General features: G+C 72.1%; 50 protein-coding genes (2 of these 50 cut by a window edge). 21 read left to right on the plus strand and 29 right to left on the minus strand.

What is annotated here, in order from left to right:
- A protein-coding gene (locus tag ACZ407_RS06235; protein ID WP_468125906.1) for a winged helix DNA-binding domain-containing protein crosses the window boundary here: on the minus strand, positions 1–709 show its 5' portion. Its footprint begins 461 nt before the window's first position; the window shows 709 of its 1,170 coding nt (coding positions 1–709); it begins with the start codon at positions 707–709; its stop codon lies off the left edge, out of view.
- A 100-nt stretch (positions 710–809) separates the two neighbouring features.
- Positions 810–1,703, minus strand: coding sequence for a GNAT family N-acetyltransferase (locus ACZ407_RS06240; RefSeq protein ID WP_468125908.1), 894 nt, complete (start codon positions 1,701–1,703; stop codon positions 810–812).
- A gap of 141 nt (positions 1,704–1,844) precedes the next feature.
- Here ACZ407_RS06240 and ACZ407_RS06245 point away from each other — a divergent pair, with 141 nt between their 5' ends.
- Both ACZ407_RS06245 and ACZ407_RS06250 read left to right on the plus strand, forming a co-directional pair.
- Positions 1,845–2,504 (plus strand): HAD family hydrolase, encoded by a 660-nt coding sequence (locus tag ACZ407_RS06245; RefSeq protein ID WP_468125910.1) that lies wholly within the window; start codon positions 1,845–1,847, stop codon positions 2,502–2,504.
- Positions 2,505–2,625: 121 nt separating this feature from the next.
- On the plus strand, positions 2,626–4,005 hold the full coding sequence (locus ACZ407_RS06250) for a globin domain-containing protein (protein WP_468125912.1): 1,380 nt from the start codon (positions 2,626–2,628) through the stop codon (positions 4,003–4,005).
- Positions 4,006–4,044: 39 nt separating this feature from the next.
- Here ACZ407_RS06250 and ACZ407_RS06255 read toward each other — a convergent pair whose 3' ends face one another.
- The 5 genes from ACZ407_RS06255 to ACZ407_RS06275 form a co-directional block, all read right to left on the minus strand.
- Positions 4,045–4,524, minus strand: coding sequence for an NUDIX domain-containing protein (locus ACZ407_RS06255; RefSeq protein WP_468125914.1), 480 nt, complete (start codon positions 4,522–4,524; stop codon positions 4,045–4,047).
- Positions 4,525–4,586: 62 nt separating this feature from the next.
- Positions 4,587–5,483: a LysR family transcriptional regulator gene (locus ACZ407_RS06260; RefSeq protein WP_468125916.1), complete on the minus strand. Its 897-nt coding sequence runs from the start codon at positions 5,481–5,483 to the stop codon at positions 4,587–4,589.
- Between the two features lie 210 nt (positions 5,484–5,693).
- On the minus strand, positions 5,694–6,869 hold the full coding sequence (locus ACZ407_RS06265; protein WP_468125918.1) for a cystathionine gamma-lyase: 1,176 nt from the start codon (positions 6,867–6,869) through the stop codon (positions 5,694–5,696).
- Positions 6,862–7,356, minus strand: coding sequence for a low molecular weight protein-tyrosine-phosphatase (locus ACZ407_RS06270; RefSeq protein ID WP_468125920.1), 495 nt, complete (start codon positions 7,354–7,356; stop codon positions 6,862–6,864). The genes ACZ407_RS06265 and ACZ407_RS06270 overlap by 8 nt, the downstream gene beginning before the upstream one ends.
- Positions 7,357–7,367: 11 nt before the next feature.
- Entirely contained in the window at positions 7,368–7,748 is a 381-nt protein-coding gene (locus tag ACZ407_RS06275; protein WP_468125922.1) for a phage holin family protein, read from the minus strand.
- An 82-nt stretch (positions 7,749–7,830) separates the two neighbouring features.
- Between ACZ407_RS06275 and ACZ407_RS06280 the strand changes: the two genes are divergently transcribed.
- From ACZ407_RS06280 to ACZ407_RS06295, 4 genes are all read left to right on the plus strand, one after another.
- The gene (locus ACZ407_RS06280; RefSeq protein ID WP_468125924.1) at positions 7,831–8,151 is read left to right on the plus strand and encodes a cupin domain-containing protein; all 321 of its coding nucleotides are present in this window, start codon (positions 7,831–7,833) and stop codon (positions 8,149–8,151) included.
- A gap of 169 nt (positions 8,152–8,320) precedes the next feature.
- Entirely contained in the window at positions 8,321–8,548 is a 228-nt protein-coding gene (locus ACZ407_RS06285) for a DUF5326 family protein (protein WP_468125926.1), read from the plus strand.
- A 303-nt stretch (positions 8,549–8,851) separates the two neighbouring features.
- Entirely contained in the window at positions 8,852–9,598 is a 747-nt protein-coding gene (locus tag ACZ407_RS06290) for an IclR family transcriptional regulator (protein WP_468125928.1), read from the plus strand.
- A gap of 98 nt (positions 9,599–9,696) precedes the next feature.
- Positions 9,697–10,146, plus strand: coding sequence for an SsgA family sporulation/cell division regulator (locus ACZ407_RS06295; RefSeq protein WP_468125930.1), 450 nt, complete (start codon positions 9,697–9,699; stop codon positions 10,144–10,146).
- A gap of 66 nt (positions 10,147–10,212) precedes the next feature.
- Here the strand turns inward: ACZ407_RS06295 and ACZ407_RS06300 are convergent, their stop codons facing one another.
- The gene (locus ACZ407_RS06300) at positions 10,213–11,721 is read right to left on the minus strand and encodes a YibE/F family protein (protein WP_468125932.1); all 1,509 of its coding nucleotides are present in this window, start codon (positions 11,719–11,721) and stop codon (positions 10,213–10,215) included.
- A gap of 213 nt (positions 11,722–11,934) precedes the next feature.
- On the opposite strand from ACZ407_RS06300, the gene thiC reads away from it, so the two are divergent.
- The 3 genes from thiC to ACZ407_RS06315 all read left to right on the plus strand — a co-directional run bounded on the left by thiC (position 11,935) and on the right by ACZ407_RS06315 (position 17,050).
- On the plus strand, positions 11,935–13,722 hold the full coding sequence (thiC, locus tag ACZ407_RS06305; RefSeq protein ID WP_468125934.1) for a phosphomethylpyrimidine synthase ThiC: 1,788 nt from the start codon (positions 11,935–11,937) through the stop codon (positions 13,720–13,722).
- Positions 13,723–13,917: 195 nt separating this feature from the next.
- Positions 13,918–15,369 (plus strand): VWA domain-containing protein, encoded by a 1,452-nt coding sequence (locus tag ACZ407_RS06310; protein WP_468125936.1) that lies wholly within the window; start codon positions 13,918–13,920, stop codon positions 15,367–15,369.
- Positions 15,370–16,627: 1,258 nt separating this feature from the next.
- Positions 16,628–17,050, plus strand: a complete 423-nt coding sequence (locus tag ACZ407_RS06315; protein WP_468125938.1) for a hypothetical protein — start codon at positions 16,628–16,630, stop codon at positions 17,048–17,050.
- 60 nt (positions 17,051–17,110) lie between these two features.
- Here ACZ407_RS06315 and ACZ407_RS06320 read toward each other — a convergent pair whose 3' ends face one another.
- The 3 genes from ACZ407_RS06320 to ACZ407_RS06330 form a co-directional block, all read right to left on the minus strand.
- Positions 17,111–17,941 (minus strand): hypothetical protein, encoded by an 831-nt coding sequence (locus ACZ407_RS06320; protein WP_468125939.1) that lies wholly within the window; start codon positions 17,939–17,941, stop codon positions 17,111–17,113.
- A gap of 148 nt (positions 17,942–18,089) precedes the next feature.
- A complete protein-coding gene (locus ACZ407_RS06325; RefSeq protein ID WP_468125941.1) occupies positions 18,090–19,334 on the minus strand; it encodes a metallophosphoesterase in 1,245 nt (414 codons plus the stop codon).
- Positions 19,335–19,485: 151 nt separating this feature from the next.
- On the minus strand, positions 19,486–20,598 hold the full coding sequence (locus tag ACZ407_RS06330) for a LacI family DNA-binding transcriptional regulator (protein ID WP_468125943.1): 1,113 nt from the start codon (positions 20,596–20,598) through the stop codon (positions 19,486–19,488).
- A 350-nt stretch (positions 20,599–20,948) separates the two neighbouring features.
- Here ACZ407_RS06330 and hisC point away from each other — a divergent pair, with 350 nt between their 5' ends.
- Positions 20,949–22,028 carry a histidinol-phosphate transaminase gene (gene hisC / locus ACZ407_RS06335; RefSeq protein WP_468125945.1) on the plus strand — a complete coding sequence of 360 codons (1,080 nt, stop codon included), beginning with the start codon at positions 20,949–20,951 and terminating at the stop codon, positions 22,026–22,028.
- A gap of 38 nt (positions 22,029–22,066) precedes the next feature.
- Here hisC and ACZ407_RS06340 read toward each other — a convergent pair whose 3' ends face one another.
- Complete coding sequence (locus ACZ407_RS06340; protein WP_468125947.1) at positions 22,067–22,435, minus strand: cyclophilin-like fold protein; 369 nt, start codon at positions 22,433–22,435, stop codon at positions 22,067–22,069.
- Between the two features lie 191 nt (positions 22,436–22,626).
- Here ACZ407_RS06340 and ACZ407_RS06345 point away from each other — a divergent pair, with 191 nt between their 5' ends.
- The 4 genes from ACZ407_RS06345 to ACZ407_RS06360 all read left to right on the plus strand — a co-directional run bounded on the left by ACZ407_RS06345 (position 22,627) and on the right by ACZ407_RS06360 (position 30,756).
- The gene (locus tag ACZ407_RS06345) at positions 22,627–24,132 is read left to right on the plus strand and encodes a cytochrome ubiquinol oxidase subunit I (protein WP_468125949.1); all 1,506 of its coding nucleotides are present in this window, start codon (positions 22,627–22,629) and stop codon (positions 24,130–24,132) included.
- Between the two features lie 19 nt (positions 24,133–24,151).
- Entirely contained in the window at positions 24,152–25,156 is a 1,005-nt protein-coding gene (cydB, locus tag ACZ407_RS06350) for a cytochrome d ubiquinol oxidase subunit II (protein ID WP_468125950.1), read from the plus strand.
- Between the two features lie 63 nt (positions 25,157–25,219).
- On the plus strand, positions 25,220–28,903 hold the full coding sequence (gene cydD, locus ACZ407_RS06355; protein ID WP_468125951.1) for a thiol reductant ABC exporter subunit CydD: 3,684 nt from the start codon (positions 25,220–25,222) through the stop codon (positions 28,901–28,903).
- 128 nt (positions 28,904–29,031) lie between these two features.
- A complete protein-coding gene (locus tag ACZ407_RS06360) occupies positions 29,032–30,756 on the plus strand; it encodes a sensor histidine kinase (RefSeq protein WP_468125953.1) in 1,725 nt (574 codons plus the stop codon).
- An 80-nt stretch (positions 30,757–30,836) separates the two neighbouring features.
- Here the strand turns inward: ACZ407_RS06360 and ACZ407_RS06365 are convergent, their stop codons facing one another.
- From ACZ407_RS06365 to ACZ407_RS06375, 3 genes are all read right to left on the minus strand, one after another.
- Positions 30,837–31,685 (minus strand): Cof-type HAD-IIB family hydrolase, encoded by an 849-nt coding sequence (locus ACZ407_RS06365; RefSeq protein WP_468125955.1) that lies wholly within the window; start codon positions 31,683–31,685, stop codon positions 30,837–30,839.
- An 89-nt stretch (positions 31,686–31,774) separates the two neighbouring features.
- Positions 31,775–32,671, minus strand: a complete 897-nt coding sequence (locus ACZ407_RS06370) for an LLM class flavin-dependent oxidoreductase (RefSeq protein ID WP_468125957.1) — start codon at positions 32,669–32,671, stop codon at positions 31,775–31,777.
- Between the two features lie 149 nt (positions 32,672–32,820).
- Complete coding sequence (locus ACZ407_RS06375) at positions 32,821–33,360, minus strand: RNA 2'-phosphotransferase (protein ID WP_468125958.1); 540 nt, start codon at positions 33,358–33,360, stop codon at positions 32,821–32,823.
- A gap of 162 nt (positions 33,361–33,522) precedes the next feature.
- Here ACZ407_RS06375 and ACZ407_RS06380 point away from each other — a divergent pair, with 162 nt between their 5' ends.
- Positions 33,523–34,260 carry an aquaporin gene (locus ACZ407_RS06380; RefSeq protein ID WP_468125959.1) on the plus strand — a complete coding sequence of 246 codons (738 nt, stop codon included), beginning with the start codon at positions 33,523–33,525 and terminating at the stop codon, positions 34,258–34,260.
- Positions 34,261–34,279: 19 nt separating this feature from the next.
- Here the strand turns inward: ACZ407_RS06380 and ACZ407_RS06385 are convergent, their stop codons facing one another.
- The 3 genes from ACZ407_RS06385 to ACZ407_RS06395 all read right to left on the minus strand — a co-directional run bounded on the left by ACZ407_RS06385 (position 34,280) and on the right by ACZ407_RS06395 (position 38,039).
- Entirely contained in the window at positions 34,280–35,224 is a 945-nt protein-coding gene (locus tag ACZ407_RS06385) for a MerR family transcriptional regulator (protein ID WP_468125961.1), read from the minus strand.
- Between the two features lie 152 nt (positions 35,225–35,376).
- On the minus strand, positions 35,377–37,176 hold the full coding sequence (locus ACZ407_RS06390) for an SDR family oxidoreductase (protein WP_468126068.1): 1,800 nt from the start codon (positions 37,174–37,176) through the stop codon (positions 35,377–35,379).
- A gap of 5 nt (positions 37,177–37,181) precedes the next feature.
- The gene (locus tag ACZ407_RS06395) at positions 37,182–38,039 is read right to left on the minus strand and encodes a M24 family metallopeptidase (protein ID WP_468125962.1); all 858 of its coding nucleotides are present in this window, start codon (positions 38,037–38,039) and stop codon (positions 37,182–37,184) included.
- A 222-nt stretch (positions 38,040–38,261) separates the two neighbouring features.
- Here ACZ407_RS06395 and ACZ407_RS06400 point away from each other — a divergent pair, with 222 nt between their 5' ends.
- The 5 genes from ACZ407_RS06400 to ACZ407_RS06420 all read left to right on the plus strand — a co-directional run bounded on the left by ACZ407_RS06400 (position 38,262) and on the right by ACZ407_RS06420 (position 42,587).
- The gene (locus tag ACZ407_RS06400) at positions 38,262–39,308 is read left to right on the plus strand and encodes an ABC transporter ATP-binding protein (RefSeq protein ID WP_468125964.1); all 1,047 of its coding nucleotides are present in this window, start codon (positions 38,262–38,264) and stop codon (positions 39,306–39,308) included.
- Positions 39,301–40,185 (plus strand): ABC transporter permease, encoded by an 885-nt coding sequence (locus ACZ407_RS06405; protein ID WP_468125965.1) that lies wholly within the window; start codon positions 39,301–39,303, stop codon positions 40,183–40,185. Before ACZ407_RS06400 ends, ACZ407_RS06405 begins: the two co-directional genes overlap by 8 nt.
- Positions 40,182–41,093, plus strand: a complete 912-nt coding sequence (locus tag ACZ407_RS06410) for an ABC transporter ATP-binding protein (protein ID WP_468125967.1) — start codon at positions 40,182–40,184, stop codon at positions 41,091–41,093. The genes ACZ407_RS06405 and ACZ407_RS06410 overlap by 4 nt, the downstream gene beginning before the upstream one ends.
- A 13-nt stretch (positions 41,094–41,106) precedes the next feature.
- Positions 41,107–41,826, plus strand: coding sequence for an ABC transporter permease (locus ACZ407_RS06415; protein WP_468125968.1), 720 nt, complete (start codon positions 41,107–41,109; stop codon positions 41,824–41,826).
- 92 nt (positions 41,827–41,918) lie between these two features.
- A complete protein-coding gene (locus ACZ407_RS06420) occupies positions 41,919–42,587 on the plus strand; it encodes a rhomboid-like protein (RefSeq protein ID WP_468125970.1) in 669 nt (222 codons plus the stop codon).
- Between the two features lie 192 nt (positions 42,588–42,779).
- On the opposite strand, the gene ACZ407_RS06425 is transcribed toward ACZ407_RS06420, so the two are convergent.
- The 9 genes from ACZ407_RS06425 to ACZ407_RS06465 form a co-directional block, all read right to left on the minus strand.
- Positions 42,780–43,586: an HAD family hydrolase gene (locus ACZ407_RS06425; protein ID WP_468125971.1), complete on the minus strand. Its 807-nt coding sequence runs from the start codon at positions 43,584–43,586 to the stop codon at positions 42,780–42,782.
- Complete coding sequence (gene serS / locus ACZ407_RS06430; protein ID WP_468125973.1) at positions 43,583–44,872, minus strand: serine--tRNA ligase; 1,290 nt, start codon at positions 44,870–44,872, stop codon at positions 43,583–43,585. Before serS ends, ACZ407_RS06425 begins: the two co-directional genes overlap by 4 nt.
- 633 nt (positions 44,873–45,505) lie before the next feature.
- Complete coding sequence (gene pheA, locus ACZ407_RS06435; protein ID WP_468125974.1) at positions 45,506–46,441, minus strand: prephenate dehydratase; 936 nt, start codon at positions 46,439–46,441, stop codon at positions 45,506–45,508.
- A 42-nt stretch (positions 46,442–46,483) separates the two neighbouring features.
- Positions 46,484–47,749 (minus strand): iron uptake transporter deferrochelatase/peroxidase subunit, encoded by a 1,266-nt coding sequence (gene efeB / locus ACZ407_RS06440; RefSeq protein ID WP_468125976.1) that lies wholly within the window; start codon positions 47,747–47,749, stop codon positions 46,484–46,486.
- 5 nt (positions 47,750–47,754) lie between these two features.
- A complete protein-coding gene (locus ACZ407_RS06445; protein ID WP_468125977.1) occupies positions 47,755–49,830 on the minus strand; it encodes a copper resistance CopC/CopD family protein in 2,076 nt (691 codons plus the stop codon).
- Between the two features lie 81 nt (positions 49,831–49,911).
- Positions 49,912–50,376: a copper chaperone PCu(A)C gene (locus ACZ407_RS06450; protein ID WP_468125979.1), complete on the minus strand. Its 465-nt coding sequence runs from the start codon at positions 50,374–50,376 to the stop codon at positions 49,912–49,914.
- Complete coding sequence (locus ACZ407_RS06455) at positions 50,373–51,026, minus strand: SCO family protein (RefSeq protein ID WP_468125981.1); 654 nt, start codon at positions 51,024–51,026, stop codon at positions 50,373–50,375. The genes ACZ407_RS06450 and ACZ407_RS06455 overlap by 4 nt, the downstream gene beginning before the upstream one ends.
- Before the next feature lie 36 nt (positions 51,027–51,062).
- Positions 51,063–51,797 carry a YcnI family copper-binding membrane protein gene (locus ACZ407_RS06460; RefSeq protein ID WP_468125982.1) on the minus strand — a complete coding sequence of 245 codons (735 nt, stop codon included), beginning with the start codon at positions 51,795–51,797 and terminating at the stop codon, positions 51,063–51,065.
- A 186-nt stretch (positions 51,798–51,983) separates the two neighbouring features.
- Entirely contained in the window at positions 51,984–52,751 is a 768-nt protein-coding gene (locus tag ACZ407_RS06465; RefSeq protein ID WP_468125984.1) for a hypothetical protein, read from the minus strand.
- 221 nt (positions 52,752–52,972) lie between these two features.
- On the opposite strand from ACZ407_RS06465, the gene ACZ407_RS06470 reads away from it, so the two are divergent.
- Entirely contained in the window at positions 52,973–53,440 is a 468-nt protein-coding gene (locus tag ACZ407_RS06470) for an ATP-binding protein (RefSeq protein ID WP_468125986.1), read from the plus strand.
- 107 nt (positions 53,441–53,547) lie between these two features.
- Here the strand turns inward: ACZ407_RS06470 and ACZ407_RS06475 are convergent, their stop codons facing one another.
- Positions 53,548–55,029 (minus strand): aminopeptidase P family protein, encoded by a 1,482-nt coding sequence (locus ACZ407_RS06475; RefSeq protein WP_468125987.1) that lies wholly within the window; start codon positions 55,027–55,029, stop codon positions 53,548–53,550.
- A gap of 154 nt (positions 55,030–55,183) precedes the next feature.
- Positions 55,184–56,661 carry the 3' portion of a PP2C family protein-serine/threonine phosphatase gene (locus ACZ407_RS06480; protein WP_468125989.1) on the minus strand. 61 nt of this gene lie beyond the right edge of the window, so only the last 1,478 of its 1,539 coding nucleotides appear in the window; its start codon lies beyond the right edge, outside the window; its stop codon occupies positions 55,184–55,186.

Below are 56,661 nucleotides of genomic sequence, written 5' to 3' on the forward strand. Positions count from 1 at the left end.
CGGCTTCGGTGGCCGGTCCGTATGCGAAGAGCCAGCGCCTGGCGAGCTCGGCGCGCGCGTCTTCGGCCGGGAGAGCGGGCCAGGGATCGGTGTGGGTCCAGTGGAACTGGCTGGAGGTCCAGGTCCCGCGCGGCCGGTCGCGGCGGATCCGGCCGTCGGCGGCGAGCAGCCGGATCACCCGGGTGGCGACGCCGGTCCGGGTCTCGTTCCTCGTCCCGCGGCCGATGGTGATCTTCGTGCGGAGCAGGGGGATGGCGGCGGAGAGCCGGCTGCCGGTGGCGGGGCCGTGCTCGTCGAGGGTGGTGAGGACGGCTTCCTCGGCGCGGGCCAGCCACTGTGCGTCGAGGCCCTGGCCGTCGTCGGCGAGGTGCTTGAGGAGGGCGCGGCGTTCTTTGGCGGCGATCGCGCGGGCGGTGGAGGAGTCCACGTACGGGGCGAGTGCGGTGGAGACGGCGAACAGGGTGTTGCGCATGCTGAGGAGCCGGACCACGGTGTGCTGTTCGTAGAACTCCTCTTCGATTGCCGTGGGGTCGGCGCCGGTGCGGGCCCGGGCGGAGAGGAAGACGGTGGCGGCGTCGGTGGCATGGAGGGCGACCACGGAGTCCGCTGCTTCGGCGACGGTGGCGGCGCGGGCCGAGGGGGCCAGGCGGTGGCGGATGCCGATGCGGTTGCGGCGGTCGGCGGTGCTGATCCCGATGGGACGGCTCATGTCCGGATCGTAGGGCGCGGATCGCTGATCCGGCCGGGCGGGCGGCCGGGCGGGTCGGCCCGGGTGCGGGCCGGCCCGCCCGTGGCGGGGCCTCGGATGCTCAGCCTGCGGCGACGGTGAGGGGGGCGAAGCGGCGGGTCCGGTCGCCCGGCAGGCGGGGGATGCCGTGTGCCATCACTGCGTTGAAGGCGACGGACTCCAGGCCGCGGTCTTTGAACCAGTCGATCAGTTCCTCGTGCCGGACGTCGATGTCGGTGCGCAGGGGCCGGTCCGTGCGGGTGGCGAGGGCGGTGACCAGGGCCTGGGCCGTGGCGGTGTCCTGGGCGATGAGGGGGCCCACGACGTGCGTCTTCATGTTGGGCCAGGCGGCGGTGTAGCCGATGAGGGTTCCCCGGGGGTCTTCGGCGACCAGGATCAGGTCTGCGAAGGAGGGCAGGCGGGTGAGCAGGTGGGTGCGGTCCTCGCCGAACACCTCGCGGTCGAGCCGGAGGATGGCGGGCAGGTCTCCTGCGACGGCGGGCCGTACGCCGGCTGCGGTCCCGGTGTGTGCTTCCTCGTCTTCGGGGCGGGGGGCGAACTGCCCGCAGAGCATCTCGGCCTGCCCGATGACCTTGAAGCCGAGTTCTTCGTAGAGCGGCTGCCCGTTGGGGGTGGCGTGGAGGGTGACCGGTACGGGTGCCAGTGCCTCGCACACGTGGGTCATGAGCCGTCGGCCGAGTCCCTGTCGGGCGTACCGTTGGGCGACGAGCACCATGCCGATGGCCGTGAGGGCGGGGCCGGCCGGGGAGTCCCCGTACGAGGTCACCACGCACGCGGCGGCCAGGCCCTGTCCGTCGGGAGCGTCGATGCCGTATCCGGTTCCCGCGCTGAGGAGCAGTCCCCACTTGTGGTCTTCCCGCGGCCAGCCGCGGTCCTCGGAGAGGTCGGCGCAGTGGGAGAGGTCCTGCAGGGTCAGCGGGCGGATGGAGAGAGCGGTGAGGTGAGGTGAGGGCACGGGCCCAGCCTGGATGAACGGCGTGGGGGCGTCCACCAGATTTCGCCATCCTGGCCTCGTGTTTCACGTGAAACCTCCTGATGTTTCACGTGAAACACCGGGAGGTTGTTTCACGTGAAACACGCATTAGCCTCGTCTGTCATGACGGCACTGCACCTCTTCGACCTGGACGGCACGCTCATGTACGGGTCGGCCGCACCGGTGGAGATCTCCCGGCAGTTGGGGCTGGAGGCGGAGATCGCCGAGCTGGAGCGGCAGTTCAGTGCCCGTACGGTGGGTCCCCCCGAGTTCGCCCGGCGGTTGCGGGAGATGTGGGCCGGTCTGACCGAGGAGCATGTCCGGGCGGCGTTCGACGGAGCTCCGTGGCTCGCCGGGATCCGGGAGGTCTGGCAGGAGATCCGGGAGCGCGGGGAGTACTGCGCCGTGATCTCGCTGTCCCCGTCCTTCTTTGTGGAGCGGCTACTGGACTGGGGCGTCCATGCGGCGCACGGTTCCGTCTTCCCGCCCGTCCCCTTCACGCAGCCCGTCGACCTGTCGGGCATCCTCACCCCGGCGCGCAAGGCCGAGGTGGCGGAGCGGCTCTGCAGGCGCTTCGGGGTGTCCCTCCGGGATTGCGTGGCCTACGGGGATTCGATGACCGACGCCGTGCTCTTCGAGGCGGTGCCCGTCTCCGTGGCGGTCAACGCCAGGCCGGCCCTGGCTGCCGCTGCGACCCACGTGTACGAGGGGAGGGACCTCCGGGAGGCGTACGCACTGGCGCGCACGGATCGGGGCTTCCCGGAAAGCAGCGGTAGATCTTAGGGGAATCACGGCCGGGAAACGCTGGATTTCCGCTATTCGCCCATGGTCTCGCCACTGAGTGCCATGCTGCGAAAACCCGGAACCACGGATATGAGGCCGTGGCGGGCGCCTACCGACCGAGATGCTCGAAGCGAGGCACCGTATGGACGCTCCGCCCACCAAGCCGGCCAGACGCCTGGCCCAGATACGTCCGGTGGGTCCCGCGGCGGGCAGGTCCACCCCCGCGAGCAAGACCGCAGGCACCGCCCCGCCGCCGGCGGCCTCCCTGCCCCAGCAGGCCGGGCCGACCGGGCTCCCGTCCGCCCCGGACTCTGTGAAGGAGCAGCCCTCGGACCCCGCCGGGACCCCGGCCGGAGCTCCGGCCGCCTCGGCGAGCGTGTCCGAGCCCTCCCCCGATGCCCTGCTGGTGCGGCGGACCCTGACCGAGATCGCGCCGATCGCCGACAAGGTGACCTCGTATTTCTACGCGCTCGTGTTCACGGGGCATCCGGACCTCCGGGAGATGTTCCCGGCGGCGATGGACGTGCAGCGGGACCGGCTGCTGAAGGCGCTGCTGACCGCCGCCGAGCACATCGACAACCCGCAGGTCCTCGCCCCGTACCTGCGCCGTCTCGGCGGGGGGCACCGCAAGTACGGCACCCGTCCCGAGCACTACCCGGCCGTCGGCGAGGCCCTCATCGGGGCGCTGTCCCGGTATGCCACCAAGACCTGGGGTCCCGAGGCCGAAGCCGCCTGGGTGCGGGCGTACACCGCCATCTCGCAGATCATGATCGATGCGGCTGCGGAGCAGGAGGGGAAGTCGCCCGCCTGGTGGCAGGCCGAGGTGGTCTCCCACGACCTGCGCACCTCGGACATCGCGGTGATCACCGTCCGGCCGGATCAGCCGTATCCGTTCCTGGCCGGGCAGTACGCGAGCCTGGAGACACCGTGGTGGCCGCGGGTCTGGCGGCACTACTCGTTCGCCTCGGCGCCGCGCGCGGACGGGCTGCTGTCCTTCCACGTGAAGGCCGTGCCGGCAGGCTGGGTGTCGAACGCCCTGGTGCGGCACGCCCGGCCCGGTGACGTGATCAAGCTCGGGCCGCCCGCCGGTTCGATGGTGGTCGACCACAGCACCGAGAACGGGATGCTGTGCCTGGGCGGCGGTACGGGCATCGCGCCCATCAAGGCCCTGATCGAGGACGTGGCCGAGCACGGCGAGCGGCGTCCCGTGGAGGTGTTCTACGGGGCGCGCACCGATGTGGACCTGTACGACATCGACACCCTGCTGGGTCTGCAGAGGTCGCACTCGTGGCTTTCGGTGCGGCCGGTGGTCTCCCAGGGGCTCACCGGTCAGCTGCCGCAGGCGGTGGGGGAGCACGGGCCGTGGAACTCGTACGACGCGTACATCTCCGGCCCGCCGGGGCTGATCCGCAGCGGGGTGGACGCGCTGAAGCGGATCGGGATCCCGGGGGAGCGGATCCGGCACGATGCGGTGGAGGAGCTGGTGGGCCTGGCGAGCTGAGCGGCCGGTCCCGGGCCCGTGGCGGGCCCGGGACCGGGCTCAGCCCAGGTCGGAGGCGTGCATGGCGCGGACGCCCTCGATGTTGCCGTCGAGGTAGTGCCGCAGGGAGAGCGGGACGAGGTGCACGGCTGCGATGCCGACCCGGCTGAAGGGGATCCGGACGATCTCGTACTCCCCTTCGGGGTGGTCCACTTCGGGGCCGTGCCGCAGGGCGGGGTCCATGGATTCGAGCCGGCACACGAAGAAGTGCTGCACCTTGACGCCGGTCACGCCGCCGGCGGCGATGTGTTCGACGGTGTCGACGAAGCAGGGCACGACATCGGTGATCTTCGCGCCGAGTTCCTCGTGCACCTCGCGGTGCAGGGCGTCGACGACGGTGGCGTCCCCGGGCTCCACTCCCCCGCCGGGAGTCAGCCAGTAGGGATCGACGCCGGGCTTGGTCCGTTTGATGAGGATGAGGTCTTCACCGTCGAGCAGGATGGCGCGGGCGGTGCGTTTGACCACGGGACGTTCGGTCATGGGAGAAGAGTGGCCCGGTGCTCCCCTTCTGAAACTCCTCCGGGGGGCCGGGTGGGGGCCGCTCACCAGTCGGCGGCCGCCTTGAGCAGCAGTTCGTGGGCCCGGGCCAGGTGCGGATGGCCGAGTGTGCCGGCGCGTACGGCCAGGAAGTAGGAACGCAGCGGCGCCACCGGCGGCTCCAGCAGGGCCACGACGCGGCCCGTGCGCAGTGCCCCTTCGCACAGGTAGCGGGGAAGTACGGCGAGGCCGCCGCCTGCGGCCGCGCATTCGAGCACACCCCGCAGGTCGGGGACGACGGCCGAGGCGGTGACGGCGGACGGGGTGTCGAAGACCTCGGTCCAGTACCGGGAGACCAGGGGCAGCGATTCGTGGACCTCGACCACGGGGATGCCGTTCAGGGCGGCCGGTCCGCGGTCGCGGAGTGCCGCCGGGTCCACCAGGGCGGCCCAGTACGGCGCGGCGACCAGGACGTGCTCCTCGTCGCAGAGCACGGCGGAGGTGAAGAGTTCGCCGCGTGGCCGGGCGGTGGTGACGACGAGGTCGTGGTGTCCGGCTGCGAGCCCGTCCAGGGCTTCTTCCGCGCCGGCGGGCATCGCGGTGCGCAGCATCTGTCCCTGGGCGGTCAGGGGGGTGAGGGCGGGCAGGACCCGGAGGGAGAGGAATTCGGGGGGTCCGGCGAGGTGGAGGGTGCGCAGTCCGGCGCCCGGGTCGCGTTCCGTTTCGGTGATCTCCAAGAGCGCGTCGAGGTGCGGGGCGGCCTTGTGGGCGAGCTCGTCCCCGACGGCGGTGGGGGTCACTCCGCGGGCGCGGCGTACGAACAGGGGTCGGCCGAGGCGGCGTTCGAGAAGGCGGATCTGCGAGGTCACGGCGGGCTGGGAGAGGCCGAGCAGGGCGGCGGCTCTGGTGAAGGAGCCGGCCCGGTGGACGGCGACGAAGGTGCGCAGCAGGGCCAGATCCATGACTGCCCCTTTCGGCAGGTCTCGTCCCGGCTCCCACTATAAATATGTCGATAGGTCTCTGTCGTTAGCGTGATTGGACTCTGACGCAGAGTCAACTAGCCTTGACCGCGTGGTTCTTCGCGCGCGGAACCCGGGACGGTCCGAGCCATGAGGGGGGAGGTTCGGACCGTCCTTCCTGCGTAGCCGGGGTACGTCGCCCGGCGGGGGTGCCTACGCGGGCGGCTTTGCTGCCCGGTCGAGGGCCCTCAGGACGTCCTCGGTCAGGTCCTCGGTGTCCTCGGCGCCCGCGGAGAAGCGGATGAACCCTTCCGGTACGGCGTCCCCGCCCCAGCGGCCGCGGCGTTCGGCGGTGGAGCGCACGCCGCCGAAGCTGGTGGCGTCCTCGACGAGTTCCAGGGCGGTGAGGAAGCGTTCGGCGTGTGCGCGGTCGGGCAGGGTGAAGGAGACCACGCTGCCGTGGGTGCGCATCTGGCGGGACGCGACGGCGTGGGAGGGGTCGCCGGGCAGTCCGGGGTAGCGCAGGCCGGTCACCTCGGGCCGGCCGGTCAGGGCTTCGGCCACGGCGAGGGCGTTGGCGCACTGGCGCTGCCCCCGCAGCTGGAGGGTGGCCAGGGAGCGGTGGGCGAGCCAGGCTTCCATGGGACCGGGAATCGCTCCGACGATCTTGCGCCAGAGTCGGACGCGGGCGGCGAGCTCGGGGGTGCGGCAGACCACGTAGCCGAGCAGCAGGTCGCCGTGGCCGGTGAGGCCCTTGGTGCCGCTGGCCACGGCGAAGTCGGCGCCGAGTTCCAGGGGGCGCTGGCCGAGGGGGGTGGCGAGGGTGTTGTCCACGGCGACGAGGGTCCCGCCGCGGTGCGCGGCCTCGGCGAGACGGCGGATGTCGCACACGTCGAGCCCGGGATTGGACGGGCTTTCGAGCCACAGCATGCGGGCCCCGTCGAGCAGGGCGAGCTGGGCGTCGCCGCCGGTGGGTGCGGTGCGTACGCGGACTCCGTACTCCTCCAGCTGTGCCCGGACGAGGGGGAGGGCCTGGTAGCCGTCGTCGGGGAGGACGACGGTGTCGCCGGCGGCGGCGTGGGAGAGGAGGACGGCGGAGACGGCGGCCATGCCGGAGGCGAAGACCACGGTGGCGGCGCCGGGGAGGCCGGGGGCTTCGAGCTCCCCGATGGCCCGTTCCAGGAGGGTCCAGGTGGGGTTGGTGTCGCGGCCGTAGGTGTAGGGGCCCTCGACCTCGCCGGGGAGGTGGTAGTGGGCGGCGAACACCGGGCCGGGCAGGGTGGGTTCGTTCTTGGCGGGCTCGGGCAGTCCGGCGCGTACCGCGCGGGTGCCGTCGCCGTGGGGCCGGGTCTGCGGCGTGGCGGGCGTGGGGTCATTGGGGTCATTCATGGGCGTCCGGGTCCTCCCCCAGTGCGGTGCGGAGGGCGGCCAGCAGTCCGGTGCCGGCCGCCTCCACCATGTCCAGGCATTCCTCGAAGCCGTCGAGTCCGCCGTAGTAGGGGTCGGGGACGTCCTGGCCGTCGGCTGCGGGGTCGTACGAGCGCAGGAGCCGGACCTTGGCGGCGTCCTGCGGGGTGGGTGCGAGGCTGCGCAGGGCTCGGAGGTGGCCGGAGTCGAGGGCTATGACGAGGTCGAGGCCGGCGAACCAGGAGCTCCGGAACTGCCGGGCCCGGTGGCGCTGGGGGTAGCCGGCCTTCTCCAGGACGGACACGGTCCGCGGGTCGGCGGGGTCGCCCTCGTGCCAGCCGCCGGTGCCGGCGCTGTCCACCGCGACGAGGTGGGCGAGGCCGGCTTCGGCGACCTGCGCGCGGAAGACGGCCTCGGCCATGGGGGAGCGGCAGATGTTGCCGGTGCAGACGAAGCAGATGCGGTACACGGCCTGCCCGTTCAGTCCTTGTCGGGGAGGACCAGGTTCAGGGCCCAGGAGACGATGCTGATGATGAGGGCGCCCAGTACGGCGATCCAGAAGCCGTCCACGTGGAAGGTGAGGCCCCACTTCTCGGCCAGCCACGAGGTCAGCATCAGCATGAGGGCGTTCACGACGAGGGTGAACAGGCCCAGGGTCAGGATGAACAGGGGGAGCGACAGCAGTTTGACGATCGGCTTCACGATCAGGTTGACCAGGCCGAAGATCAGGGCGACCAGGACGAGGGACAGGGCCCGGTCGCCGAGGCTGCTGCCGTCGTCGAGGGTGATTCCCGGAACCAGCCAGATGGCGGCGGCGAGGGCGGCCGCATTGGCGAGCGTCTTGACTACGAAATTCGTCATGTGTCTGATCGTGGCAGAGAAGATCCGTGTACGACATCGGCAGAAAGCCGGAACCCGGATGGATACGAGGGGCAGCACAGCGATGAAGGTTTTCCGGCTGGACGATCTGGATGCGGAGCGCGCCGCGAACGAGGGTGCGTACCTGCAGTTCCTGCGGGAGCGGAACATGTCGGTCGGGCTGTACGCACTGGATGCGGGGCAGAGCGATCCGCAGCAGCCGCATCGGGAGGACGAGGTGTACGTGGTGGTCAGCGGGCGGGGTTCGATCACGGTCGGGGAGGAGACGACGATGGTGGCCCGGGGCAGCGTGGTCTATGTGCCGGCGGGGGTGCCGCACCGCTTCCACCACATCTCCGAGGACTTGAAGGTGCTCGTGGTCTTTTCTCCGCCGGAGGGCTCCTGACCTGCGGGTCTGTCGGGCTCTCCGCCTCGGGGTGGGGGTTTTCGGGGCGTTTCCCTTAGGGGCTGGATCAGGGGACTCCAAGGGATCCGGAGCCCCCGCCCGGCCCGTGCGGCTCCTAGCATCGGAGGCAGGAGAAACGGGCAAGACGAACCGGGAGAGGCAGAAGAAAATGGACGGGTTCCGAGAGACTTTCGCAGCCATGCCGTGGTGGGTGAAGTGGGTCGGCATTCCTGTGATTGCCCTGTTCGTCTTCGGCGGGATGATCACCTCACTGCTGAGCACGCTCATCGGATTCGCTTTCAATGTGCTGCTGTTCGCGGCGCTCGTGGGCGGACTGGTCTACCTGGTGAAGACGTTCGGCGGCGGGAAGTCGAAGGCCTCGCGAAGCGACTGGTAGGAGCCTCGGGTAACGGTCGCCCCATGCGAGTGTCGCTTTAACTCTCCCGGGGGACCGAGTGGGGCCAAACCCCCCGCACGTCAGGAATCGGCGGATACAGTGGCAATCTATGCCGTCCCCTGGGTGTTCTGACCGGTGATGCTGCGTTGACCTGCAGTTCTGTCAGCACGATCGGGCATCGACCCCGAAGACCCCGAGATCCCGGGACGCGGCAGACGCGGGGGCGGACCCCGCGGGTGGGTCGCCCCGATGGCCCGCCGCCACGCCTGGGGGTGAGCTGTGCCAGCAGTTGACAACGCCGCCGTGCCGACCCTGATCGGTTCGGTGCAGCGGGCCCTGAGACTGCTCGAAGCGGTCGGGGCCCACGGCGACGGCGCCCCCGCGAAACAGCTGGCCCGCGAGGCCGGCCTCCCGCTGCCCACCGCGTACCACCTGCTGCGCACCCTCACGCACGAGGGCTATCTGCGCAGGGTGGGCGGGGTGTTCGTGCTCGGGGACGCCGCCGGGCGGCTGGCGGGCGGCGGAGCGCAGCAGAAACGTCGCAGCATGATCCTCGATTCCCTGGCGCACTTCCGCGACGTGATCGGGGCGCCCGTCTATTTCGCGGTCTACCGCGAGGGGGAGATCGAGGTGGTCGGGGTGTCCGACAGCCCGGCCGCCCCCGCGGTGGAGGAGTGGGCGGACTTCCGCGAGACCGGGCACGCCCACGCCATCGGCCAGTGCCTGCTGGGCCAGCTCGACGAGAAGGCCCGGCGGGACTACTACGACCGCCACCCCGTGCAGGCCGTCACCCCGTACACCGTGCGCGACATGCAGGCGCTGGAGCGGCGGATCGCCTCGCTGGAGCGGATGCAGCCGGTGATCGAGCGTCAGGAATACGCCCTCGGCACGGTGTGCGCCGCCATCCCGATCACCGCCGGCGATGCGGCGGCGACCATGGCCATTTCTCTCCCCTTGCATCAGCAGGACCGATTGCTCTGTGTGGTCGATCGGCTACGGAGTGAAGTAGGCGCGCTGTTGAGCACCCTCTCGTTCTCTATCAGTATCTGAAAACTCACTCCTTGTGATCTGCTACCGCTTCCACCACGATTGTCAAGGGGGACCCGGGGGGTCAATCCTGGCCACTTCCACATACAGCGGGGTAGGCAATGCGCGAGTCGGTACAGGCAGAGGTCATGATGAGCTTTCTCGTCTCGGAGGAGCTCTCGTTCCGGATCCCGGTGGAGCTCCGGTACGACGCTCGTGACCCCTTCGCAGTCCGCCTGACCTTCCACCTTCCCGGAGATGCGCCCGTCACCTGGGCCTTCGGCCGGGAACTCCTCCTCGACGGCATCAACAAGCCATGCGGCGACGGCGATGTGCACATCGCCCCCACCGATCCCGAAGACCTGTCAGACGTCCACATCCGCCTCCAGGTCGGCAGCGACCGGGCCCTGTTCCGGGCCAGCGCCGCTCCGCTGGTCGCCTTCCTCGACCGGACCGACCGGCTGGTGCCGCTCGGCCAGGAGCGCAACCTCGGAGACTTCGAGCAGCACCTCGACGAGGCCCTCGACCGGATCCTCGCCGAGAACCGGCAGAACGAGCAGAACAGCGCCTGACGGCACGGACCCGGTCGCGGGTCCGACGTGCACCCGGCCGCCCCCCGAGCAGGTCCGGGTGACGCATCACCGCTTGCGGCGCCGGCCCCGGCCGCCGCGGACGGGATCCCCGGCCCCACCGGTGCCCGGGGATCCCGGCCGGTCGGCGGAGACGACCAGTGCGGCCAGTGCCGTGGTCACCGGGACCGAGGCCACCAGGCCGATCGAGCCCACCAGGGTCCGTACGATCTCCTCGGCGACCAGCTCGCTGTTGGCCACCGCGCCCACGCTGCTCTGCGCGATCGAGAACAGCAGCAGCAGCGGGAGCGCCGCGCCCGCGTAGGCGAGCACCAGGGTGTTGACCACCGAGGCGATGTGGTCCCGCCCGATGCGGATGCCCGCCCGGTACAGGGCGCGCGGGCCCATCGCCGGGTCCGCCTGGTGGAGTTCCCACACCGCCGAGGTCTGGGTGACCGTCACATCGTCCAGGACACCCAGCGATCCGATGATCACACCTGCCAGCAGCAGGCCGCTCATGTCGATGCCCGGGTAGAGCCCGTGGATCAGCCCGGTGTTGTCGTCGGTGTTCCCGCTCAGGAACGCCCAGTCGATGAACAGCGAGCCCAGCACCCCGATGAGCAGCAGGGACACCAGTGTCCCCAGCACTGCCACCGACGTCCGCGCCGACAGTCCGTGGCACATGTACAGCGCGATCAGCATGATGGCGCTGGCGCCGACCACCGCCACCACCAGCGGGTTCGAGCCCTGGAGGATGGCGGGCAGGATGAACAGCGTCAGCACCGCGAAGCTCACCGCGAGCGCGATCAGCGCGAAGAGCCCGCGCATCCGGCCGACCAGGACCACGGCCAGGGCGAAGATCCCCGCCAGCAGGGTCATCGGGAGTTTGCGGTTGAGGTCGACGACGGAGTACTGGAGGTCCCGCGGGGCGTCGGGCGCGTACGCGACGACCACCTCCTGACCCTTCTTCAACTGCCTCGGGGCGCCGGGCTGGACGATCTCCGTGAAGGTCCGGCCGCGGTCGGGGCCGGTGGTCACTTTCACGGTCGCCTTCCCGCACAGCCCGGGCTTGGGGCCGGCCGCGTCGGGCGTGCCCGTCTCGCCGCCCGGCGGGACCTGGGCGGCGTTGACCTCCTTGCAGTCGACCATCCGCAGGTCCGCCACCTCGCCCTGCTGGGTCTGCCGGTCGAAGCCGACGCCGGTGCGCTCGTGCCCCGGGGCCCCGCCCGGCCACAGGACCACCAGTCCGACGAGGACGGCGGTGGCGAACGGGATCAGCACGGCGGCGATGACCTTGCGCAGGTGCTTCGAGACGGGCGCGGCGGGACCGTGGCTGTGGCTGTGACCACCGTGCCCGTGGCCGCCGCCGTTTCCGTGGCCGCCGTTTCCGTGCCCGTGCCCGCCGCCGTGCCCGCGCCCGCCGTCGTGCCCGTGCCCGCCGCCGACACCTCCGCCGGCACCGGTCTCGGTTCCGTACCCGGTCCCGTGTCCGCCATGTGGGACGTGTCCCCAGTCGTGGGACAAGGGGCCATGGCCGTGGCCGGAAGGCTCTGTTGGGGGCTGCGGCGAGGTCGTCACCGGCCGATCATCGCAAGAGATGAGGGGGCCCACTGTTCAGCACGCCACAGATGACGCTAGCGTGGGGGCACCTTTGCACAACGCGGGAGCTCGGAGCACCGGGCTGAGAGGGCGCTGATCACCGTACGCGCGTCGAGAAGACGTGAACGGGAAGAGGCTGCGCCGACCGCCGAACCTGTTACCGGGTAATGCCGGCGTAGGGAGATAGGTCTCATGACCGTTCAGGACGCACGCACGCCTGCCGTCAGCCAGAACAGCGACGGCGAAGGGCGCAAGCCGGGCTGGCACAAGGGCTATGTCTCGGGCTCCCGCCCCGACATCCGGGTGCCGGTCCGCCAGGTCCACCTCACCAACGGCCAGGACGTCACGCTGTACGACACCTCCGGCCCGTACACCGACCCGCAGATCGACACCGACGTCCGGCGCGGCCTCGCCCCGCTGCGCGAGAACTGGATCATCGGCCGCGGCGACACCGAGGAGTACGCCGGCCGTCCCGTGCGTCCCGAGGACGACGGCATCAAGCACACCTCGCCGCGCGGCGGCGGGCTCAAGAACCTCGACGCCGTCTTCCCGGGCCGCCCCCGGCTGCCCCGCCGCGGCCGTGACGGCAAGGCCGTCACGCAGCTCGCGTACGCCCGCCGCGGCGAGATCACTCCGGAGATGGAGTACGTCGCGATCCGCGAGAACGTCTCCCCCGAGGTCGTCCGCGAGGAGATCGCCGCAGGCCGCGCGGTGCTCCCGGCGAACGTGAACCACCCGGAGATCGAGCCGATGATCATCGGCAAGAGGTTCCTGGTGAAGGTCAACGCCAACATCGGCAACTCCGCCGTGACCTCCTCCATCGAGGAGGAGGTGGAGAAGATGACCTGGGCCACCCGCTGGGGCGCCGACACGGTCATGGACCTCTCCACCGGCCGCAACATCCACACCACCCGCGAGTGGGTGCTGCGCAACTCCCCCGTCCCGATCGGCACCGTCCCGCTCTACCAGGCGCTGGAGAAGGTCGACGGCAAGGCCGAGGAGCTGACCTGGGAGATCTACAAGGACACGGTCATCGAGCAGGCCGAGCAGGGCGTCGACTACATGACGGTCCACGCCGGCGTGCTGCTGCCGTACGTGCCGCTGACCGCCCGCCGCAAGACCGGCATCGTTTCCCGCGGCGGGTCGATCATGGCCGCCTGGTGCCTCGCGCACCACAAGGAGAACTTCCTCTACACGAACTTCGAGGAGCTCTGCGAGATCCTCGCGACGTACGACGTCACCTACTCGCTGGGTGACGGCCTGCGCCCCGGTTCGATCGCGGACGCCAACGACGCCGCGCAGTTCGCCGAGCTGAAGACCCTGGGCGAGCTGAACACCATCGCCAAGCGGCACAACGTGCAGACCATGATCGAGGGTCCGGGCCACGTCCCGATGCACAAGATCAAGGAGAACATCGACCTCCAGCAGGAGATCTGCGAGGAGGCGCCGTTCTACACGCTCGGCCCGCTGACCACCGACGTCGCGCCCGCGTACGACCACATCACCTCGGGCATCGGCGCCGCGATGATCGCCTGGTGGGGCACGGCGATGCTCTGCTACGTGACGCCCAAGGAGCACCTGGGCCTGCCCAACCGCGACGACGTGAAGACCGGTGTCATCACGTACAAGATCGCGGCGCACGCGGCGGACCTGGCCAAGGGCCACCCGGGGGCGCAGGAATGGGACGACGCGCTGTCCGACGCGCGGTTCGAGTTCCGCTGGGAGGACCAGTTCAACCTGGCCCTCGACCCGGACACGGCCCGGGAGTTCCACGATGAGACCCTGCCCGCCGAGCCGGCCAAGACCGCGCACTTCTGCTCCATGTGCGGCCCGAAGTTCTGCTCGATGAAGATCTCGCAGGACATCCGCCGGGAGCACGGCGGCGATCTGAAGGCCGAGGAGATCCAGGCGGGCATGGCGGAGAAGTCCGCCGAGTTCGCCGCCCAGGGCAACCGCGTGTACCTGCCGCTGGCCGACTGACCGCGGACGCGGCCCGAGGGGGGGGTCCCGAGGGGGGAACCGCGGGGGAGCGGGGGAGCGGGGGCGTCGGCCGGAACATCTTGTTCCGGTCGGCGCCCCCGCCGTGTTGTCCGTCGCCTCGTCCGCCGTGTTGACCGCGGTCTTGGCCGGCCGACCCCTGGCCGGGTGGGCTGACGCCTCGGCAGACTGGTTCTCGTGACTGCGAATTCCCTGCCCAAAGGGGCCAACATGCCGGTGGCCGCCGTCGCCGTACGCGCCGAGCTGGGGTGGGCGGACCGGCCCGGAGCTCCCGACTCCGATGCGTCCGCACTGCTGCTGACCGGGGCCGGGCGGGTCCGCGGCGACGCCGATTTCGTGTTCTACAACCAGCCCGAGCACGCGTCGGGTGCGGTGCGGCACCTCGGCAAGCGGCGCGGCCCGGCGGGGTGGACGGACACCGTCGAGGTGCTCCTGGACCGGGTGGAGCCGGCCGTGGAGCGGATCCTCGTCTGCGCTTCGGCGGACGGCGGGACGTTCGGGCAGGTCCCGGACCTGACCCTGCGGCTGCTCGATGCGGGTACGGGTGCGGAGCTGGCGCGGTTCGCGATCGAGGCCGGGCCGGAGACGGCCATGATCGGCGGGGAGCTGTACCGGCGGTCCGGCCAGTGGAAGTTCCGCGCGGTGGGCCAGGGATACGCGGCCGGGCTGGCGGGGCTGGCCACGGACTTCGGCATCACGGTGGACGACGCCCCGCCGGCGCCCGGGGCTGCTGCGCCGGCACCCGTACGGGCGACTGGGCCCGCACCCGTACGGGCACCGGCGCCGGCACCCGTACAGACGCCGGGGCCGGAACCCGCATGGGCACCCGCCCCGGCGCAAGCTCCCGTTCCGCCCGCCGCCCCCCGCCTGTCCAAGGGCGAGGAGCGGCTGCCGGTGGACATGCGCAAGCGGCTGTCGCTGCGCAAGGAGCAGGTGGCCGTCAGCCTGCACAAGCACGGGGCGGCCGGGATCCGGGCCCGGGTGGTGCTGGTCCTGGACGCCTCGGGCTCCATGTCCCCGCTGTACGCACGGGGGATCGTGTCGGACGTGGTCGAGCGGATGGCGGCGGTGGCCGCCCAGCTCGACGACGACGGGGAGATGCAGGCGTGGACCTTCGCCTCGAACCCGGCGCGGCTGCCCGACCTGCTCCTGGGGGAACTGCCCGAGTGGCTCCGGCTCCACGTCCGGATCGGGGAGCTGTCGGTGTTCGGGCGCCGCAAGCCCCCGCGCGGGCTGCGGGCGGGGCAGGTGGACATGCGGGCCGTCGGCATCCAGAACGAGGAGCAGAAGGTGATCCGCGAGGTGCGGGCCTTCGTACGGGCGCACCCGGTGCCGGATCCGACCCTCGTGCTCTTCTTCTCCGACGGCGGGGTCTACCGGAACGCGGAGATCGAGCGGGAGCTGCGCGAGGCGGTGGAGGAACCGGTGTTCTGGCAGTTCGTCGGCCTCGGGCGGTCGAACTACGGGGTCCTGGAGCGCTTCGACACGATGCCCGGGCGCCGGGTGGACAACGTGGGCTTCTTCGCGGTGGACGACATCGCCACCGTGCCGGATCCGGAGCTGTACGACCGGCTGCTGTCCGAGTTCCCGTCGTGGATCCGGGCGGCCCGGCAGGCGGGCATCCTCTGAGCGGTCGGACGGCGTACGGATCCGGGGCGGTGCTCGACGAAGCCCTCCCGTTTGCCGGGACGGGACGGGACGCGGAGTGAGGGTAGGCGGCGGACCGGAGGGGCAGTCCCCGGCGCGCCGCGGGCTGCCCGGGACTCGCCGCGGGCACGGCCGTTCGGTGGCGGCCCGATGGGCTGATCCGCTGATAACCCCGCAGTAGTGCTCGCGGCAGCACGGATTTCCTCCTCGGCTTGCCAACGATGGGCGCACTCGCGGCCGGAGCACGTCTGTGCCCCTCCCCTCCCCGCCCCGGTCCGAGCGACAACCGAAGGAGTGCTGTATGAGTCGTGAGCACCGGGCCAGGCCCCCTCTTGGGCCCCTCCCCCGGAGCCGGGCCTGGCTGGCGGGAAGTGCGCTGGCCTCCCTCTCCCTCGTCGTGATGCCCATGGCCGCCCCGGCCCTCGCCGTGGTGCAGCCGCCGGGCCCGGCCGTGAGCGCGGGCAGCCCCGCCGATGGCGGCGGCGGTGGCGGCGGCGACGAGTGCAAGCCGCGGCGGCGCGGAGAAGACCGGACCGCTCCCGGCGCGGACACCGGCGGCGGTGGTGGCGGCGGTCAGGAGAAGTGCAAGGGCCCGACGGGTCCGACCGGCCCCACCGGCCCGACGGGTCCGACGGGACCGCCGGGGCCCAAGGGCGATACGGGTTCCAGCGGGGCCACCGGGGCGACGGGTGCGACGGGTGCGACTGGTGCCACGGGCGCGACGGGTGCTACGGGTGCGACTGGGGCCACGGGTGCGACGGGCGAGACCGGTCCGACGGGTCCGACTGGGACCACGGGCGCGACGGGTGCCACCGGTGCGACTGGGGCCACCGGTGCGACTGGGGCCACGGGTGCCACGGGCGCGACGGGTGCGACTGGGGCCACGGGTGCGACGGGCGAAACCGGTCCGACGGGCCCGACTGGGGCCACCGGCGCGACGGGTGCCACCGGTGCGACTGGGGCCACGGGCGAGACAGGCCCGACGGGTCCGACTGGGGCCACGGGTGCGACTGGGGCCACGGGTGCGACTGGCGAGACCGGTCCGACGGGCCCGACCGGTCCGACTGGCGCGACAGGCGCGACAGGCGCCACGGGTGCGACCGGTGCGACCGGTGCCACGGGTGCGACCGGTGCGACCGGCGCGACCGGCGCGACCGGTGCCACGGGTGCCACCGGCCCCGCCGGCGGTTGCAACGCCATCTCCAACTACAAGCCCAGCGGGTCCCGCGAGGTCAAGGCCGTGATGATCAACGGGGTCGCCTACGTCGGGATCCGGGGCATCGCCGGTCCCGGGTCCTCGCAGACCGACTTCGACTGGCACAACCTGACCAACCCCACGCGCAACCCGGGCTATCCGACCGGCCTGGCCTGCGGCATCGCCGTCGACGAACACTCCAACGGCGCGAACATCGAGATCTCCACCACGGACGGACGGGTCTTCGAGACCTTCTGCTCGGTCGACAACCCCACCCCGTCCCTGGACTGCGGGTCCGCGCCGCCCGGAACCCCGCACCCGTGGGTGCAGATCCTGCCCGGCCCCACGTCCGCTCCGGCACTGAACCGGTTCCTCGCTCCCCCCGGGTCCCTCGGCGAGGCGCCCGCCGGCAACCGCAACCACCCGCTGAAGGAGGACAAGTTCCGCCGCGAGCCCGCGGACGGGTGAGCCTGCCGGCGGTTCACTGATCCGCAGCGGTACCGAAGCGGCCCGGAGCGCCGCCGGATCTCAGTCCGGCCGGTGCCCCGGCCCGCCGAAGTCCGGACTGGTGAAGTCCGGGCTGCTGAACCCGGGACCTCCGCCCTCGCCGCCCCGTCCCGCCCCCGGCCCACCGCCACCCGGGCTGCTGAAGTCGGGCCGGTCGTAGCCCAGCCGGGGCATCCGGCTGCTCGGCACGTGGGGTACGGGTGCGGCGGGGCCGGCGCTCGGATCGGCCAGCGCGTCCCGGAGGAAGGGCATGATGCCGCGCTCCAGCAGGGCGTGCCGCCAGGCCTCGCGGGCGCGCGAGACCTCGTCGGGTATCGCCTCGCCGGCGTCGGCGGCCACCTCGGTGGAGCTGTTGCGTACGGCCGTCACCAGCAGGCCGATCGCGGCGCAGAGGATGGCCGCGGCGGTCAGGGCGCCGAAGAACCAGCCGACCGTGAGCATGGTCCGGGCGAAAGCCGGTTCCGGGTCGAGCAGTTTGAGCAGGTAGCCCACCAGAAGGAAGATCACCATGGCGGTGCCGGCCAGGACCGGCGCGAGGACGGCCACGACGGCGCTCGCTCCGGCGCCCGCGCCCCCGGCCTCGCCTTCGGGCTCCCGTCCGACGGGGGTGGTCGCGACCTCGTCGCGCACATCCGCTCGTACTTTCACATAATGCTCGTACTCGGCGGCCGCGGCGGCCGTCAGCAGCGCGCTGGCGTTCAGTGCCATCGTGCGCAGCTGTTCCGCGTTGAGCCGTTCGCCGACCGCGGACAGTTCCGGTCGCTCGTGCGCGGTGCGCAATGCCTCGTCGAGAAGGCGTCCGAACTCCGGCCGGTCCTCGTTCAGCAGGTGCGGAGCGCTGGTCATGTGCATCCCCCGATACTCCGTCGGGCCGGTATGCCCGCGTGGATCCGGACAAGCGGCGGAAACGGAGGAGAGCCTGCTACGGACAGTGCGATGGTAGAGCGCCCACGCCATACGGTGACAGGGCCTTTCCGGAAATACCCCGTACGGTGAACGCTCAGTCGCTCAGCGGCAGTTGTACGACCAGCAGCTTTCCGGCCATCGTGACCCCGCCGTCCATGGCGATCGCCAGTCCGCCGGCGTACACGTGCGGTCCTTCGACCACGGGGCCGCCCTCGCCGTCGGCGTCCTCGGTGCCGACCTCGCCGAGCAGGTACGGGATCGGGCTGTGGCCGTGCACCACGCGGCTGCCGCCGTAGGTCGCGAGCAGTTCGCGGACGGCCTCGGGGCCGGACTCCTCGTCGCGGAAGGCGAACCGCCGCGTGAACTTGCGGAAGAGGTCCCAGGTTTCGTTCGCGTCGTTGCGGTTGAGGAGCTCGTGGACCTTGTCGTTGACGTCCTCGATGGAGCTGCCGTAGTCGAGGTACGCGGTGGTGTCGGAGTGCAGGAGCAGGTGCCCGTCCTCCAGCGCGGCCGCGTCCAGCCGGGACATCCACTGGAGGTGGACGTCCTGGAGGCGTTCCATGTCGGTGCGCTGGCCGCCGTTGAGCAGCCAGGCGGCCTGGAAGGTGGCGGTGCCGGCGCCGGAGGCCACGGGGGTGTCGCCGAACCGCTTGGCGCCGATCAGCAGCAGCTCGTGGTTGCCCATCAGGGCCTTGCAGTAGCCGCCGGACGCGGCGGCCTCGGCGGACAGCCGCATGACGAGGTCGATGACGCCGATGCCGTCGGGGCCGCGGTCGGTGAAGTCGCCGAGGAACCAGAGCCGGGCGTTTCCGGCGGACCAGCTGCCGTCGGCGTCCACCAGCCCCTGGGCCTGCAGCTCGGCGACCAGTTCGTCGAGGTAGCCGTGCACGTCGCCGACGACGTAGAGCGGGCCGAGCCCGGAGCCGGGCCGCTCCTCGGGCACGTAGGTGACCTGCACGGTGTCGCCGGCGCGGGCCCCTATGACGGGGAGGTCCCGCTGCGTGGGCGTGTAGCCGTCCGGGTCATCCCCGTACGGGGCGTGCTCGGGGTAGGGGGGGACGTCCGCGCGGGCGTGCGGGGCCGGGGGCTCCGGGCGGGCCTGGGGCTGGACGGGGATGTGCACGGGAGCGGGGCCGGCGGCCGGCGGCTGCGCGGCCGGCTGCGGGTATGCCGGGGCTTCCCCGTAGGGGGCGGCGGCCGGATGAGGTTCGGGGTCCGGGTACGGTACGGGCGCGGTTCCGGGGACGCGGAAGTCCCGCAGCGTCTCCGTCCGCATCACGGGTCCCTGACCGGCCCCCTGAGTCATCGACCCCTCCACCACCGTCGCGCTGCCGCACATCCGCGGACCCTCCTGGCCGGAGGGTCCGTGATGTCGTGCGCCCATCATAGGAATGCGGCTCGCGCTCTGTGACGCACCAGGGGTGGTGAATCCTGGACGGACCCGGGCCGCGCAGGCCTGTTCTCGGCCTTTTCTCCCGATTTGTTCGTTCTCAGTCCTTCGACGGCGAGCGTGGCGGGCTGACCGTGGTGCGGGGCTGCCGGCGCTGCGAGGAGGTCCGGACGATCAGTTCGGTCGGTATCACCTGCTCGACCGGACGCCCGGTGTCCACTCCCTCGATGGCGTCGATGAGGAGCTGGACCACGGCCGTTCCGATGCGCCGGGGCTTGAGCGAGAGGGTGGTGATGGGGGGTTCGGTGTTCGCGTAGACGGTGGACTCGCTGCAGCACACCAGCAGCAGGTCGTCGGGGACGCGCAGCCCGTAGCGCCGGGCGGCGGCCAGCAGGTCGGTGCCGTTGGGGTCGAAGAGGCCGTAGACGGCGTCCGGGCGGTCGGGGCGGGCGAGCAGCCGGTCGGCGGCCACCGCTCCGGCGCACGGGTCGTGGGCGGGGTAGGACTCGTAGACGGGGTCCTGGCCGACGCGCTTGCACCAGTTGAGGTAGGCGGTGGTGGAGAGCCGGGTGTAGGTGTCGGTGGTGGTGCCGGTGAGGAGGCCGATCCGGCGGGCGCCGGCGGCGGCCAGGTGGTCGAGCAGGTCGAGTACGGCGGCCTCGTGGTCGTTGTCGACCCAGGCGGTGACGGGCAGGGCGCCCGCCGGACGGCCGTCGGACACGACGGGCAGGCCCTGGCGGACCAGCTCGGTGACGACGGGGTCGTGGTCGGAGGGGTCGATGACGACGGTCCCGTCCAGCGCGACATTGGACCAGACGTCGTGGCGGGAGGTGGCGGGCAGGATGACGAGGGCGTAGCCGCGGGCGAGCGCGGCGGAGGTGGCGGCCCGGGCCATCTCGGCGAAGTACGCGAATTCGGTGAAGGTGAAAGGTTCATCCCCGTAGGTCGTGACGGTCAGGCCGATGAGGCCCGACTTGCCGGTACGGAGGGTCCGGGCCGCGGCGGAGGGGCGGTAACCCAGCCGGTCGGCCACCTCGCGGACGTGGCGGCGGGTGGCGTCCGGCAGCCTGCCCTTGCCATTGAGCGCGTCCGACACGGTTGTGATCGAGACGCCGGCCGCGGCCGCCACGTCCCTGATGCCCGCCCGTCCTTGCCGGCCGGCCCGCCGGGGGGTCTCCGTCCGGCTCACCTGATGCTTCCCTGCTGCTGTCATGGCGAGCCGATAGTAGGGCTCGGAAGGCCTGATGGACCGAATGCATATGCAGTCGTTGACAGGCACGTTTCTGCATGGTTCGCCACCCCCAATGACCTTGAAAACAAAGGCAGTTACCCAGGTATGGCCCTGAGGGCCGCTTGTCGATCGGTACGGGCATGCCAAGGTGGCGATGTTGCGAAGTGGTCTCAACTCACCTTCACGGGGGACGCGCGCCACGGCGCGAGCCACCGGCGCATGCATATATGCATGCGCCCCCCGGTTTCCTGCCGCCAGCCATTTTCGGGACGGCGGAATCCTCATAAGGTGAGCAGTATTGAAGTTCAAGGGACGGTCGAGGAGGACCTGCGGTGAGCGAGAAGAGCCCGAAGCTGCGCGCCGAGCTGGACGGCATCCCCACGTACAAGCCGGGGAAGCCCGCGGCGGCCGGGGGTGCCGTGGCGTTCAAGCTGTCCTCCAACGAGAACCCGTACCCGCCGCTGCCGGGGGTGCTGGAGAGCGCGGTCGCGGCGGCCGGGAGCTTCAACCGGTACCCCGACATGGCCTGCACCGGCCTGGTCGCCGAGCTGGCCGACCGCTTCGGCGTGCCGGTCGAGCACATCGCCACGGGCACCGGCTCGGTGGGCGTGGCCCAGTCGCTGATCCAGTCCACGGCGGGCCCCGGTGACGAGGTCATCTACGCCTGGCGCTCCTTCGAGGCCTACCCGATCATCACGCAGATCTCCGGCGCCACGGCCGTGCCGGTCCCGCTGACCGACGGGGACGTGCACGACCTGGACGCGATGGCCGAGGCGATCACCGAGCGGACCCGGCTGATCTTCGTCTGCAACCCGAACAACCCCACCGGCACCGTGGTGCGCCGCGCCGAGCTGGAGCGGTTCCTCGACCGGGTGCCCTCGGACGTGCTGGTGGTGCTGGACGAGGCCTACCGCGAGTTCATCCGCGACACCGAGGTGCCGGACGGCATCGAGCTCTACCGCACCCGGCCCAACGTGGCGGTCCTGCGGACCTTCTCCAAGGCGTACGGGCTGGCCGGCCTGCGGGTCGGCTTCGCGGTGGCGCACGAGCCGGTGGCGGCGGCGCTGCGCAAGACGGCCGTGCCCTTCGGCGTGAGCCAGCTGGCGCAGGACGCGGCGGTGGCCTCGCTGCGCGCCGAGGACGAGCTGCTGGGCCGGGTCGGCTCGCTGGTCTGCGAGCGCACCCGGGTGTACGAGGCGCTGGTCAAGCAGGGCTGGACGGTCCCGGAGACGCAGGCGAACTTCGTGTGGATGCGGCTGGGGGAGCGGACCGCCGACTTCGCGGCGGCCTGCGAGAAGGCCGGTGTGGTGGTCCGGCCCTTCGCGGGCGAGGGCCTGCGGGTCACGATCGGCGAGCCGGAGGCGAACGACCTGTTCCTGCACGCGGCGGAGGCGTTCCGCAAGGAGCTGTAGGCGTACCGGGAGCCCGAGGGGGCGGCAGGCCAGTGGGGTCAGGCCGCTTCCACCCGGATGGGGTCGCCGTCGCGGACGGTGGCCAGGAGGCGGGGGTCGCCGTCGAGTGAGCCGAGCAGGTTGCAGGGGCTCGCCAGGCGACTCTCGCCTCCTCGCGATATGGGGGTCGGGCCGTAGGGGAGGGCGAGGGCGTCGCCCTCGGTCCAGAAGGCGACGGTGCCGGGCTCCACGACCTGGCGGGCGTCGTCCTCCAGGGCCGCGGAGACGGGAGTGTCGAAGTAGACCTCCTCGCCCCACGTGTGCGCGGTCGAGACGAGCGGCAGGGCTTCGGCCAGGGCCTTGGCGGTCGGGGTGTCGTCGAGGGTGGCGGTGAGCTGGCCGGCGGGCCAGGAGATGCGTATCTGCATGGCGTAATTCAACAATATGTTGAATTCGTTGGCCAGAAGATGGACCCCCCGGATGAAACGGGTGGAGGCCGGTACGACATAATGCTTGTGAATGTGAACGCGTTCACAAGCGTGTCTGCTTGCTCCGTGATTGAGGTGGTTCGAGCAGGCATCCTGCCGACGTACCACGGCGATGTGAAGGAGAAGACGACGTGGACCTAGCTCTGGCGCCGGAGACACTGGCGCGATGGCAGTTCGGCATCACCACCGTCTACCACTTCCTCTTCGTGCCCCTGACGATCTCGCTCGCCGCGCTCACGGCCGGCCTGCAGACCGCCTGGGTGCGGACCGAGAAGGAGAAGTACCTCAGGGCCACGAAGTTCTGGGGCAAGCTCTTCCTGATCAACATCGCGATGGGCGTCGTCACCGGCATCGTGCAGGAATTCCAGTTCGGCATGAACTGGTCGGACTACTCGCGGTTCGTGGGTGACATCTTCGGCGCGCCCCTCGCCTTCGAAGCACTGATCGCGTTCTTCTTCGAGTCCACCTTCATCGGCCTGTGGATCTTCGGTTGGGACAAGCTGCCCAAGAAGATCCACCTGGCCTGCATCTGGATGGTCTCGCTCGGCACCGTCCTGTCGGCGTACTTCATCCTCGCCGCCAACTCCTGGATGCAGCACCCGGTCGGGTACCGCATCAACAAGGAGCGCGGGCGGGCCGAGCTCACCGACTTCTGGGCGGTGCTCACCCAGAACACCGCGCTCACCCAGTTCTTCCACACCATCAGCGCGGCCTTCCTCGTCGGAGGCGCGTTCCTGGTCGGCATCTCCGCCTTCCACCTGGCCCGCAAGAAGCACGTGCCGGTGATGCGGACCTCGCTGCGGCTGGGCCTGGTCACCCTGGTGATCGCCGGTCTGCTGACCGCCGTCAGCGGTGACCTGCTCGGCAAGGTCATGTTCAAGCAGCAGCCGATGAAGATGGCCGCGGCCGAGGCGCTGTGGGACGGGGAGGCGCCCGCGCCCTTCTCGGTCTTCGCCTACGGGGACGTGGACAAGGGCCACAACAAGGTGGCCATAGAGATTCCCGGCCTGCTGTCCTTCCTCGCCAACGACGACTTCGACTCCTTCGTCCCCGGCATCAACGACGTCAACAAGGCGGAGCAGGAGAAGTTCGGGCCCGGCGACTACCGGCCCAACATCCCCGTGGCCTACTGGGGCTTCCGCTGGATGATCGGCTTCGGCATGGCCTCGCTCGCGGTGGGCGCCGCCGGCCTCTGGCTGACCCGCCGGAAGTTCCTGCTGCCACCGGGGCTGCGGACCGGCGAGGACGAGGTGCCGCACCTGGTCCTGTACAAGACGGCCCTCAGCCCCCGGCTGACCAAGTGGTACTGGCTCGCGGCCCTGTGGACGATCGCCTTCCCCCTGATCGCCAACTCCTGGGGCTGGATCTTCACCGAGATGGGCCGGCAGCCCTGGGTCGTCTACGGGGTCCTGCGCACGCGCGACGCGGTCTCCCCCGGCGTCTCCACGGCCGAGGTGCTGATCTCGATGATCGGCTTCACCCTCCTCTACGCGGTGCTCGCCGTCATCGAGGTCAAGCTGCTCGTCAAGTACGTCAAGGCCGGACCGCCGGAGCTCACGGAGGCCGATCTGAACCCGCCCACCAGGATCGGCGGCGACGACAAGGACGCCGACCGGCCCATGGCCTTCTCGTACTGAGCCCTGAGGAGAGCGAGAGATGCAACTCCACGACGTCTGGTTCGTGCTGATCGCGGTCCTCTGGATCGGCTACTTCTTCCTGGAGGGGTTCGACTTCGGGGTCGGCATCCTCACCCGGCTGCTGGCCCGGGACCGCGCCGAGAAGCGGGTCCTGATCAACACCATCGGTCCCGTCTGGGACGGCAATGAAGTGTGGCTGCTGACCGCCGGAGGCGCGACCTTCGCCGCCTTCCCGGAGTGGTACGCCACCCTCTTCTCCGGGTTCTACCTGCCCCTGCTGGTCATCCTGGTCTGCCTGATCGTGCGCGGGGTCGCCTTCGAGTACCGGGCCAAGCGGCCCGAGGAGAACTGGCAGACCAACTGGGAACGCGCGATCTTCTGGACCTCGCTGATCCCCGCGTTCCTGTGGGGCGTGGCCTTCGCCAACATCGTGCGCGGGGTGAAGATCGACGCGGACATGGAGTACGTCGGCACCCTCTGGGACCTGCTCAATGTGTACTCGCTGCTCGGCGGCCTGGTCACCCTCAGCCTGTTCACCTTCCACGGCGCGGTCTTCACCTCGCTGAAGACGGTCGGGGAGATCCGGGAGCGCTCGCGCACGCTGGCCCTGCAACTGGGCCTGGCCACCGCCGTGACGGCCCTGGTCTTCCTGCTGTGGACCCAGGTCTCGCGCGGTGACGGCAAGAGCCTCGTGGCCATGGCGGTCGCTGTGCTGGCCCTGGTGGCGGCACTGGGCTTCGTGGCCAAGGGCCGCGAGGGCTGGGCCTTCGCCCTGTCGGGGGTCACGATCGCAGCGGCCGTCGCGATGCTGTTCCTGGCGCTCTTCCCGAACGTCATGCCCTCCTCGCTGAACGACGCCTGGCACCTGACGGTCACCAACGCCTCGTCCAGCCCGTACACCCTGAAGATCATGACGTGGTGTGCGGCGGTCGCCACCCCGCTGGTGCTGCTCTACCAGGGCTGGACCTACTGGGTGTTCCGCAAGCGCATCGGCACCCAGCACCTCGCCGATCCCGTCCACTGATCCGCCGGCACGTCCTGCCCCGGGGGATGTTTCACGTGAAACATCCCCCGCCTTCCGAGGGGGATGTTTCACGTGAAACCGATCGACCCGCGCCTGCTCCGGTACGCCCGCTCCACCCGCGCCTTCCTGGCGGCGGTGGTGGCCCTCGGCCTCGCCGGGGCGGGGCTGGTCGTCGGACAGGCCATGCTCATCGCGGAGATCGTGGTGGGCGCCTTCCAGAAGGGCCTGGACCTCAGCGCGCTCCGGACCCCGCTGCTGCTGCTCGCGGCGGTGGCGCTGGGGCGCGCGCTGGTGTCCTGGCTGACCGAGCTGGCCGCCCACCGGGCCGGCGCCGCGGTGAAGTCGGAGCTGCGCGGCCGGCTCCTGGCCAGGGCCGGGGAGCTGGGCCCGGGGTGGCTGAGCGGTCAGCGGACCGGGTCGCTCGTCGCGGTGGCCACGCGCGGGGTTGACGCCCTCGACGACTACTTCTCCCGCTACCTGCCGCAGCTGGGGCTGGCGGTGGTGGTCCCGGTGGCCGTTCTCGCCCGGGTGGTCACCGAGGACTGGGTCTCCGCGGCCATCATCGTGGTCACCCTCCCGCTGATCCCGCTGTTCATGGTCCTCATCGGCTGGGCCACCCAGAGCCGCATGGACCGCCAGTGGCGGCTGCTGTCCCGGCTCTCCGGGCACTTCCTCGACGTGGTGGCAGGGCTGCCCACCCTCAAGGTCTTCGGCCGGGCCAAGGCCCAGGCGGAGTCCATCCGCGCGATCACCTCGGAGTACCGGCGGGCCACGCTCCGGACCCTGCGCATCGCCTTCCTGTCCTCGTTCGCCCTGGAGCTGCTGGCCACGCTCTCGGTGGCGCTGGTGGCGGTGACCATCGGCATGCGGCTGGTCCACGGGGACCTCGACCTCTACACGGGCCTGGTCATCCTGATCCTGGCCCCCGAGGCGTACCTGCCGCTGCGTCAGGTGGGCGCGCAGTACCACGCCGCCGCGGAGGGGCTGGCGGCGGCGGAGGAGATCTTCGATGTCCTGGAGACCCCGGACACGGCGGCTGCGGGCACCGCGCCCCTGCCGGCGGGTCCGCTGCGGATCACGGCCGAGGAGGTCTGCGTCCGCTACCCCGGCCGGGCGGGAGACGCGCTGGCACCGGTGTCGCTCACGTTGGAACCCGGCGAGTGCGTGGCCCTGACCGGCCCGAGCGGGTCGGGCAAGTCCACCCTGCTCCAGGTGCTCCTGGGCTTCGTACCGCCCACGTCGGGGCGGGTGCTGGTCGGCGGGGCCGATCTGGCCGGGCTGTCTCCGGAGGCCTGGCGCGAGCAGATCGCGTGGGTACCGCAGCGGCCCTACCTGTTCGCCGGCAGCATCGCCGAGAACGTACGCCTGGCCCGGCCGGGCGCACCGGACGCGGAGGTCGCGGCGGCACTGCGGGACGCGGGCGCCGAGGAGTTCGTGGCGGCCCTGCCGGCGGGTGCGGACACCCTGCTCGGCGAGGGCGGTACGGGGCTGTCCGCGGGGCAGCGGCAGCGGCTCGCGCTGGCCCGTGCCTTCCTGGCGGACCGGCCGGTGCTGCTGCTGGACGAGCCGACGGCCGCGCTGGACGGGGAGACCGAGACGGGCATCGTCGAGGCGGTCGGGCGGCTGGCGGTGGGCCGTACGGTGCTGCTGGTCGTGCACCGGCCCGCGCTGCTGGCGGTCGCCGACCGGGTGGTGGCGCTGGAGCCGGGGGCCGGTCCCGGCTCTTTGACGGGTGCGGGAGCGGGCGCCTTGGCGGGGGCCGGGGCCGGTGCCGGTGCCGTGGGTGGTGCCGTGGGTGGTGCCGTCGCGGGCGGGGCCGGGGTTCCGGGCTCCGGCGGCCGGGACCTGGCCGAGCCGGACCGGCGTAGCGGTGCGGACGGTGTGGAGACCGACGCGTCGGCCCGCCCCGCCGCCGGGCCGGAGCCGGATGCCGGGGACCTCCCCGGGGCCGCCGCCGGGCGCCGGTCGGCGCTGGCCCGGGTGCGGGCCGCAGCCGGGGCGCGGCGCGGGCGGTTCGGGCTGGCCCTGCTGCTCGGTGCGCTCGCCGTCGGCAGCAGCGTGGGGCTGATGGCGGTCTCCGGCTGGCTGATCTCCCGGGCCTCCCAGCAGCCTCCGGTGCTCTACCTGATGATGGCGGTCACGGCCACGCGGGCCTTCGGCATGGGCCGGGCGGTGTTCCGCTACGCGGAGCGGCTCGTCTCCCACGACGCCGTGCTGCGGATGCTGGCCGATCTGCGGGTCTCCGTGTACCGGCGGCTGGAGCGCATCGCACCGGCCGGGCTGCGCCACACCCGGCGAGGCGACCTGCTCTCCCGGCTCGTCGCCGACGTGGACGCCCTCCAGGACTACTGGCTGCGGTGGTTGCTTCCGGCCGGGACCGGACTGCTGGTGTCCGCCGGCGCCGTCGGCTTCACCGCCTGGCTGCTGCCCGAGGCGGGCGCGGTGCTGGCGGCCGGGCTGCTGCTGGCCGGGGTCGGGGTGCCCGCCCTGACCGCCGCGGTGGCCCGGCAGGCCGAACGCCGGCTGGCTCCGGCCCGCGGTGAGCTCGCGGGCCGGACGGCCGATCTGCTGGCCGGGACGGCGGAGTTGACCGTGGCCGGCGCCCTGCCGCAGCGGCTGCGCCGGGTTGCGGACGCGGACCGGGCCCTGACGGTGATCGCCCGGCGCGGGGCGGCCGCCGCCGGGCTCGGCAGCGGGCTGTCGGCGCTGGTGTGCGGGCTGACCGTGGTGGCGTCCGCCGTGGCGGGCGTGGCCGCGGTGGCCGGCGGCCGGCTCGGCGGGGTGTCCCTCGCCGTGGTCGTCCTCACCCCGCTGGCCGCCTTCGAGGCGGTGTCGGCCCTGCCCTCGGCCGTCCAGTACCGCCAGCGGGTCCGGCGCAGTGCCGAGCGCGTCCACGAGGTGCTGGACGCGCCGCTGCCCGTCGCCGAACCCCGGAGGCCCGCCCGGCCGCCGGCCGAGCCCTTCCCGCTGCGGCTGACGGGCATCACGGCCCGCCACCCGGGTCAGGAGCGGGCGGCGCTGGCCGGGGTGGACCTCACCCTCGACGCGGGCCGGCGGATCGCCGTGGTCGGCCCCTCGGGGTCCGGCAAGACCACCCTGGCGCAGGTGCTGCTGCGCTTCCTCGACCCCGTGGAAGGCCTGTACCGGCTGGGCGGCGGGGAGCCGGGCGGTCCCGGAGGGGGCGCTGTCGCGGCCGACGCCCTGGCCGGGGACGACGTACGCCGGATGGTCGGGCTGTGCGCCCAGGATGCGCACCTGTTCGACAGCTCGGTGCGGGAGAACCTGCGGCTGGCCCGGCCCGGGGCCACCGAGCCGGAGTTGCGGGCGGCCCTGGCCCGGGCCCGGCTGCTGGAGTGGGCCGACGGGCTGCCGGAGGGGCTGGACACCCTGGTGGGCGAGCACGGGGAGCGGATCTCGGGCGGGCAGCGGCAGCGCCTGGCGCTGGCGCGGGCGCTGCTGGCGGACTTCCCCGTCCTGGTCCTCGACGAGCCGGCCGAGCACCTGGACCTGGCGACGGCGGACGCGCTGACCGCGGATCTGCTGGCCGCCACCGAGGGCCGGGCCACCGTGCTGATCACGCACCGGCTGGCCGGTCTGGAGGCGGTGGACGAGGTGCTCGTCCTGGAGGAGGGCCGGATCGTGCAGCGCGGCCCGTATGCGGAGCTGGCGGCGGCCGAGGGGCCGCTGCGGCGGATGCTGGACCGGGAGCGGGCGGCCGCCGCGCCGGCCGTCGGGGCGGGGGTGTGAGGGCAGGCGCGCGGTCGCGGTCGATGCCGGGCCCGCGGCCGCGCCGGGTGGGGCCGCCCGGCTGCCGCTGCCGCCGCGGACCAGTACCCGACTTTCCCGAGTAAAAGGGACTAACTAGGCTCAAGGGCATGTCGTTGCAGGAGTCGCACGAGTCGCACGGGTCTCCGGACCCGCTGGAAGCCGCCACGCAGGCGACGCGGAGCCTGCAGGGGCTCTCCACCGAGCTGACGGCCCGCGTGCCGCAGCTGCTGGAGGCGATGCGTTCGGTCGGCACCGGCCTGGAGCTGCACTCCACCCTCGACCGGATCTGCGAGACGGCCGCCGAGCTGGCCGACGCCCGGTACGCGGCCATCGGCGTGGTGGACACGGAGGGCCGCGGGCTGTCCGACTTCGTCACGTACGGCATCGGGCGGGCGGAGGCGCAGCTCATCGGGCACCGGCCGGACGGCCACCGGGGGCTGCTCGGCGCGCTGATCCGCGACCCCGAGCCGGTCCGGCTCGCCGACCTGTCGGCCGATCCGCGCTCGGCCGGTTTCCCGCCGCACCACCCGCCGATGAAGACCTTCCTCGGGGTGCCGATCCGGGTCCAGGGCGAGATCTTCGGCAACCTCTACCTGACGGAGAAGCGCGGCGGCGGCGAGTTCAACGACTACGACCTGCACATGGTGCGGGTGCTGGCCACCGAGGCGGGCATCGCCATCGGCAACGCCCGGCTGTACGAGGCCGCGACCCAGCGCGAGCGCTGGATCGACGGGTCGGTGGCCGTGACCACCGCCCTGCTCTCGGGCGGGGACGCCGACGACGCGCTGGCGGTGGTCGCGGAGCAGGCCCGCCACCTGGCGGACTCGGCCGCGGGGATCGTGATGCTCCCGGCCGAGGAGGGCGGGATGGAGATCGTCGCGGTGTCCTCCGAGAATCCGGCCACCTCACTGGGGGTGCTGATCCCGGCGGAGAGCCCGGTCGTGGAGATGCTGATGGCGGGGGAGCCGGTCTTCGTGGACGACGCGGCCGCCGATCCGCGCATGATCAGCAGGCTGACCAGCCAGTACGGGCCGTGCATGATGCTGCCGCTGCAGAGCGGCGGGCGGGTGCTGGGGGCGCTGGTGACCCCCCGGGCGCGCGGCCGGCGGCCGTTCAGCGAGGCCGAGCGGACCCTGGCCACCCAGTTCGCCTCCCAGGCGGCGCTGGCCCTGATGATGGCGGAGGCCCAGCGGGACCGGGAGCGGCTGGCGGTGTTCGAGGACCGGGACCGGATCGCCCGGGACCTGCACGACCTCGTGATCCAGCGGCTCTTCGCCACGGGGATGATGCTGGAGGGCGCCCAGCGCCGGTCCGTCGTGCCCGAGGTGCAGGAGGGCGTGGGCAAGGCCGTGGACGAGCTGGACGTGACCATCCAGGAGATCCGCACGGCGATCTTCGCCCTCCAGCAGGGTCCGGCGGAGGCCCCGTCGGGGCTGCGGACCCGGGTGCTGCGGGAGATCAACATGGCGGCGGTGCCGCTCGGCTTCAAGCCCGCGCACCGGTTCCTGGGGGCCGTGGACTCCGTGGTCGGGGAGCTCGTCGGCAAGAACCTGATCGCGGCCCTGCGGGAGGCGCTGTCCAACGCCTTCCGGCATGCCGGGGCCTCCCGTATCGAGGTGGTGGTGGACGCGACCTCGAAGCTGGCGGACGGGCGGCCCGCGGTCCGGCTGGAGGTCGCGGACGACGGGGTCGGCATCCCGGAGGGCGGCCGGCGCAGCGGGCTGCGCAACCTGCGCCGGCGGGCGGAGTCCCTGGGCGGCGCCAGCTGGTACGGGCCCGGGATCGGGGAGGACGGCGGGGGCACCACCCTGGTGTGGGAGGCCCCGTTGTGAGCGGCCCGGCCGCGGGGCCCCTGCCCCGGTAGGCCACGCTGTGAGCGGCCCTGCCGTGCCCCCGCCCCGGGAGGCCCCCGTCAGGCCCCCGCGCGCTCGGCGAGGATGCGCTCGATGACCACGGCGACGCCGTCCTCGTTGTTGGCGACCGTGCGGCCGGAGGCGGCGGCGATCACGTCGGGGTGGGCGTTGCCCATCGCGTACGAGGTGCCGGCCCAGGTCAGCATCTCCACGTCGTTCGGCATGTCCCCGAAGGCGACGACCTCTGCGGCGGAGATGCCGCGCTCGGCGCAGCACAGGGCCAGGGTGCTCGCCTTGGAGACCCCGGGACCGCTGATCTCCAGCAGGGCGGTCGGGCTGGAGCGGGTGATCGAGGCGTGCGCGCCGGCCGCGGTGCGGGCCAGGGCCAGGAACTCGTCGGGGGACAGCTCGGTGTGGTGGGCGAGCAGCTTGAGCACGGGGGCGGCGGTGTCCGGGACCTCTTCGGCGAGCAGCTTTTCGGCGGTGGCCACGTTGGCGCCGGGGTCCTGGAAGAACGGGGGGTAGGTCGGCTCGTAGTTGATGCCGCTGGTGAGCTCGACGGCGAAGGAGGTGCCGGGGGCGGCGTCCCGCAGGGTGCGGACGACCTCCAGGGCCACGAGGCGCGGCAGGGCGTGGACCTCGATGAACCGGCGGCCGTCGTGGAGGTCGACGACGGCTGCTCCGTTGGCGCAGATCGCCAGGCCGTGTCCCTGGACGTGGTCGCTGACCACGTCCATCCAGCGGGCCGGCCGGCCCGTCACGAAGAAGACCTCGATGCCCGCCTCCTCGGCGGCGGCGAGGGCCGCGACCGTGCGCGCCGACACCGATTTGTCGTCACGGAGCAGGGTGCCGTCGAGATCCGTGGCGATCAGGCGGGGAGAAGGGCGGTGCTGGGGGGCTGCGGTCACACAGCCATCTTCACATCCGGGGCTGCCGGAACCGGACCGAGAGCGCAGATCAGGGCAGCTCGGAGCCGGTTCCGGCGGAAAGCGCCTGGTCACTGGCCGAGCTGTGCCAGGCCCTCGGTCGCGATCTGCTCGAACACCTGCTGGTCGGCGGCGAAGTCGGAGCCCGGGATCGGCCAGTGGAGCACCAGCTCGGTGAAGCCCAGTTCGGCGTGGCGGCCGACGAAGTCGACGAAGGCGCCGAGCGACTCCAGCGGTCGGGCGCGGTCGGGGGTGAAGCCGGTGAGCAGGATCTTGTCCAGCTCGGCCACGTCCCGGCCGGCCTCCGCGCAGGCCTTCTCCAGCTTCTCCACCTGGCCGCGGAGCGCCGCCACGGACTGCTCCGGCGTGCCCTCCTCGTACAGCTTCGGGTCTCCGGTGGTCACCCAGGCCTGGCCGTGCCGGGCGGCGAGCCTGAGGCCGCGCGGGCCGGTGGCGGCGACGGCGAAGGGCAGCCGGGGGCGCTGCACGCAGCCGGGCACGTTCCGGGCCTCCTCGGCCGTGTAGAAGGTGCCGTGCTGGGTGACGGCGCCTTCGGTGAGGAGGCGGTCGAGCAGCGGGACGAACTCGGCGAAGCGATCGGCGCGCTCCCGCGGGGTCCAGGCCTCCTGGCCCAGGGCGGTGGCGTCGAACCCGTTGCCGCCGGCCCCGATGCCCAGGGTGATCCGGCCGCCCGAGATGTCGTCGAGGGTGATCAGTTCCTTGGCGAGGGTCACGGGGTGCCGGAAGTTCGGCGAGGTGACGAGCGTGCCCAGGCGCATGGTGCTGGTGGCGGTCGCGGCTGCGGTGAGGGTCGGCAGCGCCCCGAACCAGGGGCCCTCGCGGAACGAGCGCCACGACAGGTGGTCGTAGGTGTACGCGGCGTGGAAGCCGAGGTCTTCGGCGCGCCGCCAGATCTTCTGTCCCTCGCTCCACCGGTGGATGGGGAGGATCACGGTGCTCACGTGCATGCGCTCGACAGTACGGGAGCCGGGGCCCGAGGGGCAGGCGGGACGGGGATGGCACCCGGCTGCTCGGCCTGTCGTTCCGGCGGGCTGGGGGCTGGGGGCTGGGGGCTGGGGGCTGGGGGCTGGGGCGCTGAGGGTCCGGCGCCTCCGCGTCAGGGGAGGCGCAGGTACTCGGGCGGTACGGCGTCCACCAGCCAGACCCCGTTCGCGCTGATGCGGAACACGTGGCCGGCGCGGTGCATGGCCCCGGCGTCGACGGTGAGGACGACGGGGCGGCCGCGCCGGGCGCCGACCCGGGTGGCGGTCTCGCGGTCGGGGGACAGGTGGACGTGGTGGCGCTGCATGGGGCGCAGGCCCTCGGTGCGGATCGCGTCGAGGGCGCGGGGCACGGTGCCGTGGTAGAGGTGGGCGGGCGGTTCGGCCTCGGGCAGGTCGAGGTCGACGGTGACGGTGTGGCCTTGGCTGGCCCGGATCCTGGTGCCTTCGACGGCGAAGCGCTTCTTGTCGTTGGTGTCGACGACGTGGTCGAGTTCGGCGCGGGTGAACGGGAAGCCGTGGGCGGCTGCGGCCGCGATCAGCGCGTCGATCTCCACCCAGCCCTGGGGATCGAGCGCCAGTCCGATGCGTTCCGGCTGGTGGCGCAGGTGCTTCGAGACATATTTCGACACCTTCACGGTGCGTCTTTCGTCCATGGGGCCAGCGTGCCCGGCTGGTGGGTCCGCACACCACGCCTTTTCGGTGGTTCGGGGCGGGCCAGCCCCCCTATCTCACTTCCAAGATACGGAATATATTTTCCGCTGACGGTTTCGCCGTCCCCACGCCACCTGCACCGAAAGCCTCGAAGGGGGACACCCATGCCTGCACGTGCCTCGCTGAAGCGCCGGGCCGCCGCCGAGTTCACCGGCACCGCGGCCCTGCTCCTGATCGTGGTCGGATCCGGGATCCAGGCCGCCGCGCTTACTCAGGACCCGGGGGTGGCCCTGCTCGCCAACTCCGCCGCCTCCGCCATCGGCCTCGCGCTGATCATCACCCTGTTCGGGCCGCTGTCCGGCGCCCACCTCAACCCCGTGGTCACCCTCACCGCCTGGTGGCCCCGCCGCTCCCCCGCCGGACGCCTCACCGGCCGCGAAGCCCTCGCGTACACCGCCGCCCAGACGGCCGGTGCCATCGCCGGAGCCCTCCTGGCCGAGGCGATGTTCGACCGCAGCCCCGGCACCCTCGCCACCCAGGTCCGCGACGGCGGCCACCTGCTGATCGGCGAGGTCGTCGCCACCGCCGGGCTGGTCCTCGTCATCGAGGGACTCGGCCGGATCGGCCGCCCCCGGCTCGTCCCCGCGGCCGTCGCCGCCTACATCGCCGCCGCCATCTGGTTCACCTCGTCCGGCTCGTTCGCGAACCCGGCGGGCACCGTGGGCCGGGCCTTCAGCGACTCCTTCACCGGCATCGCCCCCGCCTCCCTCCCCGGCTTCGTCCTGGCCCAGGCGGCCGGCGGGGTGCTCGGCCTGGCGCTGTCCGTCGTCCTGTACGGGCGGCAGCGCGCGGCGGCCGTCGAGGTGACGGCGCTCAACACCGCCTACAAGGCGGTCAGCTGACGGTCCGCAGCGGCGAGCGTCAGGCCTGCCGCCGGCTGGCCAGGTCGTTCATCGTGCGGGCCTGGAGCTCCCGCTCCGTCGCGGCCCGCACGAACGCGGCCACGTGGTCCGGACCGACCAGCTCCTGCACTGCCCGGACCGTCTCCGCGGGCAGGGCCACCGGGGCCGGGCCCGCGGGCACGGACGCCCGGCCCGAGGTGCCGAGGTGCTGCTGGAGGTGACGGGTGGCGAACAGCCGCATGGCCCGGGCCAGCTCGGCGTCCACCGTCTGCTGGGCCAGCGGCCGCAGCCGGCGCACCATCGCCGCCGCCTCGGTGGCCGCCGCTTCGGTCAGCGGGGGCTCCTCCTCGCAGCCTTCCGCGGCAGAGCCGCCCAGGTAGCGGGCGAAGACGTGCTCGGTGGTGAACTCCAGGAACCGGGAGGCGATGTTCTCGACCTGCCCGCGCAGCTCCCGCAGATGGCCCGTGATCGCATCCAGCGGGACCCCCGCCGCATGCAGCTCCGCGGCCACGGCGAGCTCCTGCGGGCTCGGGACGAGGAACTCGTCCACCCGCCCCGGGATCCGCTCCAGCACCCCGAGCTCCACCGCCTCGTCGACGGCCCGGTCGTCGGGCCGCCCCCCGAAGCGCGCGTCCAGCTCGTCCCGGCTGATCCGGGCCGCCTCCTCGTCGGTCCACGGCCCGTGCACCTCCGCGACCAGCCCCAGCACCCCGCCCAGCCCGCGCCCCGCGTCCCACGCCTCCAGCAGCTCCTTGATGGAGGCCAGGGTGTAGCCGCGGTCCAGCAGGTCCGCGATCTGCCGCAGCCGTGCCAGGTGGGTGTCGCCGTACACGTTGGAGCGGCCCCGGCGCTCGGGCCGGGGCAGCAGACCACGGTCCTGGTACGCCCGGATCGTCCGCACCGTCGCACCGCTGTGATGCGCCAGATCCTCGATCCGGTACTCGGTCACCGCCTGATCGGACACACCCACTCCCTACCCCACGGGCCTGCCCAGCGAGCCCTCCTGCGAGGGATGGTACGACCGCGGGCAGGAGCGGGATACGGCCGTGCCGCCCCCGCCCGCCCGCAAGGCCGAGCCGTCCGCCGCACGGGCGGGCCCGTCCGCCGCCGGGGCGCTCACAACCTGGGCTCCATACGGGCGAAGGCGCGCAGCGCGCGCGGGGTGAACCGCGACATCCACCGGGTGGCGTGGGCTTCCGGGGTCACCGGCACCACCGCCGTGTTGTGCACGACGGCCTGCAGTACGGCCTCGGCGACCTTCTCCGGCGGGAAGTTGCGCATCCCGTAGAGCCGGGAGGAACGCTGCTGCTTGCGCCGCTCCTCGGCCGCGTCGCTGCCCGCGAACCGGGTGGTGGCGGTGATGTTGGTGTTCACGATGCCCGGGCAGATGGCGGAGACCCCGATGGACTTGCCGGCCAGCTCGGCGCGCAGGCACTCGCTGAGCATCAGCACGGCCGCCTTGGAGGTGCTGTACGCGGGCAGGGACCGCGAGGGCAGCCAGGCGGCGGCCGAGGCGGTGTTCACGATGTGGCCGCCCTGGCCGCGCTCGGCCATCTGGCGGCCGAAGGTCCGGCAGCCGTGGATGACCCCCCACAGATTGACGTCGAGGACTCGCTTCCAGTCCTCGGCGCTGGTGTCGAAGAAGGACCCGGAGAGCCCGATCCCGGCATTGTTGACCAGGACGTCCACGATCCCGTACTCGGCGGCCACCTTGGCGGCCAGCTTCTCCATCGCCTGCTCGTCGGAGACGTCCGCGACCTCGCCCCAGGCCTCCGGGGCTCCCAGCAGGCGGGCCATCTCCGCCGTCCTGGCGGCCCCTTCCGCATCGCGGTCGACGGCGACCACCCGGGCGCCCGCCTCCGCGAAGGCGAAGGCGGTGGCCCGCCCGATGCCGCTCGCGGCGCCGGTGACCAGCACCAGCCGGCCGCCGAACCGGTCCGCGTACCGCCCGCCGTCCGTCCCGGGGCGCGAGGTGCGGCCCGCCGGGGCGAGGACCCCGGCCGCCGTGCCCGAGCCGCGGTCCTCGTGGGCGTCGACGAACTCGCCGATCCACGCGGCCACCTGGTCGGGCCGGGTCCGCGGTATCCAGTGCCGGGCGTCCAGGGTGCGCCGCCGCAGTTGCGGGGCCCACGCTTCGAGGTCGTCGTAGAGCCGCTCCGACAGGAAGGCGTCCCCGGTCGGGGTGATCAGCTGGACCGGGGCGTGCGCGTACGCGTCGGGGCGCGGCCGGCGCAGCCGCGAGCGGACGTTGTCGCGGTACAGCCAGGCGCCGCGGGCCGCGTCCGTGGGGAGGGAAGCCGTCGGGTAGCCGTCGGCGGGCAGCTTCTCCACCCGCTGGAGCATGCGGGGCCAGCGCCGGCCGAGGGGGCCGCGCCAGGCCAGCTCCGGCAGGACCGGCGTGTGCAGCATGTAGACGTACCAGGACTTGGCCCCCTGGTTGAGCAGCTGGGCGGCCCGGCGCGGGGTGGGCCGGGTCATCCGCTTCCTGATCCAGTGCCCGAAGTGGTCGAGGGAGGGTCCGGACATGGAGGTGAAGGAGGCGATCCGGCCTTCGGTGCGCCGGACGGTCGCGAACTCCCAGCCCTGGACCGAGCCCCAGTCGTGGCCCACCAGGTGCACCGGCCGGTCCGGGCTGACGGCGTCGGCCACGGCCAGGAAGTCGTCGGTCAGCTTCTCCAGGGTGAACCCGCCGCGCAGCGGCTGCGGCGCGGTGGACGCGCCGTGTCCGCGGACGTCGTACAGCACGACGTGGAAGCGGTCGGCGAGCTGTTCGGCGACGCCCGACCACACTTCCTTGCTGTCGGGGTAGCCGTGCACCAGCAGCACGGTGGGCCGGGAGGGGTCGCCGAGCTCGGCGACGCACAGCTCCACCCCGCCGGTGGCGACCGTGCGCGTCCGCGCGTCCTTCAGGGCCATCGCCTTCACGCCGCCTTCTCCTCTGCCCAGCGCCGCACGTGCGGCAGGTCGTCGTCCAGCCAGAATGCGCTCTCCTCGGGGTCGCGGGAATCGGTGACCACGAGGAGTTCCTCGAACTTGGCGCCGGTGCCCCGGAACCCGAGGTGCGGTTCGACCGCCCACAGGCCGGGCTGCGGCGGATGGTCGGAGAACGTGTACGGGCTCCACAGCGGGGACCAGCCCTCGCGGTGCCCGTGCAGTGCGTCGCTCGCCAGCCCCTTCAGGGACTGGGTGCCGAACCCGAACACGGTGGGCGACCAGCGGCGCTCGGGGACCCGGCCCACCTTGTGCGCGATCACGCCGAAGGGGTACGCGCGGTGCCGGTTGGCGTAGCCCTGGCGGACCATGAGCCGCTCCACGTCCTCGTAGATCTCGCGCAGCGGCCGGCGCTCCCGGACCTCGTCGAGGATCAGCGCCCGGTGCTCCCGCAGGTCGTCCATGAGCCGGTCCTGCACGGGATTGAGGCCCAGGCTGCCGGAGTACCCGATGTCCGCCGCGTAGCCGCGGTGGATGGGGGCCATGTCGAGGATGAAGGGCATCCCCGGCTCCAGCCGCCGGTTGGTGGGGAAGAACTGGAGCGGTATCCGGAAGTTCACGAAGGCCGTGCGGTCGCCGAACCAGGCGAACGGCAGGTGGAACCAGTCGCGCACCCCCCTCTCGGCGAGCCAGTCGCGCTGCATCCGCGCGGCCTCGCGCTCGGTGACGCCCGGCTTGAGGCGCGCGGCGACCGCCTCCGCGCACGCGTACGCGAGCCGCTGCACTTCCCTGAATCCCTGCAGGTCCGGGGAGATCCGCCCCCGCACCGCCGACGTCCTACCGGCCATGCCAACCGTCCGTCCGTGTCGCCGTACGCACCCGTAACTTGACACTGATGAATGTGACAATGCCTGGAGATCACGTCAAGGCCCCTGCACGTACCTGTGGACAACTCGTCGTGGCACTCCGTCTTCCGTACGGCCCCCCTACGGGCACGTACGCCTGAAGGCTGACACGTTCCGGACTCCAGGTCTGACGCCCGCCGCGGAGCGCGCCACTACCTTCGAAACGTGACTGTCATCGCGACCGAAAGCCTGAGCAAGCGGTACACCAAGGTGACCGCCCTCGACCGGCTCTCCCTCGACATCGGGCCCGGTGTGACCGGGCTGGTGGGCGCCAACGGAGCCGGCAAGTCCACGCTGATCAAGATCCTGCTGGGACTGTCCCCCGCCACCGAGGGCCGTGCCACCGTGCTCGGACTGGACGTCGCCACACACGGCAGCGCCATCCGCGAACGGGTCGGCTACATGCCCGAACACGACTGCCTGCCGCCCGACGTCTCGGCCACCGAGTTCGTCGTGCACATGGCGCGGATGTCGGGGCTCCCCCCGACCGCCGCCCGTGAGCGCACCGCGGACACCCTGCGCCACGTCGGCCTCTACGAGGAGCGGTACCGCCCCATCGGCGGCTACTCGACCGGCATGAAGCAGCGGGTGAAGCTGGCCCAGGCACTCGTCCACGACCCGCAGCTCGTGCTGCTCGACGAGCCGACCAACGGCCTCGACCCGGTCGGCCGCGACGAGATGCTCGGCCTCATCCGCCGCGTGTACACCGACTTCGGCATCTCGGTGCTGGTCACCTCGCACCTGCTCGGAGAGCTGGAGCGCACCTGCGACCACGTCGTGGTCGTCGACGGCGGCAAGCTGCTGCGCTCCAGCTCCACCAGCGACTTCACCCAGACCACCGCCACCCTGGCGGTCGAGGTCACCGACTCCGACGCCCACCCGGACGGCACCCGTGCCCTGCGCGAGGCCCTCCTCGCGGCCGGGGTCACCCTGCACGCCGGCGAGGAGCAGGGTCTGCCCGGCGCCGGGCACATCCTCCTCGTCGAGGCCACCGGCGAGCAGACGTACGACACCGTCCGCGACACCGTCGCCGGCCTCGGCCTCGGCCTGGTCCGCATGGAACAGCGCCGCCACCACATCGCCGAGGTCTTCCGCGACGACGCGCAGCAGGCGCACCCGGACCACGAGGCGGCCCGCCGCGCCGCCGCCTGGGCCGCCCACTCGGCGGCCTCCGCACACGCAGCAGGGAAGGGAGCGGGCACCGATGGCTGAGACCTCCACCCGGATCCACAACATCGGCTACCGGTCGTACGACGGCAGCCGCCTCGGACGCGCCTACGCCCGCCGCTCCCTGTACTCGCAGTCCCTGCGCGGGGCCTACGGGCTCGGCCGGTCGGCCAAGTCCAAGGTCCTGCCCATGCTGCTGTTCGCGGTCATGTGCCTGCCGGCGGCGATCATCGTCGCGGTCGCCATCGCGGTGCCCGGCTCGAAGGACCTGCCGCTCAAGTACACGTCGTACGCCCTCTACCTCCAGATGGTGATCGCCCTGTACCTGGCCTCGCAGGCCCCCCAGTCGGTCTCCCGCGACCTGCGCTTCAAGACCGTGCCGCTGTACTTCTCGCGGCCCATCGAGCGCGTGGACTACGTCGTCGCCAAGTACGCGGCGATGGTCTCCGCCCTCTTCGTCCTCACCGCGGCGCCCCTGCTCGTCATGTACATCGGCGCCCTGCTGGCCAAATTCGACTTCGCGGACCAGACCAAGGGGTTCGCCCAGGGACTGGTCTCGGTGCTCCTCCTCTCGCTCCTCTTCGGCGGGATCGGCCTGGTCATGGCCGCCCTCACGCCGCGGCGCGGCTTCGGTGTCGCGGCCGTCATCGCCCTGCTCGTGATCCCGTACGGCGCCGTCACGGCCGTGCAGGGGGTCGCGTACTCCACCGGCAACACGGGTGCCATCGAGTGGATGGGGCTGTTCTCCCCCATCACCCTCATCGACGGGGTGCAGACCGCCTTCCTCGGTGCCACCTCCGCCTTCCCCGGCGGCGACGGCCCCTCGGCCGGCACCGGCGCCGTCTACCTGCTGGTCGTCTTCGCCCTCATCGCCGGCTCGTACGCCGCCCTGATGAGCCGTTACCGGAAGGCCGGACTGTGAGCATCATCGACATCGACCACACCTCCCGCTGGTTCGGGAACGTCGTCGCCGTCAACGACGTGACGATGCAGATCGGACCCGGGGTGACGGGCCTGCTCGGCCCGAACGGCGCCGGCAAGTCCACCCTGATCAACATGATGGGCGGCTTCCTCGCCCCCTCGACCGGGACCGTCACCCTCGACGGCGCCCCGATCTGGCGCAACGAGCAGGTGTACACGCACATCGGCGTCGTGCCCGAGCGGGAGTCCATGTACGACTTCCTCACCGGCCGGGAGTTCGTCGTCGCCAACGCCGAGCTGCACGGGCTCGACGAGCGGGCCGCCCGCCGGGCGCTGGCCACCGTCGAGATGGAGTACGCACAGGACCGGAAGATCTCCACCTACTCCAAGGGCATGCGCCAGCGCGTGAAGATGGCCTCCGCCCTGGTGCACGACCCCTCCGTGCTCCTGCTCGACGAACCGTTCAACGGCATGGACCCCCGCCAGCGCATGCAGCTGATGGACCTCCTGCGGCGGATGGGCGACGAGGGCCGCACCGTGCTCTTCTCCTCGCACATCCTGGAGGAGGTCGAGCAGCTCGCCTCCCACATCGAGGTGATCGTCGCCGGGCGGCACGCGGCCTCCGGCGACTACCGCAAGATCCGGCGGCTGATGACCGACCGCCCGCACCGCTACCTGGTCCGCTCCTCCGACGACCGCGCCCTGGCCGCCGCCCTGATCGCGGACCCGTCCACCGCCGGCATCGAGGTGGACCGCGCCGAGGGCGCCCTGCGCATCCAGGCCGTCGACTTCGGACGGTTCACCGAGCTGCTGCCCCAGGTGGCCCGGGAGCACGGCATCCGGCTGCTGACGGTCTCGCCCTCCGACGAGTCCCTCGAGTCGGTCTTCTCCTACCTCGTCGCGGCCTGAGGAGCTGGCACCGATGTACAACCCCACCGTCGCCCGGCTCACCTACCGGGCCCTGCTCGGCCGCCGCCGGGCCCTCATCCTCTTCGCGCTCCCGGCCCTGCTCGTGCTCATCGCCGTGGCCGTCCGCGCCCTCACCGGAGTCGACGACAGCGTCGCGGCCGACCTGCTCGGCGGCTTCGGACTCGCCACGATGGTGCCCCTCATCGGCGTCATCGCAGGCACCGGTGCGATCGGCCCGGAGATCGACGACGGCTCGATCGTCTACCTGCTCTCCAAGCCGGTGAAGCGGCCCACGATCATCATGACCAAGCTGATCGTCGCGATCGCCGTGACGATGGTCTTCTCCGCCGTCCCGATGCTGATCGCCGGCTTCATCCTCAACGGCAACGGGCAGCAGATCGCCATTGCCTACACGGTCGCGGCCCTCGTCGCCTCCATCGCCTACAGCGCGCTGTTCCTGCTGCTGGGCACCGTCAGCCGGCACGCCGTGGTCTTCGGCCTGGTCTACGCCCTGGTCTGGGAATCCCTGTTCGGCAGCCTTGTCGAAGGGGCCAAGACGCTCAGCGTGCAGCAGTGGGCCCTGGCCCTGGCCGAGAAGATCAGCGGAGAGGGCGCGGTCAGCTCCGCGGTCTCCCTGCCCACCGGAGGGATCCTGCTGGCCGTGGTCACCGTCGCGGCCACCGCGTACGCGGGCCAGAAGCTGCGGCGCCTGACGCTGGCCGGCGAGGAGTAGCCCGCCCGGCAGGCCCGCGCGCCGCCCCGTCCCCCTGCCCCGCCCGGTGCGCACACCGGGCGGGGCACAGCTTTGCAGGTCATGATCGGTGCATGGATCTGCACCCCGAGCCTGAGCCTTCCCGGCCCTTGAGGTCATGGGTGCGCTCCTCGCCCGGCACGCACGTGTGGATGCTGATCATCGCCGTCACCAGCATCATCGTGGCCCTCTCCCCCGACCACCTCGACCACGTGCTGCTGCACCGCAACAGCAGCAACATCCACGAACTGGTCACGCACCCCGTACGAGCGTTGCTGGCCAGCGCGTTCTGGATCGAGAACCCGGCCTCGCTCCTGCTGTACGTGGTCCTGTTCGAGCTGTTCCACGCCCCGGTCGAGCGCTGGCTCGGCACCCTGCGATGGCTGACGATCGTGGCCACGGCCCATGTCGTGGCCACCCTGGTCAGCCAGAACGTGGTGCTCATGGCCATCCGGGACCACCGCGCCCCGCGGAGCATGGCGCACGTGGTGGACATCGGGGTGAGCTACGGGCTGGCCGCCGCCGTGGGGGTGCTCACGTACCGGCTGCCCGGGCCCTGGCGCTGGCTCTATCTCGCGGGCGCCGTCGCGTTCTTCGGGGTGCCCCTGCTGACCGGCGGCACGTTCACCGACCTGGGTCATGCGATCGCGCTGGCCATCGGACTGCTGGCCTGGCCGCTCACCCGGCACCCGCAGCCGGTTCCACCTGACCACGACCGCGCCGTGGTTTCACGTGAAACATGACCGCGCCGTGGTTTCACGTGGAACGTGAGCCGGGCTGCGGGCCGGTCGCGGGCTGACGGTGCGGCAGGGAAATTCGCTGGTGGGCCGGATGCGACCCGGGCAGAGTGGATCGTGCGGGGAGCGACAGGAGTCCGGGGCCGCCGCTTCGAGCGTGCCGTACGGCACGGGCGGCTCCGGACCTCCCGCACACGGTCAGGCCGCGCCGAGGAGCCGTTCGAGGACCACGGCGATGCCGTCCTCCTCGTTCGACGCGGTGACCTCGTCGGCCACGGCCTTCAGCTCGCGGTGCGCATTGGCCATCGCCACCCCGTGCGCGGCCCACGCGAACATGGGGATGTCGTTCGGCATGTCGCCGAAGGCGATCGTCTCCGCCGCCTTCACCTTCAGACGGCGCGCGGCCAGCGAGAGGCCGGTGGCCTTCGACAGCCCGAGCGGCAGGATCTCCACCACGCCCGGACCGGCCATCACCACGTCCACGAGGCTGCCCACGGCCTGCCGGGCCGCACCCGACAGGGCGTCGTCGTCCAGCTCCGGATGCTGGATGTAAAGCTTGTTGAGCGGGGCCGACCACATCTCCGCCGTGTCCTTGAGGAACACGTGCGGCAGCGGCCCTTCCTGCACCCGGTAGCCGGGCCCGACCAGGACCTGGCCGTCCAGCCCGTCCCGGCTCGCGGCCAGCGCCAGCGGCCCGACCTCGGTCTCGATCTTGGCCAGCGCCAGCCCGGCCAGCTGCCGGTCCAGCGTCACGGAGGTGAGCAGCCGGTGCGCCCCCGCGTCGTAGAGCTGGGCGCCCTGCCCGCACACCGCGAGGCCCCGGTAGCCCAGGTCGTCGAGGATGTGGCGGGTCCAGGGCACGGACCGGCCGGTCACGATGATGTGCGCGGCGCCCGCCGCGGTGGCCGCGACGAGCGCCTCACGGGTGCGTTCCGAGACCGTGTCGTCGCCACGCAGCAGCGTGCCGTCGAGGTCCGTGGCGACGAGGCGGTACGGGAAGCTCACTGGGAGATCGGCTCCAGCAGCTCCCGGCCGCCCAGGTAGGGGCGGAGCACCTCGGGCACGCGGACCGAGCCGTCCGCCTGCTGGTGGTTCTCCAGGATCGCGACGATGGTGCGCGGAACGGCGCAGAGGGTGCCGTTGAGCGTGGCCAGCGGCTGGACGGTGCTCTTGCCGTTGGCGTTCTCGCGCATGCGCACGGACAGCCGGCGGGCCTGGAAGGAGTCGCAGTTCGAGGCGGACGTCAGCTCGCGGTACTTGCCCTGGGTGGGGATCCACGCCTCGCAGTCGAACTTGCGGGAGGCGGACGCACCGAGGTCCCCGGTGGCGACGTCGATCACCTGGAACGGGAGCTCCAGGGAGTTCAGCCACTGCTTCTCCCAGGCGAGCAGGCGCTGGTGCTCGGCCTCGGCGTCCTCGGGGGCCACGTACGAGAACATCTCCACCTTGTCGAACTGGTGGACGCGGAAGATGCCGCGGGTGTCCTTGCCGTACGTGCCGGCCTCGCGGCGGAAGCACGGGGAGAAGCCGGCGTACCGCAGGGGCAGCTTGTCGGCCTCGATGATCTCGTCCATGTGGTACGCGGCGAGCGGGACCTCGGAGGTGCCGACCAGGTAGTAGTCGTCCTTCTCCAGGTGGTACACGTTCTCCGCGGCCTGGCCGAGGAAGCCCGTGCCCTCCATGGCGCGAGGACGGACCAGCGCCGGGGTCAGCATCGGGATGAAGCCGGCCTCGGTGGCCTGGGCGATCGCCGCGTTGACGAGGGCGAGCTCCAGGAGCGCGCCGACGCCGGTGAGGTAGTAGAAGCGCGAGCCGGAGACCTTGGCCCCGCGCTCGACGTCGATCGCGCCGAGCGCCTCGCCGAGCTCCAGGTGGTCCTTGGGCTCGAAGCCCTCGGCCGCGAAATCGCGGATGGTGCCGTGGGTCTCCAGGACGGTGAAGTCCTCTTCGCCGCCGACCGGCACCTCGGGGTGGACCAGGTTGCCGAGCTTCAGGAGCAGGGACTTGGCGGCCTCGTCCGCCTCGTTCTGCTCGGCCTCGGCGGCCTTCACGTCCGTCTTCAGCTGCTCGGCCCGCTTCAGCAGCTCTGCCCGCTCCTCCGGGGAGGCCTTCGGGATGAGCTTGCCGAGCGACTTCTGCTCGTTGCGCAGTTCGTCGAAGCGCACGCCGGAAGACCTGCGGCGCTCGTCGGCGGAGAGCAGCGCGTCGACGAGCTCGACGTCCTCTCCACGAGCACGCTGGGAGGCGCGGACACGGTCGGGGTCTTCACGGAGCAGCCGGAGGTCAATCACCCCTCCAGGCTACCGGGCAGGGGTTCAGGGGCTCACATCGATATCACGCTGCGTGTCGCTATGTCCTGATTGCCGCAAATGCAAAACTGGGCTTCCCGTGGCCGGATCCGGACCCTGGCGGGAAAGTCAATAAATCCGGGGCATTCCCCGAAAGGGGGCAGGATGGTGCCGCAGGGTGGACGGTCCGGGATGTGGACGCCTTGGGGGAGGCGGGGAGCGGGCCACCTTGTCCACAGGAATTGTGGAGTTCCGTAATGTTATCCACAGGCTGTGGGTGTTAGCTGTGGACACTGGAATTGATCATTCCGGACCGCTTGGCGGGTGGGTGCATTCCTTGTTCAAACCCCGCTCAGACACTCATTCGGGTGGGAATGCCTCGCCCCATAGAGTTGATCAACGCCAGCCGGGTGACGCCGTTCCCCTCGTGTGACCCGAGCGTTCACCGAGCCGGGTCCGCCGACATGTCGACCGCCCCAGGACTCCGTGTCGACTTGTCCCCAGGTCGAGAGGGCGCCCTGTGGATAACTCTGTGGACTGTGCCCCGCCACTCTCCCGGGGCCTCGAGCCCCCGCCGAGCGCCCACCGAGCCTCGGCTCCAGCTCCCGGCACGCCCACGCACCGGCCGGAATCCGCTCAGGCGCGGCCGTCGAGGCAGCGGGTCAGCCAGTCCGCCGCTTCCGTGAAGTCATGGTCCGAGGTCCCCGGCCGCGGGGTGCGCACCTCGGCGAGGCTGACGCCGGCCCGCGGGTAGGAGCCGAGGAAGCGGACGTTCGGGCAGGTGCGCTTGAGACCCATCAGGGCCTCGCTCACCCGCCGGTCGGAGATGTGCCCCTCCGCGTCGACGGCGAAGCAGTAGTTGCCGATGCCGGCGCCCGTGGGCCGGGACTGGATCAGCATCAGGTTGACCCCTCGGACGGCGAACTCCTGGAGCAGTTCCAGCAGCGCACCGGGGTGGTCCTCGCCCATCCAGATGACCACGGAGGTCTTGTCCGCGCCGGTGGGTGCCGCGGGCCGGGCCGGCCGGCCCACCAGCACGAACCGGGTCTCGGCGTTCTCCGCGTCGTGGATCTCGGTGACCAGGGCTTCCAGGCCGTAGGTGGCGGCGGCGAACTCGCCCGCGAAGGCGGCGTCGAAGCGGCCCTCCTGGACCAGCCGGGCGCCGTCGGCATTGGACGCGGCCGACTCCCACAGGGCGTCGGGCAGGTTCGCCCGCAGCCAGTTGCGCACCTGGGGCTGGGCCACCGGGTGCCCGGTGACCGTCTTGATGTCCGTCAGCTTCGTACCCGGCCGGACGAGCAGCGCGAAGGCGATCCGCAGCCGCACCTCGCGGTAGATCATCAGCGGTTCGCCGGAGGCGAGCTCGTCGAGGGTGGCGGTGACCCCGCCCTCCACCGAGTTCTCGATGGGCACGAGCGCCGCCGCGGCCTCGCCGTTGCGCACCGCGTCCAGGGCTGCCGGCACCGACACCATGGGGACCAGCTCGCGGGTCGCCGCCTCGGGCAGCGTGCGCAGCGCCGCCTCGGTGAAGGTGCCCTCGGGGCCGAGATACGTGAAACGAGTCGCGGACATGCGATCAGCCTAGTGCGCCGCAGGGCCGGATCCGCGGGGCGTTCACGACTCGAGAAGCCGCTGCCCGACGTACTCGCCCGGCCGCGGGCCGCCGGGTACCGCGTACAGGCCGCTGGCCTCGTGCCGGATGAAGGGGGACAGGGCGTCTCCGCGGTCGAGCTTGCGCTGGACGGGCACGAAGCCGCGCTGCGGATCGGCCTGCCAGCAGATGAAGAGGAGTCCGGCGTCCGGGGTGCCGTCCGCGGCGATGCCGTCGTGGTACGAGAACGGGCGGCGCAGCATCGCCGCGCCGCCGTTCTGCTCGGGGGCGGAGATGCGGGCGTGGGCGTTGGAGGGGATGACGGGCTTGCCGTCGGCTCCGAAGGCGTCGAGGTCCATCTCGGTCTTCTCGGTGCCGCCGGTGAGGGGGGCGCCGTCGGCCTTCTTGCGGCCGATGACCTGCTCCTGCTTGCCGAGCGGGAGCCGCTCCCAGTCGTCGAGCAGCATGCGGATCCGGCGGACGACGGCGTACGAGCCGCCCGCCATCCACGCGTGCTGCTCGGGGCCGGGTCCGGCGGCGGGTACGAAGATCCGCTTGTCGAAGTCGGGTTCCTCGGGCTTCGGGTTGCCGGTGCCGTCGATCTGGCCCATGAGGTTGCGGGCGGTCATGGGGGTGCGGGTGGCGCCCGGGGTGCGGTTGAAGCCGTTCATCTGCCAGCGGACCCGTGCCGCTGCTCCGGCGTCCTTCTGGAGGGCGCGCAGGGCGTGGAAGGCCACGAGGGAGTCGTTGGCGCCGATCTGGACCCAGAGGTCCCCCTCGCTGCGCTTGGGGTCGAGGCGGTCGGCGGAGAAGTCGGGCAGCGGGTCGAGTGCGGCCGGGCGGCGGGCGGCGAGGCCGGTGCGGTCGAAGAAGGTGCGGCCGAACCCGAAGGTGACGGTGAGCGAGCAGGGTCCGGCATCCAGGGCGATCCCGGTGTCGGGGCTGCCGGCCGGCTCGCCGGCCATGAGTCGGCGCGCGGTGTCCGACCAGCGGCGCATGAGGGCTGCCGCTTCCTTGCGGCCGGCTCCCGGGGCGAGGTCGAACGCGAGGACGTGGCCCTTGAGCTGGAGGGGGTCGGTGATGCCGGGCTGGTGCTCGCCGTGGAAGGCGGCTTCGGCCGTCCCGAGGGAGGCGCCGCCGCCCGTCGGGCTGCCGCCCGGGTCTTCGGAGACGGCGGCCTGGACCAGGGCGCCGCCGGTGGCGCCGAGCGCCAGTCCGGCCGCGCCGGCGGCACCGACGGTGCCGAGGAGCCGCCGCCTGGAGATCTCGATGTTCACTTGCTCGGTCACGCTGGTCAGCCGATCTTCACGTTCTTGTGCACGGTGGTCTGGTCGATGTCGGAGGTCCGGACGGTGATGTCGATGCGCCAGGTGCCGGCGAGGGGCAGCTGCACCCCGGATGCGGTCCAGTGTCCGGTGGCCGCGTGGTCGGGGAGGAGCGGCAGGGGGCCGATGTCCTTGGCGGCGAGGGTGAAGGCGATCTTCACCTCGGGGGCGTCGAGCGGCCTGCCGTTGGGCCGGTCGAGGAAGAGGTGGAGGGTGTTGGCGCCGGTCCGGCCCGGGTCGAGTTCCAGGCGGGCGGTGCCCTGGCCGTCCTCGCCGCCGGTGTCGAAGGGCAGCCGGATCTTGATGGGCCGATTGGGTACCGCGGGCGCCGCGCTTCCGGCCCGGCCGGCTTCCTGCTCGGCCGCGCGGCCGGGCTCGGTGCTGGTCAGGCTGCTGGCGACGGCCAGGAGCACGACGGCCACGCAGGCCTCGGCGAGCACCGAGCGGCGCAGTCCGGCCCGGTTCGGGTCGGCGTCGCGGACCTTCTTCTTGAGGGCGGTCCGCTGGGCGGCCTGCTGCCGGGCCAGCTGTGCAGCCCGCCGCGGGTCGGCCGGGGTCTCGGGGACGGTGACGGGCTCGGGCACGTCTGCCGTCTCGGGCTCGGCCTCCGGCTCGGCCGCCGGTTCGGGCTCGGAGCGGGTGCCGGTGCCGGTCTCCGGCGCGGACCCGGACGCAGGGTCGGAACCTGAGTCGGACCCGGACCCCGCCTCGGACTCGGACTCGGACTCGGGTGATGTTTCACGTGAAACACGCGGCGCGGCGATCTCCGCCCCGGCGGGGGCGGCGGTGTCCAACAGGGCCGTCCACGTGCGGGAGACGTAGGCGACGCCGACGAGCACGGCGATGAGCCCGACCTTGACGATCAGGACCTTCCCGTAGTCGGTGCCGGTGAGGGCGCTCCAGCTGCCGAGCTGCCGCCAGGACTGGTAGATGCCGGTGGCGACGAGGACGAGGACGCTGCCGAACGCCACGCGGGAGAACCGCTGGACGGCCGTCTTCTCCAGGTCGGGCACCCGGTAGAGGGCGACGAGGAGGGTGGCCAGCCCGCCGAGCCAGGCGGCGACCGCGAGCAGGTGGAGGATGTCCACGGGCATGGCGATGCCGGGCTGGATGCCGGTGGAGGCGTGCTCGGAGAGGGCCCAGGTGGCGGCGATGCCGCCGGAGACCACGAGTCCGCCGATGGCGAGTCCGAAGGTCAGGTCGCCGGTGTCCTTGTCGCCTTCGTGCTCGGGCGTCTGCCGGCGCGCGTACATGCCGAAGAGCACGGCCACGAACAGGGCGGCGGCGCCGAGCAGCAGCAGGCGGGAGACGAGGGAGGCGCCGGTCTTGGTCTCCAGGACGGCCTTGAGCCCGGCGAGGTCGAAGGCGTCGGCGAACTTCCCCGATCCGGTGTACGGGTTGCGCAGCACCAGCATGGCGAGGGTGGCGGCGGTGATCGAGGCCCAGCCGTAGACCACCACGCGCTGTACGGCGCGGATCCCGGCCCCGCGCCGCCAGCACAGGAGGATGAACGCGGCGCCGCCGACGAGGAGGATGAAGCCGGCGTAGGCGAGGTAGCGCGCGATCCCGTAGGCGATGCCGACGGGGCCGCCGCCCGCTGCCTGGTCGGGCAGGGTGACGGAGGTCTTGGAGGGGGCGCCGACGGAGAAGGTGAAGGCGCCGGAGATGGGGTGGCTGTCCGCGGAGACGGCCTGCCAGGCCACGGTGTAGGTGCCGTTGGGCAGGCCGGAGTGGAGCACCACCCCGTATTTGACGGTCGTTCCGTCGCAGAGGTCGCGGTGTTCGCCGGTGTCGACCCGCTTGCCGGCCGGGTCGAGCACGCGGATCGAGTCGTCTCCGACGGCGACTTGCTCCGAGAAGGAGAGGGTGACCTGGGCGGGGGCCGTGGCGACCACCGCCCCGTCCTTGGGATCGCTTGCGGTCAGCGCGGCGTGCGCCGAGGCCGGTGAGGCCGTGGCGAGCAGCGTGCCCAGCAGAGCGGCAAGGACCAGCAGCAGCCGCAGGAGCGGTGCCGCAGGCGCGGGGGCGGGGGCGGTGGCCGTCATGGCGAGTCAGTCCCTCGTTCCGTCGGTGGTCGTACCGTCAGGTGTGGTCCGGACGGCGGTGGTGCCGTCCGCGGTCGTACGTCAGTCGCTCTTCGGGTTGTACGTCCGTTCCCGCACGGTCAGTTGGGTCTTGACGGTGCCGGCCTTCTCGAAGTGCAGCTCGATCTCGACCTTGTCGCCGATCTTGGGCTTGTTCTTCAGGCCCATGAACATGATGTGGTTGCCGCCGCGCTTGAGCTTGAGCTCTCCGTCGGCGGGCACGTCCATGGACGTCACCTGCTGCATCTTCTGGTTCTTGGTCTCGTGGATCTGCACGTCGCCCGAGAGGGGGCTGGTGACGGAGGTGAGCTTGTCGGCGCCGCCGTCGTTCTCGACGGTCAGGAAGCCGCCGGCCATCTCGTTGTTGAGGGGTTCGGGCATGAAGCCCCCGGTGACGGAGAGCTTCGGGCCGGCGTTCTTGTCGCCGTCGGAGGAGCAGCCCGATATGGCCAGGGCGGCGGTCAGGGAGAGGGCGGCGGCGATGACGGTGGTGGTGCGGCGGTTCACGGGTTCTCTCCCTTGACGATCTTCGGCAGGTCCTTGGTGTAGTCCTCGGCTGTGGTGTTCTCGCCGTAGAGGACGTAGCCCTCGTCCGTTTTCGGGGAGAACGCGATGACCTGGGCTCCGTGCATGGAGACGACGCTTCCGTCGGCCTCCTTCTTCGCGGCCTCGATGCCGATGCCCATGGTGCGGGCGCCGGCCTGGATGGTCTTGAAGTCGCCGGTGAGCCCGATGAAGGACGGGTCCTGCGCCTTGAGCCATTCACCGAGGGAGGCGGGGGTGTCCCGCTCGGGGTCGGTGGTGACGAACACGACCCGGAGGTTCTCCTGGTCGGCCTTGGGGAGTGCCTTCTTCGCCTGGGCGATGTTGCTCATCGTCAGCGGGCAGACGTCGGGGCAGTGGGTGTAGCCGAAGTAGATGAGCGTCGGCTTGCCCTTGGTCTGCTCGCGGAGGTCGAACTGCTTGCCGCGGGTGTCGGTCAGGACCAGGTCCGGCTTTTCGAAGGGCCGGTCGAGCACGGTGGCGGCCTGCGTCTTGGCGGAGGCGTCCACCTGGGCGACCTGCGAGCCCTTGGCGGGGTCGCTGCCGCCGCAGGCGGACAGGGTGAGCGCAGCCGCCACCGCGAGGGCGGCGGCTGTCACACGTGTGGTGCGCATGGAGAGGTGTCCCTGTTGATAGGGGTGTGCGGGGGGTCAGGAAGAGCGGCGGCGGGAGGCCGCGCCGAAGGCGACGCCGGCGGCGCCGACGACGATGCCGGCGACGCCGAGGACGCGGGCGGTGGTGTCGGAGCCGCCGGCGGCGGCTGCCTTCTCGCCGTCGTGGTGGTCCTCGTCCTTCGCGCCCTGGTTCTTGCCGGAGTCCTTGCCGTCCTTGGCCGGGCCGCCGTGGTGGTCCTCGCCGGTGCTTTCGGTCAGCTTGAGGACCGGGGCCGGGTTCTGGGGTTCCTCGGCGCCGTCCTTGGGCTCTTCGATCCAGCGGACGACCTGGTTGTCGTCGTACGTCTGGACGGCCTTGAACACCATGCGGTCGGTGTCCTCGGGGAGCTGTCCCACGGAGAGCGGGAACTGCTGGAACTTGCCGGGCTCGATCTTGCCGCCGGTCCACGTCACCTTGGTGACGGCCTCGGTGATCTGCTTGCCGTGGAGGGTGAGGGGCTTGGCGAGCTTGCCCTTGGTGATCTGGACGGTCCAGCCGGGCACGTCCTGTGCCATGACGGAGGCGAGGGGGTGGTCGGCGGGGAAGCTGACCTCCAGCTTGGTGGTGGAGGCCTTGTCGCTCTCGTTGGGGACCTTGAAGCTGATCGTGGCGTAGCCGCCCTTCTCGGCCTGGCCCGGCTGCACGCTGACGTGTGCGAAGGCGGGGGCGGCGAGCAGCAGGACGGATCCCGCGGCGATGGCTGCGGCGACGGGTACGCGAGAGATCTTCATCTGCGGAAAACTCCACGGGAAGCAGGAACGGTGGACCGCGTGCGGGTGCACGCGGGCTCACGGCACCGCCGCTCCCTCGCGGGTCGTCCGGGGGGTCCGGAGGATCCGGTCGTCCGGTCGATCTGGTGGTGCCGGTTGATCCGTCGTAAGGGATCAGCGGCTGGTTCCCGGGGAGTCGGTGCCGTGTCAGGCTGCGAGGACGAGTGCCGCGGGCGGGCCGCGGCGGATCACCGTGTGCTGGAGTGCTTCCCGGCCGGCGGTGCCGGGGGCGGGCCGCTCGTGGCGGGGCCGTCCGGGGGCCGGGTGCTGCGGGTCGGCGAGTCCGGCCCGCAGGGCGCGTACGAGGGCCAGTGCGGCGCGCAGTGGCCGCACGGGGGTGTTGTCCGCGGAGAGTTCCAGGAGCCGCTGGAGGGCGAGGTCGCCGCGCCCGAGGAGCCAGCCGGCGGCGAGTGCGGCCAGCAGGTGGCCGAGGAGCATGGCCGGGGAGAGCAGTCCGGTGGCGGGTTCGCCGGCGGTGAGGGCCTGGTGGGTGTGGGCCTGGGCGAGTGCGGTGGCGGGGTCGATGCCGGCCGCGTCGAGCACTTCGCGGGCCCGGGCAGGGCTGAGGGGTGCGGAGCCGCCGTTGCAGATGAGCCGTGCGGCGAGTTCCGGGAGGGAGCCTTCGGCGCCGGCCGGAGCGGTGGTGTGCTGGCCGAGGCCGAAGAGGGAGTGCAGTGCCAGTTGTCCGCCGGCGAGTGCCGCGGTGATGCCGGGCAGGGAGCGGCGCCGTCCGGAGAGGGGGGCCGCGCAGGCGAAGACGCCGAGGAAGCCGGCGAGGTACGCCCACAGGGGGACGGCCGCGCAGGAGGCCACGGCGTGGCCCGCGCCGGACAGCGCGACGCAGACCGCGGTGAACACCGCGGCCCTCAGGAGCCGTGGTCCGGCTCCGGTGCGCATCAGGCGGGGGTAAGGCATGGCCGGGTCATCATCGCACTGCGCTCACGGCGCCCCTACGGCAGGTCCGTAAGATCCCATGCGTCCCGTTCGGTGCTTCGCCCGTGCGGCTGATCGGCGGGGGGCCGGGCGGGTGGCGCGGGGGGCATACACCGGTGCGGGAGGGGCGCGCATCGGCCATTGGGGGGCTGCGCAGCCCTTGTGGCGCTTACGGGCTGCCCTGGGCGGCAATAGGTAGCGGTATGAGCATCTGGTGGTCTCTCCACTTGCGGCGCGAGGCGGCGAGCGTGCCGTTCGCCAGGCGGCTGCTGATGGGGGCGATGGAGACCGCGGGGGTGGACCCGGACATTTCCTTCGAGCTTTCCGTGGCGCTCACCGAGGCCTGTGCGAATGCGGTGGAGCACGGGGGCAGCGGGTTGCCGGATGGGGCCGGCGGGGTGCCGGACGGCTCGGAGGGGTACCACGTGACCGCCTATCTGGACGGGGACTGCTGCCGGATCGAGGTGGCGGATTCGGGTCCGGGTTTCCCGGACCGGTCGGAGGCCCGGCCCCGGGGCGGCGGGGGGATGGGGGAGCACGGGCGGGGCCTGTGCCTGATCGAGCAGCTCGCGGACCACGTGCGGTTCCGCAACCGGCCCGGCCGGGGTGCGGTGGTCAGCTTCGACAAGGTCCTCAAGTGGCGCGAGGGCGCGCTGCTCAAGGTGTCCTGAGGCAGGGGTCCTGGGGCGCGGGCGCCCGGCGGTGTTTCACGTGAAACACCGCCGGGCGGGAATCCCGTACGGGATTCCCGCCCGGCGGCGGTGGCGGTGCGTGGGTGTCAGCCCTTGAGGCGGGCCATCCAGGCCTCGACCTCGTCGGAGCGGCGCGGGAGCCCGGCGGAGAGGTTCCGGTTGCCGTCCTCGGTGACGAGGATGTCGTCCTCGATGCGGACGCCGATGCCGCGGTACTCCTCGGGCACGGTCAGGTCGTCGGCCTGGAAGTACAGGCCGGGCTCCACCGTCAGGCACATGCCCGGCTCCAGGGTGCCGTCGACGTACGCCTCGGTGCGCGCGACGGCGCAGTCGTGGACGTCCATGCCGAGCATGTGGCCGGTGCCGTGGAGGGTCCAGCGGCGCTGGAGGCCGAGTTCGAGGACCCGCTCGACCGGGCCTTCGAGGAGGCCCCACTCGACGAGCTTCTCGGCGAGGACGCGCTGCGAGGCGTCGTGGAAGTCGCGGAACTTGCCGCCCGGCTTGACGGCCGCGATGCCGGCTTCCTGGGACTCGTACACGGCGTCGTAGATCTTGCGCTGGATGTCGGTGTACGTGCCGTTGATCGGCAGCGTGCGGGTGACGTCGGCGGTGTAGAGGCTGTGGGTCTCCACACCGGCGTCGAGCAGCAGCAGGTCGCCGGAGCGGACCGCGCCGTCGTTGCGGACCCAGTGCAGGGTGCAGGCGTGGGCGCCGGCGGCGCAGATCGAGCCGTAGCCGACGTCGTTGCCCTCGACGCGGGCGCGCAGGAAGAAGGTGCCCTCGATGTAGCGCTCGCTGGTGGCCTCGGCCTTGTCGAGGACCTTCACGACGTCCTCGAACCCGCGGACGGTGGAGTCGACGGCCTTCTGGAGCTCGCCGATCTCGAAGGCGTCCTTCACGAGGCGGGCCTCGGAGAGGTGGACGCGCAGTTCCTCGTCGGTCTCGGCGGTGACCTTGTCGGCCAGGGCGGTCTCGATGACGGAGTCGTGGCCGCGGACCACGCGGACCGGGCCGGTGGCCTCCTTGAGGGCCTCCGGGAGCTCGCGCACGTCCGAGGCGGGCAGCCCGAGGAGCTGCTCGGCCTCGGCGAGGGAGTGGCGGCGGCCGACCCACAGCTCGCCGTTGCCGGAGAGCCAGAACTCGCCGTTCTCGCGGTTGGAGCGCGGCAGCAGGTAGATGGTGGCGGTGTGGCCCTCGGTGCCGGGTTCCAGGACGAGGACGCCGTTCTCGGTCTGGTCGCCGGTGAGGTAGGCGTACTCGGTCGAGGCGCGGAACGGGTACTCGGTGTCGTTGGAGCGGGTCTTGAGCCGGCCCGCGGGGATGACCAGGCGCTCGCCGGGGAAGCGGGCGGACAGCGCGGCGCGGCGGGCCGCGGTGTGCGCGGCCTGCTCGATGGGCTGGAGCCCGTGCAGCTCGGTGTCGGCCCAGCCGGAACGCATGTTCTCGGCGAGCTCGTCGGTGACGGCGGGGTACAGGCCGTTCTTCCGCTGCTTGATCTTCTTCTTCGGCTGCGCCTTTTCCGGGGTTTCCGGGTTCTCCGGCGTCTCCGGGTTGAGCTCTTCGGCCACGGGTCCGTCTCCTCCTGGTACGACACTGAACCGCTTCCATCGTACGGTCGTGCGGAAGGGGGCCCAGGGCCGTAGGACCCATTACCAAGATCAGCGGACCGGGGCAGCTGCCGGGCGCACCGCGGTGGCGGGGGGCCCGGAGCGGGAGCCGGGCTCAGTCGAAGCGTGCGGCGAGCAGGACCACGTCCTCGTCGGAGTCGACGGCGTCCCTGCCGTCCGGGAGGACGGTGCGCAGGACGTGGTCGCAGAGGGCGGCCGGGTCCTCGCGTGCGGCCTTGGGCACGCTCGCGGCGGCGGCGTGGAGCCGGGCGAAGGCGCGGTCCATGGGGTCGCCGGTGCGCTGGAGCAGCCCGTCGGTGTACAGCAGCACCGTTTCTCCGGGCGCGGGTTCGAGTTCCACGCTGGGTGCTTCCCAGCAGGAGAGCATGCCGAGCGGGGCGGAGAGGGAGGTCTCCACGTACTCGGTGCGGCGCTCGCCGATGAGCAGGGGCGGGGTGTGTCCGGCCCCGGCGAGGAGGATCTTGCGGCGGGCGGGTTCGCAGTAGGCGAAGAGGGCGGTGGCGGAGCGGGCGGGCTCGGTCAGCCGGAGCAGCAGTTCGAGGTCGGAGAGGACGGCGACGGGGTCCTCGCCCTCCATGACGGCGTAGGCGCGCAGGGAGGCGCGCAGTCTGCCCATGGCGGCCACGGCGCTGGGGCCGGAGCCGGTGACGGAGCCGACGGCCAGGCCGAGGGCGCCTTCCGGGAGGGGGAGGGCGTCGTACCAGTCCCCGCCGCCGAGGGGGCCGGTGCGGTGGCGGGCGGCCAGGCGGACTCCGGAGACCCGCGGGAGGCGGCTGGGGAGCAGTTCCTCGGAGATGGTGGCGAGCCGGGTGCGGGCGCGTTCGGTCTCCAGGACGCGGCCGAGGTGCTCGGTGGCGTAGCGGCAGTACAGGCCGGCCAGGTGGCGCTGGCGCTCGGTGGGTTCGGCGTGCTCGTCGTAGAGCCAGACCGCGGCGCCGAGGCGGCCGGCGGATTCGGTGGCGAGGGGCAGGGCGTAGCTGGCTGCGTAGCCGAGGCGGGCGGCGACCTCGCGGTAGCGGGGGTCCACGGGGGTGGTGTACCCGCCGCTGCCGGCGGCGGCGTCGGGCTCGGGGAGCTGTTCGCTGCCGCCTTCGGCGTCGGGGAGTCCGTCGAGGATGCGGCCGTACGAGGTGGCGCTGCGGGGGACGGTCTCGATGTGCCCGAGTTCGGCGTGGCCGAGTCCGAGCCCGATGGTGCTGGCGGGGCCGAGGCCGTCGGCGGGTTCCAGCACGGCCAGTCCGCGGCGGGCGCCGACCAGGGCGGCACCGGCTTTCAGCAGTTCGCGGAGGGACTCGTCGAGGCTCGTCGTACGGGCGAGGCGCTCGGTGAGCTCGTGCAGGGTGGTGAGGTCGGAGACCCAGCCGGCGAGGCGGTCCTGGAGCACCGTGCCGGGGGCCGGCGGGTGGGGCGGGCCGGCGGCGGGCGCGGGTGCCGTGCGGGCGGGCGCGGCAGTGTGCGGGGGAGTCGAAACTGCTGGATCGATTCCAGCCACTTTCGGCAGATGCGGGGCGTTCATGGCATCCGCCTTTCCACCTGGTGCGATTCGCCATAAAACATTGCAAACCCCCAGAT

The sequence above is a fragment of the Streptomyces sp. NPDC030809 genome, assembly GCF_055572195.1.

Excerpts from the sequence above, each read along its gene's own strand:
- ACZ407_RS06360 (WP_468125953.1), top strand. The coding sequence starts at position 29,032 with ATGTCGTTGCAGGAGTCGCACGAGTCGCACGGGTCTCCGGACCCGCTG.
- ACZ407_RS06245 (WP_468125910.1), top strand. The coding sequence starts at position 1,845 with ATGACGGCACTGCACCTCTTCGACCTGGACGGCACGCTCATGTACGGG.
- ACZ407_RS06455 (WP_468125981.1), bottom strand. The coding sequence starts at position 51,026 with ATGCGCACCACACGTGTGACAGCCGCCGCCCTCGCGGTGGCGGCTGCG.
- ACZ407_RS06395 (WP_468125962.1), bottom strand. The coding sequence starts at position 38,039 with ATGGCCGGTAGGACGTCGGCGGTGCGGGGGCGGATCTCCCCGGACCTG.
- ACZ407_RS06325 (WP_468125941.1), bottom strand. The coding sequence starts at position 19,334 with ATGTGCGGCAGCGCGACGGTGGTGGAGGGGTCGATGACTCAGGGGGCC.
- ACZ407_RS06260 (WP_468125916.1), bottom strand. The coding sequence starts at position 5,483 with ATGGATCTGGCCCTGCTGCGCACCTTCGTCGCCGTCCACCGGGCCGGC.
- thiC (WP_468125934.1), top strand. The coding sequence starts at position 11,935 with ATGACCGTTCAGGACGCACGCACGCCTGCCGTCAGCCAGAACAGCGAC.
- ACZ407_RS06340 (WP_468125947.1), bottom strand. The coding sequence starts at position 22,435 with ATGCAGATACGCATCTCCTGGCCCGCCGGCCAGCTCACCGCCACCCTC.
- ACZ407_RS06280 (WP_468125924.1), top strand. The coding sequence starts at position 7,831 with ATGAAGGTTTTCCGGCTGGACGATCTGGATGCGGAGCGCGCCGCGAAC.
- ACZ407_RS06330 (WP_468125943.1), bottom strand. The coding sequence starts at position 20,598 with ATGACAGCAGCAGGGAAGCATCAGGTGAGCCGGACGGAGACCCCCCGG.
- ACZ407_RS06465 (WP_468125984.1), bottom strand. The coding sequence starts at position 52,751 with ATGCCTTACCCCCGCCTGATGCGCACCGGAGCCGGACCACGGCTCCTG.
- ACZ407_RS06275 (WP_468125922.1), bottom strand. The coding sequence starts at position 7,748 with ATGACGAATTTCGTAGTCAAGACGCTCGCCAATGCGGCCGCCCTCGCC.
- cydB (WP_468125950.1), top strand. The coding sequence starts at position 24,152 with ATGCAACTCCACGACGTCTGGTTCGTGCTGATCGCGGTCCTCTGGATC.
- ACZ407_RS06380 (WP_468125959.1), top strand. The coding sequence starts at position 33,523 with ATGCCTGCACGTGCCTCGCTGAAGCGCCGGGCCGCCGCCGAGTTCACC.
- ACZ407_RS06375 (WP_468125958.1), bottom strand. The coding sequence starts at position 33,360 with ATGGACGAAAGACGCACCGTGAAGGTGTCGAAATATGTCTCGAAGCAC.
- ACZ407_RS06265 (WP_468125918.1), bottom strand. The coding sequence starts at position 6,869 with ATGAATGACCCCAATGACCCCACGCCCGCCACGCCGCAGACCCGGCCC.
- ACZ407_RS06470 (WP_468125986.1), top strand. The coding sequence starts at position 52,973 with ATGAGCATCTGGTGGTCTCTCCACTTGCGGCGCGAGGCGGCGAGCGTG.
- ACZ407_RS06405 (WP_468125965.1), top strand. The coding sequence starts at position 39,301 with ATGGCTGAGACCTCCACCCGGATCCACAACATCGGCTACCGGTCGTAC.
- pheA (WP_468125974.1), bottom strand. The coding sequence starts at position 46,441 with ATGTCCGCGACTCGTTTCACGTATCTCGGCCCCGAGGGCACCTTCACC.
- ACZ407_RS06320 (WP_468125939.1), bottom strand. The coding sequence starts at position 17,941 with ATGCACATGACCAGCGCTCCGCACCTGCTGAACGAGGACCGGCCGGAG.
- ACZ407_RS06460 (WP_468125982.1), bottom strand. The coding sequence starts at position 51,797 with ATGAAGATCTCTCGCGTACCCGTCGCCGCAGCCATCGCCGCGGGATCC.
- ACZ407_RS06285 (WP_468125926.1), top strand. The coding sequence starts at position 8,321 with ATGGACGGGTTCCGAGAGACTTTCGCAGCCATGCCGTGGTGGGTGAAG.
- ACZ407_RS06415 (WP_468125968.1), top strand. The coding sequence starts at position 41,107 with ATGTACAACCCCACCGTCGCCCGGCTCACCTACCGGGCCCTGCTCGGC.
- cydD (WP_468125951.1), top strand. The coding sequence starts at position 25,220 with ATGTTTCACGTGAAACCGATCGACCCGCGCCTGCTCCGGTACGCCCGC.
- ACZ407_RS06295 (WP_468125930.1), top strand. The coding sequence starts at position 9,697 with ATGCGCGAGTCGGTACAGGCAGAGGTCATGATGAGCTTTCTCGTCTCG.
- ACZ407_RS06250 (WP_468125912.1), top strand. The coding sequence starts at position 2,626 with ATGCTCGAAGCGAGGCACCGTATGGACGCTCCGCCCACCAAGCCGGCC.
- ACZ407_RS06390 (WP_468126068.1), bottom strand. The coding sequence starts at position 37,176 with ATGGCCCTGAAGGACGCGCGGACGCGCACGGTCGCCACCGGCGGGGTG.
- ACZ407_RS06370 (WP_468125957.1), bottom strand. The coding sequence starts at position 32,671 with ATGCACGTGAGCACCGTGATCCTCCCCATCCACCGGTGGAGCGAGGGA.
- ACZ407_RS06255 (WP_468125914.1), bottom strand. The coding sequence starts at position 4,524 with ATGACCGAACGTCCCGTGGTCAAACGCACCGCCCGCGCCATCCTGCTC.
- ACZ407_RS06445 (WP_468125977.1), bottom strand. The coding sequence starts at position 49,830 with ATGACGGCCACCGCCCCCGCCCCCGCGCCTGCGGCACCGCTCCTGCGG.
- ACZ407_RS06420 (WP_468125970.1), top strand. The coding sequence starts at position 41,919 with ATGGATCTGCACCCCGAGCCTGAGCCTTCCCGGCCCTTGAGGTCATGG.